The organism is Clostridium sp., from assembly GCF_017888565.1.
In the GTDB taxonomy this organism is placed as follows: domain Bacteria; phylum Bacillota; class Clostridia; order Clostridiales; family Clostridiaceae; genus Clostridium.
In genome coordinates, this window is sequence record NZ_JAGHFX010000080.1 from 1 (window position 1) to 57,671 (window position 57,671).

The 57,671-nt window shown below is 26.8% G+C and carries 52 protein-coding genes and 1 riboswitch (1 of these 53 running past the window's edge); of the genes, 7 read left to right on the forward strand and 45 right to left on the reverse strand.

The features are described from left to right. From J7M87_RS14975 to J7M87_RS15030, 12 genes are all read right to left on the reverse strand, one after another. Nucleotides 1-595 (reverse strand): DNRLRE domain-containing protein (locus J7M87_RS14975; protein WP_291652085.1); only part of this gene is annotated, 595 nt, incomplete at its 3' end. A gap of 760 nt (nt 596-1,355) precedes the next feature. Then, nucleotides 1,356-2,153 carry an RnfABCDGE type electron transport complex subunit B gene (locus J7M87_RS14980; protein ID WP_291652087.1) on the reverse strand — a complete coding sequence of 266 codons (798 nt, stop codon included), beginning with the start codon at nt 2,151-2,153 and terminating at the stop codon, nt 1,356-1,358. Nucleotides 2,154-2,166: 13 nt separating this feature from the next. Beyond that, nucleotides 2,167-2,745 (reverse strand): electron transport complex subunit RsxA, encoded by a 579-nt coding sequence (rsxA, locus tag J7M87_RS14985; protein ID WP_008678244.1) that lies wholly within the window; start codon nt 2,743-2,745, stop codon nt 2,167-2,169. Between the two features lie 14 nt (nt 2,746-2,759). Continuing rightward, the gene (locus J7M87_RS14990) at nt 2,760-3,476 is read right to left on the reverse strand and encodes an electron transport complex subunit E (RefSeq protein ID WP_291652089.1); all 717 of its coding nucleotides are present in this window, start codon (nt 3,474-3,476) and stop codon (nt 2,760-2,762) included. Between the two features lie 21 nt (nt 3,477-3,497). Then, complete coding sequence (locus J7M87_RS14995) at nt 3,498-4,112, reverse strand: RnfABCDGE type electron transport complex subunit G (protein ID WP_291652092.1); 615 nt, start codon at nt 4,110-4,112, stop codon at nt 3,498-3,500. A gap of 7 nt (nt 4,113-4,119) precedes the next feature. Further along, nucleotides 4,120-5,010 (reverse strand): RnfABCDGE type electron transport complex subunit D, encoded by an 891-nt coding sequence (locus J7M87_RS15000; protein WP_291652094.1) that lies wholly within the window; start codon nt 5,008-5,010, stop codon nt 4,120-4,122. Between the two features lie 29 nt (nt 5,011-5,039). Beyond that, entirely contained in the window at nt 5,040-5,966 is a 927-nt protein-coding gene (locus J7M87_RS15005; RefSeq protein WP_291652096.1) for a 4Fe-4S dicluster domain-containing protein, read from the reverse strand. Nucleotides 5,967-6,234: 268 nt separating this feature from the next. Continuing rightward, nucleotides 6,235-7,161 carry a tetratricopeptide repeat protein gene (locus tag J7M87_RS15010; RefSeq protein ID WP_291652098.1) on the reverse strand — a complete coding sequence of 309 codons (927 nt, stop codon included), beginning with the start codon at nt 7,159-7,161 and terminating at the stop codon, nt 6,235-6,237. A gap of 19 nt (nt 7,162-7,180) precedes the next feature. Beyond that, entirely contained in the window at nt 7,181-7,516 is a 336-nt protein-coding gene (locus tag J7M87_RS15015; protein WP_291652100.1) for a hypothetical protein, read from the reverse strand. Nucleotides 7,517-7,530: 14 nt separating this feature from the next. Further along, nucleotides 7,531-8,664 (reverse strand): SEC-C metal-binding domain-containing protein, encoded by a 1,134-nt coding sequence (locus J7M87_RS15020; RefSeq protein ID WP_291652103.1) that lies wholly within the window; start codon nt 8,662-8,664, stop codon nt 7,531-7,533. 377 nt (nt 8,665-9,041) lie between these two features. Further along, nucleotides 9,042-11,279: an ATP-dependent Clp protease ATP-binding subunit ClpA gene (gene clpA, locus J7M87_RS15025; RefSeq protein ID WP_291652105.1), complete on the reverse strand. Its 2,238-nt coding sequence runs from the start codon at nt 11,277-11,279 to the stop codon at nt 9,042-9,044. After that, nucleotides 11,269-11,580 (reverse strand): ATP-dependent Clp protease adaptor ClpS, encoded by a 312-nt coding sequence (locus tag J7M87_RS15030; RefSeq protein ID WP_291652107.1) that lies wholly within the window; start codon nt 11,578-11,580, stop codon nt 11,269-11,271. The genes clpA and J7M87_RS15030 overlap by 11 nt, the downstream gene beginning before the upstream one ends. A gap of 301 nt (nt 11,581-11,881) precedes the next feature. On the opposite strand from J7M87_RS15030, the gene J7M87_RS15035 reads away from it, so the two are divergent. Then, nucleotides 11,882-12,289 (forward strand): hypothetical protein, encoded by a 408-nt coding sequence (locus J7M87_RS15035; RefSeq protein ID WP_291652109.1) that lies wholly within the window; start codon nt 11,882-11,884, stop codon nt 12,287-12,289. Between the two features lie 80 nt (nt 12,290-12,369). Here J7M87_RS15035 and J7M87_RS15040 read toward each other — a convergent pair whose 3' ends face one another. The 14 genes from J7M87_RS15040 to J7M87_RS15105 form a co-directional block, all read right to left on the reverse strand. Beyond that, nucleotides 12,370-12,978 (reverse strand): hypothetical protein, encoded by a 609-nt coding sequence (locus tag J7M87_RS15040; RefSeq protein WP_291652111.1) that lies wholly within the window; start codon nt 12,976-12,978, stop codon nt 12,370-12,372. Between the two features lie 82 nt (nt 12,979-13,060). Next, the gene (locus J7M87_RS15045; protein ID WP_291652113.1) at nt 13,061-13,219 is read right to left on the reverse strand and encodes a hypothetical protein; all 159 of its coding nucleotides are present in this window, start codon (nt 13,217-13,219) and stop codon (nt 13,061-13,063) included. A 92-nt stretch (nt 13,220-13,311) separates the two neighbouring features. After that, nucleotides 13,312-14,664: a PTS transporter subunit EIIC gene (locus J7M87_RS15050; protein WP_291652115.1), complete on the reverse strand. Its 1,353-nt coding sequence runs from the start codon at nt 14,662-14,664 to the stop codon at nt 13,312-13,314. 409 nt (nt 14,665-15,073) lie between these two features. Continuing rightward, nucleotides 15,074-16,165 (reverse strand): MupG family TIM beta-alpha barrel fold protein, encoded by a 1,092-nt coding sequence (locus tag J7M87_RS15055; protein ID WP_291652117.1) that lies wholly within the window; start codon nt 16,163-16,165, stop codon nt 15,074-15,076. Next, complete coding sequence (locus J7M87_RS15060) at nt 16,158-16,478, reverse strand: PTS lactose/cellobiose transporter subunit IIA (protein ID WP_291652118.1); 321 nt, start codon at nt 16,476-16,478, stop codon at nt 16,158-16,160. The genes J7M87_RS15055 and J7M87_RS15060 overlap by 8 nt, the downstream gene beginning before the upstream one ends. A 25-nt stretch (nt 16,479-16,503) precedes the next feature. Then, a complete protein-coding gene (locus tag J7M87_RS15065; protein WP_008678226.1) occupies nt 16,504-16,812 on the reverse strand; it encodes a PTS sugar transporter subunit IIB in 309 nt (102 codons plus the stop codon). Nucleotides 16,813-17,011: 199 nt separating this feature from the next. After that, the gene (locus tag J7M87_RS15070) at nt 17,012-19,744 is read right to left on the reverse strand and encodes a sigma-54-dependent transcriptional regulator (RefSeq protein WP_291652120.1); all 2,733 of its coding nucleotides are present in this window, start codon (nt 19,742-19,744) and stop codon (nt 17,012-17,014) included. Between the two features lie 152 nt (nt 19,745-19,896). After that, the gene (locus J7M87_RS15075) at nt 19,897-21,219 is read right to left on the reverse strand and encodes an amino acid permease (RefSeq protein ID WP_291652122.1); all 1,323 of its coding nucleotides are present in this window, start codon (nt 21,217-21,219) and stop codon (nt 19,897-19,899) included. A gap of 69 nt (nt 21,220-21,288) precedes the next feature. Continuing rightward, nucleotides 21,289-21,460, reverse strand: a riboswitch (Lysine riboswitch). A gap of 61 nt (nt 21,461-21,521) precedes the next feature. Next, the gene (locus J7M87_RS15080) at nt 21,522-23,957 is read right to left on the reverse strand and encodes a heavy metal translocating P-type ATPase (protein WP_291652124.1); all 2,436 of its coding nucleotides are present in this window, start codon (nt 23,955-23,957) and stop codon (nt 21,522-21,524) included. 1,320 nt (nt 23,958-25,277) lie between these two features. Next, on the reverse strand, nt 25,278-26,153 hold the full coding sequence (locus J7M87_RS15085; RefSeq protein WP_291652126.1) for a hypothetical protein: 876 nt from the start codon (nt 26,151-26,153) through the stop codon (nt 25,278-25,280). A gap of 348 nt (nt 26,154-26,501) precedes the next feature. After that, nucleotides 26,502-27,176, reverse strand: coding sequence for a response regulator transcription factor (locus J7M87_RS15090; RefSeq protein ID WP_291652128.1), 675 nt, complete (start codon nt 27,174-27,176; stop codon nt 26,502-26,504). Continuing rightward, nucleotides 27,169-28,338 (reverse strand): sensor histidine kinase, encoded by a 1,170-nt coding sequence (locus J7M87_RS15095; protein ID WP_291652130.1) that lies wholly within the window; start codon nt 28,336-28,338, stop codon nt 27,169-27,171. The genes J7M87_RS15090 and J7M87_RS15095 overlap by 8 nt, the downstream gene beginning before the upstream one ends. Before the next feature lie 119 nt (nt 28,339-28,457). Then, a complete protein-coding gene (locus tag J7M87_RS15100; protein WP_291652132.1) occupies nt 28,458-29,264 on the reverse strand; it encodes a cation transporter in 807 nt (268 codons plus the stop codon). 271 nt (nt 29,265-29,535) lie between these two features. Beyond that, a complete protein-coding gene (locus J7M87_RS15105; protein ID WP_291652134.1) occupies nt 29,536-31,308 on the reverse strand; it encodes a methyl-accepting chemotaxis protein in 1,773 nt (590 codons plus the stop codon). 440 nt (nt 31,309-31,748) lie between these two features. Between J7M87_RS15105 and J7M87_RS15110 the strand changes: the two genes are divergently transcribed. Beyond that, a complete protein-coding gene (locus J7M87_RS15110) occupies nt 31,749-33,062 on the forward strand; it encodes a VanW family protein (RefSeq protein ID WP_291652136.1) in 1,314 nt (437 codons plus the stop codon). A 92-nt stretch (nt 33,063-33,154) separates the two neighbouring features. Here J7M87_RS15110 and J7M87_RS15115 read toward each other — a convergent pair whose 3' ends face one another. The 5 genes from J7M87_RS15115 to J7M87_RS15135 form a co-directional block, all read right to left on the reverse strand. Continuing rightward, nucleotides 33,155-34,366 carry an NAD(P)/FAD-dependent oxidoreductase gene (locus J7M87_RS15115; protein ID WP_291652138.1) on the reverse strand — a complete coding sequence of 404 codons (1,212 nt, stop codon included), beginning with the start codon at nt 34,364-34,366 and terminating at the stop codon, nt 33,155-33,157. Between the two features lie 103 nt (nt 34,367-34,469). Then, complete coding sequence (locus J7M87_RS15120) at nt 34,470-36,125, reverse strand: hypothetical protein (RefSeq protein WP_291652140.1); 1,656 nt, start codon at nt 36,123-36,125, stop codon at nt 34,470-34,472. Between the two features lie 4 nt (nt 36,126-36,129). Next, the gene (locus tag J7M87_RS15125) at nt 36,130-36,912 is read right to left on the reverse strand and encodes an ABC transporter ATP-binding protein (RefSeq protein ID WP_291652142.1); all 783 of its coding nucleotides are present in this window, start codon (nt 36,910-36,912) and stop codon (nt 36,130-36,132) included. Between the two features lie 72 nt (nt 36,913-36,984). Continuing rightward, entirely contained in the window at nt 36,985-37,959 is a 975-nt protein-coding gene (locus tag J7M87_RS15130) for an aromatic acid exporter family protein (RefSeq protein WP_291652144.1), read from the reverse strand. Nucleotides 37,960-37,979: 20 nt separating this feature from the next. Further along, nucleotides 37,980-38,855 carry an SPASM domain-containing protein gene (locus J7M87_RS15135; RefSeq protein ID WP_291652146.1) on the reverse strand — a complete coding sequence of 292 codons (876 nt, stop codon included), beginning with the start codon at nt 38,853-38,855 and terminating at the stop codon, nt 37,980-37,982. Between the two features lie 162 nt (nt 38,856-39,017). Here J7M87_RS15135 and J7M87_RS15140 point away from each other — a divergent pair, with 162 nt between their 5' ends. Next, nucleotides 39,018-39,539 carry a J domain-containing protein gene (locus J7M87_RS15140; protein ID WP_291652148.1) on the forward strand — a complete coding sequence of 174 codons (522 nt, stop codon included), beginning with the start codon at nt 39,018-39,020 and terminating at the stop codon, nt 39,537-39,539. A 68-nt stretch (nt 39,540-39,607) separates the two neighbouring features. On the opposite strand, the gene J7M87_RS15145 is transcribed toward J7M87_RS15140, so the two are convergent. The 7 genes from J7M87_RS15145 to J7M87_RS15175 all read right to left on the reverse strand — a co-directional run bounded on the left by J7M87_RS15145 (nt 39,608) and on the right by J7M87_RS15175 (nt 44,689). Next, nucleotides 39,608-40,720, reverse strand: a complete 1,113-nt coding sequence (locus J7M87_RS15145; protein ID WP_291652150.1) for a M20/M25/M40 family metallo-hydrolase — start codon at nt 40,718-40,720, stop codon at nt 39,608-39,610. 80 nt (nt 40,721-40,800) lie between these two features. Further along, nucleotides 40,801-42,102 (reverse strand): methyl-accepting chemotaxis protein, encoded by a 1,302-nt coding sequence (locus J7M87_RS15150; RefSeq protein ID WP_291652152.1) that lies wholly within the window; start codon nt 42,100-42,102, stop codon nt 40,801-40,803. Then, complete coding sequence (locus J7M87_RS15155) at nt 42,099-42,470, reverse strand: hypothetical protein (RefSeq protein WP_291652154.1); 372 nt, start codon at nt 42,468-42,470, stop codon at nt 42,099-42,101. The genes J7M87_RS15150 and J7M87_RS15155 overlap by 4 nt, the downstream gene beginning before the upstream one ends. After that, nucleotides 42,454-42,792: a hypothetical protein gene (locus tag J7M87_RS15160; RefSeq protein WP_291652156.1), complete on the reverse strand. Its 339-nt coding sequence runs from the start codon at nt 42,790-42,792 to the stop codon at nt 42,454-42,456. Before J7M87_RS15160 ends, J7M87_RS15155 begins: the two co-directional genes overlap by 17 nt. Before the next feature lie 327 nt (nt 42,793-43,119). Next, a complete protein-coding gene (locus J7M87_RS15165) occupies nt 43,120-43,533 on the reverse strand; it encodes a hypothetical protein (RefSeq protein ID WP_291652158.1) in 414 nt (137 codons plus the stop codon). A gap of 44 nt (nt 43,534-43,577) precedes the next feature. After that, nucleotides 43,578-44,261, reverse strand: a complete 684-nt coding sequence (locus J7M87_RS15170) for a putative ABC transporter permease (RefSeq protein WP_291652160.1) — start codon at nt 44,259-44,261, stop codon at nt 43,578-43,580. Nucleotides 44,262-44,350: 89 nt separating this feature from the next. Beyond that, nucleotides 44,351-44,689 (reverse strand): hypothetical protein, encoded by a 339-nt coding sequence (locus tag J7M87_RS15175; protein WP_291652162.1) that lies wholly within the window; start codon nt 44,687-44,689, stop codon nt 44,351-44,353. A 154-nt stretch (nt 44,690-44,843) separates the two neighbouring features. Here J7M87_RS15175 and J7M87_RS15180 point away from each other — a divergent pair, with 154 nt between their 5' ends. Continuing rightward, complete coding sequence (locus tag J7M87_RS15180) at nt 44,844-45,266, forward strand: hypothetical protein (protein ID WP_291652164.1); 423 nt, start codon at nt 44,844-44,846, stop codon at nt 45,264-45,266. Nucleotides 45,267-45,337: 71 nt separating this feature from the next. Here J7M87_RS15180 and J7M87_RS15185 read toward each other — a convergent pair whose 3' ends face one another. Then, nucleotides 45,338-46,240 carry an aldo/keto reductase family oxidoreductase gene (locus J7M87_RS15185; protein WP_291652166.1) on the reverse strand — a complete coding sequence of 301 codons (903 nt, stop codon included), beginning with the start codon at nt 46,238-46,240 and terminating at the stop codon, nt 45,338-45,340. Between the two features lie 246 nt (nt 46,241-46,486). On the opposite strand from J7M87_RS15185, the gene yjeM reads away from it, so the two are divergent. Then, the gene (yjeM, locus tag J7M87_RS15190) at nt 46,487-47,992 is read left to right on the forward strand and encodes a glutamate/gamma-aminobutyrate family transporter YjeM (protein WP_291652168.1); all 1,506 of its coding nucleotides are present in this window, start codon (nt 46,487-46,489) and stop codon (nt 47,990-47,992) included. Nucleotides 47,993-48,160: 168 nt separating this feature from the next. On the opposite strand, the gene J7M87_RS15195 is transcribed toward yjeM, so the two are convergent. Next, nucleotides 48,161-49,597, reverse strand: coding sequence for a hypothetical protein (locus J7M87_RS15195; protein WP_291652170.1), 1,437 nt, complete (start codon nt 49,595-49,597; stop codon nt 48,161-48,163). 203 nt (nt 49,598-49,800) lie between these two features. Between J7M87_RS15195 and J7M87_RS15200 the strand changes: the two genes are divergently transcribed. Then, on the forward strand, nt 49,801-51,003 hold the full coding sequence (locus tag J7M87_RS15200) for a dicarboxylate/amino acid:cation symporter (protein ID WP_291652173.1): 1,203 nt from the start codon (nt 49,801-49,803) through the stop codon (nt 51,001-51,003). Nucleotides 51,004-51,043: 40 nt separating this feature from the next. Here the strand turns inward: J7M87_RS15200 and J7M87_RS15205 are convergent, their stop codons facing one another. The 5 genes from J7M87_RS15205 to J7M87_RS15225 all read right to left on the reverse strand — a co-directional run bounded on the left by J7M87_RS15205 (nt 51,044) and on the right by J7M87_RS15225 (nt 56,778). Next, entirely contained in the window at nt 51,044-51,928 is an 885-nt protein-coding gene (locus J7M87_RS15205) for a ComEC/Rec2 family competence protein (RefSeq protein ID WP_291652331.1), read from the reverse strand. A 216-nt stretch (nt 51,929-52,144) separates the two neighbouring features. Next, entirely contained in the window at nt 52,145-52,615 is a 471-nt protein-coding gene (locus tag J7M87_RS15210) for a threonine/serine exporter family protein (RefSeq protein WP_291652175.1), read from the reverse strand. 2 nt (nt 52,616-52,617) lie between these two features. Further along, entirely contained in the window at nt 52,618-53,382 is a 765-nt protein-coding gene (locus J7M87_RS15215; protein WP_291652176.1) for a threonine/serine exporter family protein, read from the reverse strand. 184 nt (nt 53,383-53,566) lie between these two features. Then, the gene (locus J7M87_RS15220; protein WP_291652178.1) at nt 53,567-53,989 is read right to left on the reverse strand and encodes a UDP-N-acetylglucosamine pyrophosphorylase; all 423 of its coding nucleotides are present in this window, start codon (nt 53,987-53,989) and stop codon (nt 53,567-53,569) included. 170 nt (nt 53,990-54,159) lie between these two features. Next, entirely contained in the window at nt 54,160-56,778 is a 2,619-nt protein-coding gene (locus J7M87_RS15225) for a 3'-5' exonuclease (protein ID WP_291652180.1), read from the reverse strand. Nucleotides 56,779-57,371: 593 nt separating this feature from the next. On the opposite strand from J7M87_RS15225, the gene J7M87_RS15230 reads away from it, so the two are divergent. Then, on the forward strand, nt 57,372-57,671 hold the start of the coding sequence (locus tag J7M87_RS15230) for a metallophosphoesterase (RefSeq protein WP_291652181.1). It continues 594 nt past the right edge of the window; the window shows 300 of its 894 coding nt (coding positions 1-300); the start codon lies at nt 57,372-57,374; the stop codon falls past the right edge of the window.

The following is a 57,671-nucleotide window of genomic DNA, read 5'->3' on the forward strand; positions in this document are numbered from 1 at the left end:
CTCCTGTTGCTCCTGTTGCTCCTGTTGCTCCTGTTGCTCCTGTTGCTCCTGTTGCTCCTGTTGGTACCATATTATTATGGCATAATTTTAAATAAGGGCCGTTTCCTAATCTACTAGAAGCAAATTCAACATATTCCTTTGAATTTTTTACTTTTATAGTTATCCCATAATTAGGGAAAATATTATTAATCCAACCTTTAACTAATTCTTTTATACTAATTCTTATATACATATTAACATCTGTATGAGATATTATCTTACTAATACCTGTATATATAGCTCTAGGTGCTGTTGAGTCAGTTACATTATTTACATCATAATAGTCTAAATTTCTATATATCTCTATCTTTATTCTGTTACAGCTTGTAAAGTTTGCTGATGTCACATAAAGCATTAGACTACTTTCAGAAAAATACGTAGATTTATTAAATTCATCTAAATCGAACCTCATTAAAGTTCTAAATTCTCCTATAAGTCTTCTATAACTGCTACAATTATATCCTACTGCCAAATATGGTAGATCAGAAAAATTTTTGTTTACTAGTCTATTGAATACAAAAGTATCTTCTGAGGTATATATATTTCTACAAACCAATTATTGCACCTCCTAATTAACTGTTTATTACATAATATTCAAAAAATCAAATTATGTTTATCTTAAATTTGTATTTACTTTCATATAATTGCTAGAAATAGATGTTTAATTCTTCTATTAATTATAAATTTAAAATTTAATTTTATTTTTAAACAAAAAAATGCACAGAAGAACTAACTTCTGTACAAAATTTATTAATATATCAAATTAATATTATCAATTACTCTATAGAAATACCTTCACTTGCATATCCTCCTACTGTATCAGTAAGAGTGGTACCAGTAACTGTTCCTGTAAAAATTAATACTAATAGTTCTAATGCCACAGGCATTGATAAATTTTCAGCTACTCCAGTAATTATATTTCCTACATTTATATTCTCCTACATTAATAGTATACAAAAGCTTAGACTGTTGCTTCTATAATTACAATATTAGCTTGTATTGATAATCCTAAATAATTAACAGTTTCACCTGTTCTATTTAGTAACCTTAATATAGAAGGTTTACTTAAAACTGCTATAAGCGCACTTCCACTTATTTGTACTGTTGCTCCTTGCGCTCCTGCTGATCCTGGCGGTCCGCGTTCTTTATTTATAAATTAAACATAATTCAATTAAAATATATACCTTTTTAAAACAAATTTAGCTTTGTTTCCAAGTACCTTTTAACATATAATTTATTAATATAACTTTTAAAAAATATAATAAAAAAGTGGATTCTTAAAAAATCCACTTTTTTTATTATATTATTTATTAATTTTAATTTAAAAATATATTTTTTATAGCACCTGTTGGACACTTTTTAGTACATAATTGGCAATTTACGCACTTATCATAATCAACCTTAGCTAAATTATTAGTTACATGAACAGCATCCTTAGGACAGTTTCTTTCACATAGTCTACATCCTATACATGCTGCTGAGCAATTTTCTTTAACATGTCTTCCTATTTCTATATTGTTACATTCTACTCTTACTTTCTTTGAAACAGGAACTGATTCAATAAGCCCTTTAGGACATATATTTATACACGCTCCACAGTTTGTACATTTATCCACGTTAACCTTAGCAATTCCATTTATGATTTCTAATGCTCCAAACTCACAAACGCTAACGCAACTTCCAAGCCCTAGACATCCATAAGAGCATGATTTTGATCCGCCATCAATCATTAATGATGCTGTAAGACAATCACTTACACCTTCTAACTCATATTTTGATTTAGCTGAATCACAATTTCCATTACACTTTACAAAGGCAGTCATCTTTTCAGTAGTATCCACCTTAATTCCCAATACATTTCCAATATCTTCTGCAGTTTTTGCTCCACCTACAGAACATAAATTTGGTCTTGCTCCAGCTGTTACAACAGCTTCTGCATAAGCATCACATCCAGCAAAACCACATCCCCCACAGTTTGCTCCTGGTAAACATTCCCTTAACATAGGTATCTTAGGATCAACTTTAACTTCAAAAGCCTTTGATGCAAAGCCTAAAAGCACTCCAAAAATTAATCCTAGAATTCCTAAGCTTAACGCTGCAAATAAAATATTCATTTTAAATCTCCTCCTAGTGAATTAATCCTTGGAATCCTAAAAAGGCAATTGACATTAATGCTGCTGTAAATAATGTAATTGGCAACCCTCTTAGAACAACTGGTATATTTTCATTATTATCTATTCTCTCTCTTATGAAAGCTAATAGTACTATCGATAACATATATCCTGATGCAGCACCTAGTCCATTTACTATAGCTTCTATAAAGTTATATCCTTCTTGAATATTTAATGTAGCCATACCTAAAACTGCACAGTTTGTTGTTATAAGCGGTAAATATATTCCCAATGCTTTATGAAGAGCTGGAGATAATTTTTTCATTGCCATTTCAACAAATTGAACTAAAGCTGCAATTACTAATACATTAGCTATTGTTTTTAAATATTCTAATTCTAATGGAACTAATATTCCATTATATACAAGCCATGACATTATTGAAGCTAACGTCATAACAAATGTTACTGCAAGTCCCATACCTACTGCAGCATCTTTTTTCTTTGAAACTCCAAGGAATGAACATATCCCTAGGAATTTTGAAAGTACAAAGTTATTTACAAGCATCGCTGCTATGAAAATCATAAATAATTCCATTTGTTACACCCCTCTTAGTTTTTCTTATTTTCTTTTATTTCTATTCCATTATTACTACTACCACAGCTTCCTGTTCCACATCCTGAACAGCTTCCACAGCTATGTTCTAGTGTCTTAACTGCTTCACCAGTTTTTGCTGCTTTTCTTATATTATAAGCATTTAAAGCTACCATAAGTCCACCTAAAGTAAAGAATGCACCCGGTGCTAATATCATTATAGAAGCTGGTTTAATACTTTCAGGTATTATTTGAATCCCTAAAATTTGCCCTGCTCCTAATATTTCTCTAAATGTTCCTATTAAGAATAATGCAATAGTAAATCCAAGCCCCATTCCAATTGCATCAAATATAGATGGTAAAATTGGATTTTTTGAAGCATAAGCTTCTGCTCTACCTAATATTATACAGTTAACAACTATTAATGGTATAAAGATTCCTAAAGATGAATATAAACTTGGAATATATCCTTGCATTAACATATCAACTACTGTAACAAATGATGCAATAACTACTATATATGCTGGTATTCTAATCTTATCTGGAACTAATTTTCTTATTGCTGAAATCATCATATTAGAAAATATTAGAACTACAGTTGAAGCTAGGCCCATACCTAATGCATTTTTAGCACTTGTTGTAACTGCTAAAGTAGGACACATAGCTAAAACTTGAACAAAAATCGGGTTTTCAGTAATTATCCCATTTTTTAATCTTTCAATTAACTTATTCATTGTCTTCCTCCTAATTTATTATTAATTTGCACTAGCTCCTGTATCTGCATCAGTTTCTTCTTGTGGTGCTACTTCTTCTCCCTTTATATTTTCTAAGTAGAAAGTTATAGCTTCATTTACTGCGCTGACAGATGCTTTACTTGAAGTTGTAGCTCCTGATATAGCTTCTACTTCATTATCCTTATTAGGAGTTACCTTAACTACTTCTAAATATCCTGTTGCAGGCTTATCCTTAAATCTAGAAGTAAACTTCTCTTCTGAAATCTTTGCTCCAAGACCTGGTGTTTCACTATGTGCTAATACCTTTATTCCTGAAACCTTATCATCTTTTGATATTCCTACTACAAAATCTACTGCTCCATGGAATCCCTTACTAGTAACCTTTAAAACATATCCTACTACATCGTTCCCATTTACAGCTTCATATATTTCCTTTATATTTCCTTCAGCATCAAGTTCCATATCCATATCTTGAATACCTTGTGCTTCAGGCATTATATAACTTAAATCTTCTTTGCTTACTTTTGAATTTTCTATAATTGCTTCCTTAGTTAAATCATTTGCAAATCCAAGTAAAAGACCTGCAATCATAGTTATAATTAGAAGGATTCCTCCTAGCTTAAAATTCTCTTTCATAATTATATTAAGCCTCCTTCTTAACTTTTATTTTTTTTGTTGTAAAATACTCTATAAGAGGAGTAAATAAATTAGTAATTATTATTGCATAATAAGGTCCTTCCGGATTAAATCCCTTAACAGCTATAATTGCAGCACAAACACCTGATATTATTCCGAATATGTACTGTCCTATCTTTGTCATTGGTGTTGTTCCATAATCTGTAGTCATAAATATAGCTGCTACAAAAAATGCTCCAGGAAGTAATAAGTCTTTTTCAAAAATATTATACATAATCATTGCTGAAGCTATAAATGCAATAGGTCCTCTTAAGCTGATTCTTCCTCTTAATACTAAGTATAATCCACCTATGCATAACGCTAATATAGATACTTCTCCTATACTTCCATTTGCTTGTCCTATAATTTTATCAAGTAAAGGAACTACTACTTCTGTTGACCCAGACGCTGCTGATGTTGCATCTGTTGCTGGCTTTGCCATAACTCCAGCCCATGAAGCAATTAAGAATGCTTTTGTAGCTGCTGCTGGATTCATAAAGTTTTGACCAAGCCCACCAAAAAACTGTTTAACAACAATTGTTGCAAATATTGATCCTACAATCGGTATCCATAATGGAACATAAGTTGGCATAATAAGCGCTAAAATAATACCTAAAACTATTGGACTTAAATCAGTTAAAAAAGATTTCTTCTTTACAAACTTATTCCAAAGTCCTTCTGCTATAATACTAGTTACAACAGTTGCAACTATTACTTTAACTGCATCAATCTTATAAAAATATACTCCTGCAAATAATGCTGGAATTAATGCTATAATAAAATCAAGCATTATCTTATTAATCCCAAGACCTTTTTTTACATGAGGTGCTGGTGATATTTTAAGATTTTTAATTTCCACTCTCTTCACTCCTATTCAGATTTTTATTACTATTTAAATGTTTTTGCAGTTTTAATAGTTTGTGCTATTTCTATATTAGAAGGACAAGCAAAACTACATAAACCACAATCAATACATTTTTCTCCACCAAACTTTTTAAACTCTTCTTTTTCACCTATTTTAGAAAGTTCAACTAATTTTATTGGATTTAATCCCTCTGGACATACTCTTAAGCATTTTCCACATCTTATACAGCTATAATTTTCTTCAGATGGCGAATCTTTTTCTGTTAAGAATAAAATTCCTTTAGTTGTATCCTCTATCACTGAATCTAAATTATATACAGGTGTTCCATTTATACTACCACCATTAATAACTTTCTTAAGTTCTTGAGCATTACCATTCAATGCATCAAAAACTTCTTTATATGTTGTTCCTTTTTTTAGCGCAACAACTTTTCCACCATTTATAGAACTTCCATAAACAGTAGCTAGTGTTTCAGTATTTTTTCCATTTAAAGCTTGTCCTAATTGAACAATTTCAATAATATCGTATATAACTATATCTTTTTCTTCGTTATATACTTTAGAAGCTAATTTACTTTCATATAGATCTGTTATAGATGATACTTTAACAACTTCTCCATATTCCTTTAGCGCCTCTTGTAGATTTTTATTTTTTCCATCTACTACAAATTTGACTTTAGAAACTGATTTGATTTTTTCTAATCCTTTTTTTAAATCTTCTTTTCTTTCTCTTACTATAGTTCCATATCCATTTAAATTAGGTTGAAAACTAAAAGCTTTTATTATTACTTTTTTACCTTTATTATTTTCATAAAGTAAAACTAAGCTTTCTTCGATTTCTTTAGCATTTAATTCTTTAGAATTATCATTTGATAATTCTAATATGCTAGAATCATTTAATGTAAATGATTTATTGGAAACATTTGCATTACCAAAAAGATTACTTAACACTATAAAAAACCTCCTACTTTTATTTAAAGTATTTAACGTTAAAATATACTATATAATCCGTATATTTTAACGGTTGTACTCCCATATTACCATAAATACTACTTCCCCACAACTTTTGTAATATATTTAACAAGTTTTTTAATAAAAATTTTAAAAATCTTCGTATTAAACATCATAAATACTAGAACTTTGTCTAAAATTACTAACATCTTTTTATTTTTTAGTTATTTATTTAACAATATTCTATTTCAAATGAAAAAGTAAGCTACTATAGCTTACTTTTTAAATATTCATTATATGCATTTAAATTTCTTAATTTATCTAATTCTTTATCTTTTATCATATATTCAAAAAATAAATTATTTAGTTCTATACTTTTAATTAAATCTTTAAAAGCTTTATTTAGCTCTCCTATATTAACATAAAAACAGCTTCTATTATAATATAAAAAGCTCGAATCAGTATTATTTTCTATTCCTTCTGTAATAACCTCTATCGCTTTATTAAAATTATCTTTTTCTCTATATAAAACTGATAGGTTTAGGTAGCTATATGGATAATATGGATTCTTTTCTATGGACTTCTTATAATATTCTTTTGCCTCTTCTTCTCTTCCTAAATTTTTAAGTAATACTCCCTTATTAAATAGAACTCTAAAATTATTAGGATCGATTTTCAAAGCATTATCCATGTATTTTGAAGCTTTAGAATACTCTCCTAGTTCTTCATAAATACAACCTAAATTTGCATTTGCCCACAAATCATTTGGTACTAATTGTAATGTCTTATTGTAATATTTTATAGCATTTTCCTTATCACTTAATTCGTCATATGCATTAGCTAAATAAAAGTATGCTCTATCATAATTATTATCTAAGTTAATAGCAGTTTTATAATATTCTATAGCTTCTTCCAAAAATCCATCTTCATCATATAGAACCCCTAATCCATAATAAGCTCTTGCATCTTTTTCATCTATTAAAATAGCTTCTCTATATTTTTCTTCTGATAAATCTTTATAACCTAATTTATCATATAAAAGTGCCATATCTAATATAAGTTCTATATCTTTTTTTCCTTGCTCAAACCTATATGCTTTTTTATAAAACTTCACTGCTTTCGCATATTCTTTTTCTGTTATAAAATTTCTAGCAATATTAATATAATTGTCAAAAAGATATCTATTATCTTGCATCTTTTTACCTCATTTATATTTATTTAATATAGTTTCTGATTCCTTTATTTATAACATTAAAGAAAAATATTTCAATAAGAATTATAAATACAATGATAATTAATAAATTCATCTTAAAAAATATAGATGCAGATGCTAGAAATATATATAATGAACCTTCTAACACTACAACTTCTCCAAGCCACCTTGAAAAAGTCTTTGTATCTTTTATATTTGAAATATTAAACTCATTATTCAAAATTGAAAAACTTTCGACTATAAATCCTAATATCAATAATTTTTTCTTTAATAACACAGTTATTCCAAGTATAAGCTCTATAATTCCCCATCCTAATATTAAATATTTAAAAATCATATTTAACTCCCCTTTTATTTACCACAGCACTTTTTATATTTTTTATTACTTCCACATGGGCATGGATCATTTCTTCCTATTTTCTCTTCATTTACGATAGTTTTTTTCTTATTATCAATTTCCCCTTGGGTAAATCCCTTTAATGTCCATCTTTTAACACCTAATGATAATTTCTTTAATTCTTCTTTAAGAATTTCATTTTCCTCTTCACTTTCTATTTCATAAGCTTCCAAGAAGATGTCTATTGCTTCATCTAATGGTGCTTCATTTTTTATAGCTATAGAAAAACTATCTATTTCTTCTCTTAAAATATTTTTATCTATAACAAATAACTCATTTAACACTTTCTCAAGTTTATTTGCTTGTTTATTTTCTTCTATATAATCAGGCTTTGCAGCTTTAAATAAAGTTTTCCTATCAAACTTTACAAAATTTATATCTATATTATTATTTCTTTCTTCCATTATAAAAATAGGATTCTCAACATCTATATGATAAACATAATCTTCTTCTATTTGATAATCAAATCCTACTTCTTCTCCAATTAAAAGTAACTTTTTTAATTTCTCATACTCAAAATAAAAATTATATTCTTCCTCTAATATCCTACTTAATTCTTCAATTGTTAAAACTCCATAAAAATATATAAGTCCTGCCGAAAGTTTTATAATATCAGAATTATTATTGGCAATAGTTTTTAAGTTATCATCTAACTTATCTTTTATTATATCACATAATTCTTTAGGTGTTATAACGTATAACTTTCCCTGATCTATTCCAGTAAACATTATTCCTCTATTTCTAAAGTAATTTGCATTGATAAGTTCTGATCCAAAGTATTCTTTTTTACCATCTAATTTTATTATTTCTTCTAAGTATAAAAATGCATCTAAATCAAGTAATCCTAATACATAATCAATATTATTTATTATTCCATCTTTCACTTTATTTACTGCATCTGCTTTTTTTAATGATGTAATCCCTCTTACAGAATAATTACTAGCAACTTTAACCAGCTCATCTTTTGTCATTCTATCTAAATGATACTCTAGGGTGTTATTTTCTTCTACATCCTTCCACAGCTTTTCAACTTTTCTTATATCCTTTTTTATTATATCTTCCTGTATTTTGCTTATATCCTTATCCATCTGTGTCACCTCTTATATTCATTTAAAAACAAATACCATTATATATGTTTTTCTTATTTGTGTACATAATAAGATTTTAAACTAATAAAACAGATTGCGCCGTATCAGAAATCTATTTATTATAAAATTTATTCAATTTCAAATAAGTTTTACTGCCAAAAAAAGTTAATCCCTTATATTTATAAAGGGGCTCGCGTTTCGCGAGCCCCTTTTAAGCCATTGATTTTACTTACCTAAATACGTTTTTAAGCTTAAATAAAATTTTTGTGTATTATTTATATATGAGCAACAACAGAAGCTAGAATTAGAACTTCCCCTGTTATCGTCTAATACCAAAATTTATTTTGATAAAGCCCCATCTTTTCTTACTTAATATATTAATTTATTTTTTCTATCTTAAATTTGCTATTACTTATGACTATCTTACAGCTTCCACCATTTGATAATTCTCCAAACAATATCTCATCTACTAACAATGGTTTTATCTCTGAATTTATAACTCTTATAATTTCCCTTGCTCCAAATTCTTTAGAGACTCCTTTTTCAGTTATAAAATCTATACATTCATTACTAAATTCTAAGTTTACATTTTTACTAGTAAGCTTATCTTTAAATTTATTTAATTCTTTTTGTGCTATATCCTTAGCCATTTCTTTATTTATTTGATTAAATACTACAACCTTATCTAACCTGTTTCTAAACTCAGGAGTAAATGCTCTTTTAACTTCATCACTTATAGCTTCCATTTTTATTGTATCCCTAGCAAATCCAACAAGATTTTTACCAATATCTCTAGCACCAGCATTAGATGTCATTATTATTATTACATTTCTAAAATCTGCTTTTCGACCTTTATTATCTGTAAGTGTTGCATAGTCCATGACTTGAAGCAATACTCCTAAAATATCTGAATGAGCCTTTTCTATTTCATCTAAAAGTAAAACACAATTCGGCTTCTTCCTTATAGTATCTGTTAAAAGACCTCCCTCTTCATATCCTACATATCCAGGAGGAGAACCTATAAGTTTTGATGCTGCATGTTTTTCTCCATACTCACTCATATCAAATCTTACTAAATCAATACCTAATGTTTTAGCTAAAACTCTTGAAATTTCAGTTTTACCTACCCCTGTAGGGCCAACAAACAACATAGATGCAACTGGTTTATTATCATCATTTAATCCTGCCCTAGACATCTTTATGCATCTTGTAACTTCTTCTATTGCCTGATTTTGACCAAAAATATTTCTCTTAAGTTCACTTTCTAAAATTTTAAGTGATTCTATTTCTGTATTTTCAATTGTTTGCTTAGGAATGTGACAAATTTTAGATATTATTTCTTCAATTACACTTTCATCTACTATTCCTTCTTTATAATTTTCTCTATTAATATCTACATATGCTCCTGCTTCATCTATTATATCAATTGCCTTATCTGGTAAAAATCTATCATTGATATACTTAGCACTTAAATCAACAGCAGCCTTTAAAGATTCATTTGTAAACTTTACTTTATGGTATTCTTCAAAATTTTCTTTAATACCTTCTAATATTTTAATAGTTTCTTTTATACTTGTTTCTTTTACTTCAATTACTTGAAATCTCCTTATAAGTGCTTTATCTTTTTCGAAGTACTTCTTATAATCATCAAAAGTAGTTGCTCCAATGAATCTTATTTTACCTTCTAATAAATAACCTTTAATTAAGCTTCCACCATCTAAAGAACTTCCATTTAGTGCTCCTGCTCCAACTATATTATGAATTTCATCAATATAAACGATAGGATTTTCAAAAGTTTTTATTTCATCTAATATTTGTTTTATTCTTTCTTCAAAATCTCCTCTATACTTTGTGCCTGCAAGTATAGCTCCTATATCTAAAGAAAATATTTGCGCATTTTTAAGCTTATCTGGCACATTTCCTTCCTTTATCAATTTTGCAAGGCCTAATGTTATAGCAGTTTTTCCAACTCCTGGCTCTCCTATATGAACAGGATTATTTTTAGTTCTCCTACAAAGTATTTGTATTGTCCTATCTATTATATCTTTTCTACCTATTAAAGGATCACTTTCTTCTTGTGAAACATAATCTACTAAATTTGTACAATAACTATTTATTATACTTTTATTTGACTTTTCACGAGCTTTGTCTGCTCTAATTATCCTTATAGCATCTTTAGATACATTTTCCTCTTCTGATTTATTATGTGAAAGTTCAAATAACAATTCTTGCTTACTTATTCCCTGTTTTTCTAAAAAGAATACTGCATAACTATCTTTTAAAGCATAAATAGCTGCAATTATGTGCTCTAGTGCAACAACATTTCTCTCGCTAAAAGCTGCCTGTTGAGTTGCAACAATTAAAATATTTCTTATACCAAAGCTTTCTTCCGGTTCTCCATCTGCTATTTTATCAACATACTCATCTATATAGCTTTCTAAGTCACTTTTTAATTCTTCAACATCACCATTTAATTTTTTTATTATTTCAATAAAATAATCTTCTTCTAGTGCACTTAATAATAAATGCTCTGGCGTTACATATTCATTTTTATTTTCTTTTGCATTACTATATGATCTAAGCAAAATATCTCTAACCACTTTACTAATATCCATTTTGTTCCTCCTCTACTGTAAGTTTAAATGGAAATCCTTCTTCCTTAGCAAGGGTCATTGCCTTAGTTGCTTTTGATATAGCTATATCATACGGGTATATTCCTGCTACTCCCTTGCCATTTTTATGAACTTCCATCATTATTTTGTTTGCTTCTTCTATATTTCTATTAAAAATATCACTTAAAATTGCAACTACAAATTCCATAGTTGTAAAATCATCATTATGCATAATAACTATAAACTTTTTAGGTTTTTTTATCCTTAAATCTACCTTTTCTACTATATTAGCCTTAGTTTCCAAATTGATTCCTCCGTAAATACATTTGTTTCAAAAATCATATACTTTTTTTCTTAAGATATTATCTTTAAGACTATATACTATTATACAATAAATTAAGTTCCTTTTTAATAACATTGATTAATTAAGAATTTTTAAACTTACTTGAATTTATTTATCCTATGTATTATTTATATTATTGAAGTTTAAAAAATATAAATAATTATAAACTAGTAATTGATACATATTTAAACCATCATTTTGACTTTTTTTATTTTATATGTACCTAATATATTTATAAGCATATATTATAAAGAGGTGATAAATGTTGGAAGATCAAGTTTTAAATTTAGGGAATATAACATCTCACATAAATGGTAATGGCGATCTTACATTACAAGAGACAAATGAAATGCTTAAACAATTACCTAAAATATTAAATCAAATGAAGAATATTATTTTAAGCACTAGTCACAACTTGGCCTTGCTTCAAACTGAAGTCCAAGTTATGAAATCTGACCAAGATAAATTTAAAAATGATATAACTCACGTATTAAATATAATATCTGAGAAATTTGCTGTAATTGATAAACTTCAAGATGATTTATCTGTATTAGATCAAGTTCTGGGAAAAAGGATGACTGAACTTGAAGATGAACTAGTGTTAACTCAACAAATGTCTACTAAAAGTTTAAATGAAGTTCTTAAATTTAAAGAACACTGGAAAATCTAGTAGGACTGTATCTTTATATACAGTCCTACTAGATTTTTATAAAAAAAGGATAAGTGCTGATACACTTATCCTTAAAATATTTATTTAACTTCCATAGTTCCTGCTACTTTTGACTTCTCATCCATATGGAATGTATTTTTTGCTTCTTCATTTTTAAAGTAAACATTTCCATCAATTGTTGCGTCTTCTAATGTTACTCCATTAGCTTCAACATATACATCTCCCTTAACTACTCCACCTTCTATTTTTGCATTTTCATCTTTAATTGTTAATTTAGGTGTAGTTAAAGTATATGAAGCTTCTTTTACTTTATTTTCTCCACTTTTATATAATGCTAATACACGTGATGCTGGCACCATCTTACTAGAATCGTCTTTATCAGCCTTTTTAAAACCTGTATCTAATACTATTTCCTTTGTAGTATTAACGTCATTTTCTAATATAACAATCCAACTTTCTCCAATAGCTCTAAATAAATTTGCTTCATCATTAACTCGTGATGGAGATGTTACCATGTCTGTTTTGTTTTCGCCTGTATCACTATTATTATTGTTATTAGCTGTACCACCATTGTTATCAGTTACAGGTGGTGTATTTTCGTTAGCCTTATTATTATCATCATTATTATTACATCCAACAGATAATAATGCTACCATAGTTAAAGGAATTATTAATGATTTAAACTTCATAGAAATGACCTCCTTAAGTTTTCTCAATAATAATTTTCCCTTAATTGAAGTAAATTATTTATATTATTAAATTGAATAATTATCAATTTAATCCTGTTAATAAATATAAAAATAATAAAATACTTATTATTGCAGAAATATTTGTAACTGCCTTTGATTTTCTTTTTTTAACATTTTCATCATTTTTATCTTCAGTTGCATAAGTAAATAAATGTGTAAATTTATATAAAATTTCTCTCATAATACAACCTCCTAAAATTTGTGCAAAAAGGATAGTTTAAAACTATCCCTTTTGCTTTTCATTTTATTTTATAATATTATTTATAGGGCATTTTATTGAGATACAGAAGCTGCTGCTACTGAATCTGCTTGTTCCATTTCTAAGTTCTTCTTATCAGCATAAGCAACAAATGGTAAGTAAATTAATACAGAAACTGCAATGTTAATTGCTGCTACAGCTGCTCCTTGCCATTGACCAGTTGCTAAGAATGCAGATATTATTGGTGGACAAGTCCATGGAACTACTGCTGATGCTGGATTTACAAATCCAATTACACTAAAAGTGTAAGCTATAACTGCTGATACCATTGGTGCTAAAATAAATGGTATAATATAAGTTGGATTTAATACTATTGGTAAACCAAATATAACTGGTTCATTTATATTAAATAATGCTGGACCTGTTGCAACATTTCTAATTGATTTATTTATCGCACTCTTTGATTTAATTATCATAGCTATCATTAATGCTGCTGTTAATCCTGAACCTCCAAGGTTAACATATGAATCTAAGAATTGGCTATTTATAATATTAATTCCTTCTGTATTACCAGCTGCTATAGCTGCCATATTATCAGCTGTTAAAGCAAGGAATATACCATTTATAACTGGTGCTAATATATTTGATCCATGTAATCCAAAGAACCATAAAAGTTGTTGTATTAATATTAATACTAATAATACTGGTAAAGAATTTGCAAGTCCCATTAATGGCTTTGAAATTAAGTTATATACATGCATATAAACTTCTTGATATCCAAATGCTTCTAATATACCATATACAATACCTACTAAAGTTAATGTTATCATTGTTGGTAATAAAGCTGAGAATGATCTTGCTACTGCTGGAGGTACACCATCAGGTAGTTTAATAACTAGCTTCTTGTTTTTTGATAACTTAGCAAAAATTGTACCTGTAATTAAAGTAACTATTAAAATAGTTATTAGTCCTGAAGATCCAAGCCATTTTGTAAATAGACCAGGTTCCCATCCAAGTGTTCCTGCATCAAATCCACCCCAAGTAACTGGAGCTTTGTAATCAAACATATTTATTAATATTAAGCTTGATGATAAAGTAACTATTCCTGTTGCAAATCCATCAACATCATATGATTTACCTAATGCATATCCTATAGATATTGCAGCAAATAGTCCCATTAAGAACATTGATCCACCATAAATATTTAATGCTATTACATCTAACCAATGTAAAGGCTCACCTAAAGCAAACATGTCCTTAACTGCCTTAATTGGAAAATTGTGAATTAAATTACCGAAAGAACCAATAATCATAAGTGGCATTATTGTAGCAAAACCGTCACGTATAGCTACTAAGTGTCTTTGAGCACCTATTTTAGATGCTATTGGAACCATATAACGTTCCATAAAGTTAATGAATTTTTCCATTTAAATTCCCCCTTAAATTTTTGTTTATATTTACTGATTTCCCCTTAGAATATTTTTTATACATAATTTCATTATAAAGAGTAAATCAGTTAATAACATTTTTAAAATCCTTTACATTAAGTTTTATTTGATATTGTTTTCTCGCTTATATATAAAGCAATTTGCGTGCCAAGTTTTAAAAAACATTATTTTTCTTGAAACCCTTACTATATCTAGCTTTTAGGTAACATTCCTTTTACACACTTATTTTTATTAATCTGTGTAATACCATTACACAAATTGATAAAAAACTTATTTGTGTAATAATATGTTAATATTATTAATTATCTTTTTATTCTAATTTTAAATTCTTATACAAAAAAAATTCTGGTTTTGCCAGAATTTTTTTAATCACTAGATTAATTTATACTTACTTCTTAAGTTTAAATGAAAATTTACTCCACGGCTTTATATAATCTAATAGAAAAATTTCATCTTCAACTATCTTTGCAACTACATTAGTTTTTCCTGTGTTTTTCATATCTTTTAAAGCTACTTGTAACTCTCCTGCATATCTAGTGTATAAATCCGTATCAATTAAAATGTCCCCTCTTTTTATATCTACCAAATTGTATGGCGGGAAGCTTTCTCCCTTGTACTTAACTCTACTTTGAGTGCTTCTTGCCATGTATTCTGAAGAATCTCCTCTGTTAAAATGAAATTCTTCTAAAACTATTTTCTTATCTAAATCCCTTATACCCTCTACTAATTCAACATTAAATTCTAGCATTTCCTTGTTTAAGTCACTTAATGCTTTAAGCTCATCCTCACATGCAAAAGCATTTGCTATGATTACATCATCAATTAATCCTGTTGCAAATAAATGTTTAGCTTGTGCATCTATTGGCAAATCTCTATGCATTTCTAAAGTACATAGTCCTTCTGATACCGGCCAAGGTCCATGTTTAGCTGAAGGAGAATTCACAAAAGCAGCTGTTCTTATCCCTAACTCTTTAAATTGTTTACTTGAATTTATAAAATTCTCATAAGATAAACCTGTATAAATATGTGGATAAAAATTGTGACAACCATAAAGATTATTTAAATTTGCTTTATAAGAAAGAATGTTGTCAACATATTTTGTTCCATTACTAATATTTAATTCTATTTTTAACCCATACTCATTAAATGTCATAACAGATTCTTCATATCCACTAAACCCCATGTCAAGCCTTATACCTGATAGCCCCATTTCTTTAAATACTCTTAAATCAAATATAGATGCCTTTAATTTATTAAATACAGTTGGATCTATATCTGCAATAACTTCCATATCATTTTCATTAGCTATATACAATATATCTTTAAATTCATTTAAAACAACATCAATGTCTTTATCACTTGCAGATATTAAGCATGTAAATATTCTCTTAAAACCATATTTTGCTGCAAGTCTTATATAATCCTTTATCTCGTTAACTGAGGCATTGCTAGGATATATTGAAATTCCTAACTTATTCATTTTTACATTCCACCTTACTTAACTTTTCATGAAGATCTATAATTTCTTCTGCTAAATCCTTTACAACTATTGATGTCATTAAATGATCTTGTGCATGTACTAGTAATAATGATACTTCACATTTATCACCTGCTGCTTCTCCTTGAATCAAACTAGTTTGTGTTGCATGGGCATCACCTAAAGTTTCTTTTGATTTTTCTAGTAATTCTCTTGCTTCATCAATTTGTCCATTTTTAGCTAATTGCATTGCTTCCATTGCATAGCTTCTAGCTTCACCACTAAAGATTATTAGATCCATTATAATTTTTTCCATTGGTACACCCCTTTTACGATTATTACTACTTACTGCTCATTGAAAGCGCTTGTTTTAAAACTTTTTCCCCGTTCATTGTTCCATAATCTACTGTGTTAATTACTTCTACAGGAACTCCTATTGGTTCAAATTTTGCTTTCATTTTGCTTAATAAAAATCTAACTTGTGGTCCTAATAATAATACATCTATTTCATTTTCATGTTTCTTTAATTCTGCCTCACCAACAGCATTTATAGTACAATCAATACCTTGTGCTTTAGCTGCTGCTTGCATCTTGCTAACTAATAGAGATGTTGACATCCCTGCTGAACAAACAAGTAATATTCTTTTCATTTAAATTACCTCCTCATATCTATAATTCCTTACACTATATCTAATAGCAATTTTAATGCCAAATTAAATCATATAAACTTTTTTATTATTATAGCTATCAAATCCGCTTATTTACTTAATTCCAAAATTATAAATAATTTTTTTAGTGTGTAACAATGAATTACACACTTTTAAAAACAACATCTATTAATCTCTATTTTTACACAGATGTCTTATTATTAACTACCATTTTAACTATATGGGCCAATTCATTTTCTCCAATGTTTACACTATAATTCTCTTCAAGAAGCTTTAAGCATTGTTTTATTAATATAAACTCTCTATTATTTGAATGTCTAAATTCATTAAGCATTACAAATGGTGTTTCTTTTCCACCTTTATTTAGCTTATCTATTAAGAATGAAATATGAATTAAGATTCCTATTTTCACTTCATGTATTAATTTAATATTTAAATGTTCCTCTATATTAATTAATGTTTTTCTTATATCTCTTATAAGTTTATATGAATCAATATTATTTATTTGTTTTTCCATACTTTCTATTATTTTATAATATTCTTCTTCTTGTGATATAAGTTTTTCTAAATCATCTATTCCTTCTCCTGACAAAATATCTGCTGCTGAAATAAATGGTATATTAGGTACATAAGTATTCATAACCCCAACAATAGCGAGTATATTATATTTTTGATTTAAAGATCCTATATTACTATAAAAATCATCTTTGTCTAGTATATTAAGTGCATGAATTTTAATATTAGTTTTGCTGTTTATATTATTTTCTATTATTTCTTTTAGTCTTTGTGCAGAACCATCCCCAGTAAAACAAGATGTAATTATTATATTTTCCTTTTGATCTATTTTTGATGCAGCACTTTGAATTCCATACCTTTTAATTTCTAAACAAGATTCATATATTTCTTTTAAACCTCTTCCATTTAATGCTTTTCTTCCTGCTTCTATAACTAACAAAGTTGTAACCATATCAATAGTTTTTACTTTAATATCAGTTTCATCCTTTATCATATCTCCAAAATTAGTTAAAGATCCCATATCAACTAAAAGAAAAACTCCCTTACCAGTATGGATTTCTTTTATTTTTTCTATAGCAATTTTATACATATCCTCAGCTTTCATACTTAAAGGCATATCTAATGCTTGTACGTACTCTTCACCTATTAAGGAATTGGCTACTTCTACCATGGAAGAAGCAGTAGAATGTCCATGCATTATAACTAGTACAGCCACTTTTTCATCTTTTGCTTTATCTTGTTCATATGGATTAGTTGCTAAAAACATTGTTATATAACCAATTTCATCCAATGGAACTTCTATATTAAACTTCTTATCTATTATACTTGCTACTTCCATTGATACAATGAATTCTCTAGCATATTCTCCTCTAATAAAGTTTAATTTAGGATGAAATATTTTTATACCTTGTCTTATTCTTTCTAAACTTCCTTGAATATGAAGTGCTAATCCAAAGTAAACTTTTTCATCATAGTCTCTATTTAACTTCTTAGAAGCAAATAAAAGTATTTCTTCTACTAAATCAACTATTTCAACATCAACAACTTTTGATATTTCATCTTTTCTAAACTTTTCTGGTAAATCCCTTATATATTTTCTAAAATATTTTTCAATATCAATATTTAATATCTCATCTATTTCTTTTTCTTCTATACCATCACTTTTTAATTCTTCTATTTTTTGTTCAATTCTATCATAAAACATAGCTCCTTCTTTAAGCTCTTCTAAGTTTTGACCATCTTCTATTAATGCAATTTTATCTCTATATGAAAATCTAAGAACATCTCCCATATTGTTTAATATTTCATCAACTTCATCTCTATACTCTTGTAATTTCATAAGACCCATTTTTACTCTCTGATGTAAATCTTCTTGATCAACTAATATATAATCCTTATTTTTAGCTTTATATTTTAAAAATGCTCTTGCACAAGAAAGTTGAAGGTCGCTTTTTAATTGACCTATATTATTTGGACAATCATATAATAAAAATGATATTAATGCATTTTTATTAAAATAAATACTCTTTGAAACTCTTTGGGATTCATTTTCTATAAACTCTCTAAGCAAATAATATCTTTCTTTTATATTTTTTTCCTTTAATGATGGTAAAGTTATAACCATAGGTATTCTTCTACTAAAAGTTTTAAGTAAGAATGATTGAGGATCTTCTGTTGTTGCTGCAATAATTTGTGCTTCTACATTGACAAGCTTTTCTGTATCTCCTAACACCCTAAAATGTCCTTTATCTATATATGTAAATAACATTTCTTGACCTTGTGGAGATAACCTATGAATTTCATCTAAAAACAATATCCCACCATGAGCTTTTTTTAGTAGCCCATCTCTATCAGAATCAGCTCCTGTATAAGCCCCTTTCTTTACTCCAAATATCTGAGCCATAACTAGTTGTGGATTATCTGCATAATCTGCACAATTGAATCTAACAAAAGACGCTTCTTCTCCTATAACATTTGATTCTATTGCAAAATTATACATAGCTTCTGCAAACATAGATTTTCCTACACCAGTTTCACCTAAAATTAAAGTGTGTAATCCTCTTGGAGGATATAATATTGCAGCTTTTGCCTGTTGAATTGGCATTTGCAAACTTAATTTAGCTCCAACTAATGTGTCAAGAGTATTTCGTTTAATCTCTTTATAGACTTTCTTAATTTCTCTTGATTTTTTTTCTTCATTCTTAGTTACACAGCTATACTTAACTGGATGACCTTCTATTTTGTTAACAACTCCGTCCTTATAAAGCTGATTTAAATATCTGCTTACATTGGCCCTGTCTAAGTCCATAAAAGTACTAAGTTCACTAGCTGTTATTCCTTCATCACTTTTTACTTCTAACTCTTTTAAAGCATTATAAATCTCATCTATTTTGCTCATTTTTACCTCCACCACCTTTTATGTAAACTTTTATATCTTATTAATTCTAACATATAATTATTTTTTTTACATTATCAAATTTTTTCAATAAAATAAAGCTTATCCTTAATTCTTATAAAGATAAGCTTTGTCTTTAATTCTTTTAATTTTATTTATAATGATTTTTTATTTTTATGGTAGTTATATATATAAAATGGAACTCCAAGTAACATAAGTATGAATCCCCACATTACAATTTCGGCACCTGAGCCATATATAGTCCACATTGTATATATAAATGCTAATAAAGGAACAAAAGATTTCTTTAAGAAAATTTTTAAAGTTATTTCTTTTTCACCTTTAAACATAAGCATAATTTCTGCACATGCAGTTAAAAGATATACTGGTAAAAATGCTAATGTTGCAAGTATAGTTATAAAAGTAAATGCTGAAACCATACTTTTTTGATAGTTCATTATTAATAATATATTTACAAGTATTGATCCTACTACCAAAGCATTTGAAGGTGTTGAGTATTTAGGATGTAACTTTCCAAAGCCTTTAGGAAAAACACCATCTTCCCCTGCTGCATAAGCAACTCTTGCCGTAGACAATAACCAACCAATAGTTGTACCTAAAATACATATAACCACTGATATTGCTAAAGGCTTTCCTATTGCCGAACCTAAAACATTAGTTAGTATATCAGTTAGAGGTGCAGAGCTTGTTGCTAGTTCTCCATTCGGCATTGCTCCCATACTAGCTACACTTATTAAAATATATATTATTGCTGATATTATCATTCCATAAATGGTGCTCTTTCTCACATTTTTTTCCGGGTTACTAATTTCACCTGCAGTTACAGTTGCACTTTCTAATCCAACAAAAGCCCACAAAGTAGACGTAGCAGCAAGAGGAATTGATTCAAGCCCTTTTCCTTCTGGCATTAATGGTAGAAAATTAGCACTATCAAAATTTAAAAAAGCTACTACTACAAATAATCCAAAAAATACAATTTTAAATACTGTTACAAATGATTGTATCTTTCCAGCTTTCTTAACCCCGACAATATTTATAATTGTAAATATCCATAATATTGAACTAGTATATATTATTGATACTAATGGGTTATTAAGTGCTGGGATTATTGCTGCACTATAGCTAGCTAATGCTACTATTATTGCTGCATTACCAATCCATGAACCATTCCAATATAACCAAGCACTTAAAAAACCTGCAAATTCTCCAAAGGCTTCTTTTGTATACTGATAAGCTCCGCCTGTAGATGGATATTTAGATCCTAAATTCGCAAATGATATAGCTATCAATATTGATCCTACTGTAGTTATTATCCAAGCAATAATCGTTGCTATTGGTCCAGACACATCTGCTAATGTTGCTGGTAACATAAATACACCTGAGCCTATCATATTTCCACACACAAGCATAGTAGCCATAAATAAAGTAATTTCCTTTTTCATATGCTTCTTTTCCATATTTTTCTCCTAAAAAATAAGCCCAAAGATTACTCTTTGGGCTTGTATTTATTGCAAACTTTAAACAAACACAAAGATAGCTCCCCACAAATTATTGTGACAGCTTTGTATATATTTTATACAAAACCAGTTTATAATCCTTAAGCAAAATTATAAACTTCGGCAACAATTCCTTTCATATTAAATCATCGTGCTTACCTCATTAATATTACTATTAATTATTGCAACCTCTATCTACAATATTAAATTTACTTCTTAATTCTATCAAAAAATCTACATATGTCAAGAATATTCGACATAAACTAAATATTAGCTTTAAATTTTCTAAGTCTTAATGCATTTAATAATACTGATACCGAACTTAGACTCATAGCTCCAGCTGCTATCATAGGATTTAATAATGGCCCTCCGAAAATATGAAGTACTCCCATTGCTACTGGTATTCCCAATACGTTATATGCAAATGCCCAGAATAAATTTTGTTTTATATTATTTATAGTTGCTTTACTTAATTGAATTGCTTTTATAACATCTACTAAATCACTCTTCATTAATACAATATCTGCTGATTCTATAGCTACATCTGTTCCTGATCCTATTGCTATTCCTACATCTGCTTGAACTAATGCTGGAGCATCATTTATTCCATCTCCAACCATTGCAACTTTTTTATTTTCACCTTGTAACTTTTTAACTTCATTTGCTTTATCTTCAGGTAAAACTTCTGCTAATACAATATCTATTCCAACTTCTTTTGCAATTGCTTTTGCTGTTTTTTCATTATCACCAGTTATCATAGCTACTTTTATTCCCATATTATGAAGTGCTTCAATAGCTTTTTTACTATTTTCTTTAACTGTATCTGCAACAGCTACAATTCCTTTTATTTGATTATCTATAGCTAAGAACATAGGAGTTTTTCCTTCTTCTGCTAATTTATTAGATTTATCTTGTAAATCTCCTAATTCTATTCCTCTTTCCGTCATTAGCTTTTTATTTCCTAAAGCAATAATATTACCTTCTATTTTTACTTCTATACCATGACCTGGTATAGCTTTAAAATCTTCTATCTTCTTTAACGTAATGTTTTTCTCTTCTGCTGCTCTTACTATTGCTTCTCCTAATGGGTGTTCTGAACCCTTTTCTGCACTGGCTGCTAATGCCAATATCTCTGTTTCACTTATATCTTTACTTATTATATTTGTTACCTTTGGCTTTCCTTCTGTTATAGTTCCAGTTTTATCAAAAACTATAGTTTCTATTTTATATGCAGTTTCTAATGCTTCTCCACCTTTTATAAGAACTCCATTTTCAGCTCCCTTACCTGTTCCTACCATAATTGCTGTAGGTGTTGCTAATCCTAAAGCACATGGACACGCTATAACTAAAACTGCTATAAATATAGTTAAAGAGAATACTGCTGATTCACCTGATATATACCAAGCTAATGATGCTATAATAGATAATGCTATTACTATCGGTACAAAATATGCTGATATTACATCTGCAAGTTTTGCTATCGGTGCTTTTGTTCCTTGAGCATCTTCAACTAATTTAATTATTTGAGCAAGAGCTGTATCATCACCAACTTTAGTAGCCTTATATTTTATAAATCCTGTTTTATTAATACTTGCTCCAATTACCTTACTTCCAACACTCTTTTCAACTGGAATACTTTCTCCTGTAAGCATAGATTCATCTATTGATGTATTTCCTTCTACAACTTCTCCATCAACTGGTAATTTTTCTCCTGGTTTTACAATTACGATATCTGATACTTTTACTTCTTCAATAGGAATAGTAAGTTCCCTGCCATCTCTAATAATATTTGCAGTTTTAGGAGCTAATCCCATAAGCTTTTTAATAGCTTCTGAAGTTTTTCCCTTTGATACTGCTTCTAAATATTTACCTAAAGTTATTAATGCAAGTATTACTGCTGCTGATTCAAAATATAAATGCATTGCATATTCATGATCTCCCATATTTATTTTATATATAGCAAATAGACCATAAATAACTGCTGCTGATGTTCCTATAGCTATTAATGAATCCATATTAGGACTTAATTTAAATAAATTCTTAAAGCCTATTAAATAAAACTTATAACCTACTATCATTACTGGTAAAGTTAATGCAAGTTGAGTTATTGCAAAATTTAACGGATTCATCATAGGATCTATGATATCTGGCAAATGCATTCCTACCATATGCCCCATAGATATTATTAGTAATGGAACTGTAAATACAATAGATAAAACAAATCTATACCAAAGCTTTTTATGCTCAGGAATCTTTTTCGTAGCACTATCTTTCTTTTCTTCTACTATTAATTTATAACCTGCTTTTTCTACTATATTTTTCAGCTCATTAACAGATATCTTATTTTCATCAAAAGTTATATTTAATTTTTCTGTAGCAAAATTTACTGATGAGTTTGTAACTCCATCTGCCTTTTTAGTGACTCTTTCAACTCTATTTGCACATGCAGAGCAAGTCATTCCTTCAACCTTAAAGCTATAGCTCTTATTATTCTTTTCAACTCCATAGCCTGCTTTTTCAATAGCCTTTTCAATATCAGAACTATTTACTTTATTATTGTCATATTTAACACTTAAAGTTTCGGTAGCAAAATTCACATTTGCCTTATCTACTCCTTCAAGTTTATTAATTACTCTTTCGACTCTACTTGCACATGCAGTACATGTCATACCTGATATCTTAACTTTTTCTTCTTTCATATTAATACCTCCTCTAACCACCCCCCAGGGGTGTGGTATAACTTTATTATACTATTTTTATATACAATGTCAATAATAATTCTCATTCAAAATACAAATTTATATTATTTTGTAAATAATCAAATATGAGATATGTATTATACCCAAAAATACTAATACTTATTGCTCTCACTATTTATTATAAAAACAAAAAGACATACATATACCTTTTAGTATACATATGTCTATTATTTAACATCCTGCACTTTCATATACGCTAATTCCTTTTAACCATATTTTATAAGATACTGCTATAGATATAAGACTTATACTAAATGTTAAAAGATATAACCATAAAGTTGTACATTAAATTCCCAGGTAATTCAAAAAACATTCTCTTTTTGATAATTTATTAGTCTAATTAAATTTATAGTTATTAAATCATCCTTAACCTCTCCCCTTATTATATATCTAATATCCTCATTTACAATTACAGATGTTATGAATGATGTAAGTACATAAACTATAAATCCCTTTATAATCATACTATCAGAGCTTTTATATACACCCTCCAATAAATAGAATGTTACAAATAATAGCATAAGGTCACATAAAAAGAATATTATAGCATTTGCTATATATGAAAGATTTTTTTAATGTATTCTTTGTAAAAATTAAATATGATTTTGTATCAAAAAAACTTCAATATTTACACCTCTTTCTATATATCTTCTTTATATATCTTCAATACTTGTCTCAAAAATTAAGAAATCTAAAATATCAAATTTAGATATTATTTATGCTTGATTTATAATATTTCTATTAAATCTAACAATAATCTTGCTGTATAAAGTTTTCATATATAAATTTTTCTTACTAATATTCATTTCCTTATTAATACAAAAATTTCATATCTCTTTAAACTCTTAATTTAAGTTGGCTCATTTAAATATATAATTTTAGAATTATATAATAAATAAGCTGCCAAATCATCCTTCATTCTTTCTTTCAATACACCACCTATATAATTAGCATTTTTCTCTATTTTCATAAGGAATTAATCGATTCATCGAAACACTACAAATAATGGAATTAAAATTCTTGTTATCATTTTAATAGTTGTAGAATTACCTGTTAGATATAAATTTTCTGTGATATAAACTAGTATTTTTTATAAATATTAGTTATTCACTTATATATTTGTTCAAGAATGAAATACAACCTCAATTTAAAAATATAATTAATTCATACTTTTTAATAAATTCAATATTTTATTTAATGGTAAATAAAATGTTTACTATAAAACAAAAAGCCACCTATAAATAGGTGGCTAATATATTTCTACTTAACTGAATCTAAAACATCTTGTACAGCTTTTACATAAGTTCCAACTTTAATTGAAACTCCTGATACTGCATCTGTATTTCCATCATCATTAGTTAATTTTACTTTTGAAAGATCGAAATTATTTTCAACCATGAACTTTTCTAATAATTCCATTTGCTCATGCCAATGTTTAGCTTCGCCTTCCTTCATTACATATTTACCTTCTTCTGAAGCTTTCTTCTTCATTGAACCATCTTCTTGTTTAACATCTATATTTACTCCAACTGGTTTTCCATGGTTGAATACAACTTTTGTAACTACCATATCTTTTTTTGCTCCAGTTGAATCATATGGAGTTTCAGCTATTTTTGCTCCAGTAAATCCAGTTTCTAACTCTTTACCTTCTTTAACCGCATCAACAACCTCTTTAACTGCATTCACATACGCACCAACCTTAATTGATACTCCTGACACCGCATCTGTATTTCCATCATCATTAGTTAATTTTACTTTAGATACATCAACTTTGTTTTCGTTTAAGAAAGCTTCTAATAACTCGATTTGCTCTCCCCAGTTTTTAGCTTCGCCTTCCTTCATTACATAATTACCCTTTTTAGCTTCTTCTTTTTTCATTGTTCCATCTTCTTGACGAACATCTAGTGAAACTTTTACTGGTTCTCCATCCTTAAATTCAATTTCTGTTACTATAACGTCACCTTTTGCACCAGTTTCATCATATAGACTTTCGTATTTCTTTATTCCTGTGAATTTCTCACTTTGTTCTGTTGAACTTGCGCTATTATCATTTGAAGTTGAAGGCTCCTTACTTCCACATCCAACTAATAATGCAGTTGATAATAAACATACAGCAATTAATTTTTTTGATATCATAAAATTTATCCCCCTAAAATGATATTTACAAGATAATTCTATACTGACTTTGTTTTTTTTTCAACAATATTGTTAAATTATTATCTCTTGTCATTCTGATAAATTCATTTATTAATATAATATAAATTAACGTTTTATTACATATTGTCATATTTTTTTACACATTTGATTATAACTTCATGATTTTATTAATGAAACAATATATTTTTTCTTATTTAATTCTATTATTTATAATATTTTCCTATTTTTCATTAACACCTGAAAACGTAATTCAATTTTCATTTTCGTCTTTTTTTTAACATCTTATGTCTTTTAAATATTTTATTCACAAAAATTAGTATTTTATTTTTATTTATTATGATAAAAAGCTTCTATATTATTCCTTATAGCATATATTGTAGCTTGCACCCTGTCTTCTACTTGAATTTTTTTAAATATGCTTGTAATATAGTTTTTCACAGTTTTTTCTGATAAAAATAGCTTTTCTGCAATCTCTTTATTTTTTAGCCCCTTTGAAATTTCGTACAGTATATTTAATTCTCTATTGGTTAATAATTTTAAAGACTCAATTTCTCTACTTGTAAAAATAGCATCATTTTTAATATCTAAAAACATAGCTTTTATTAAGGACTTGTCTATATATTTCTCCCCTAAATACACATTTCTTATAGCATTTACAATTTCGCTACCAGCTGATTCTTTTAGTATATATGCATCTGCACCTATATCGATTGACTCCATTATAGTCTTTTTATCATTTTCTACTGTTAGCATAACTATTTTAATATTAGGATATAATATTTTTAAAGTTTTTAAAGTTTCTATCCCATTTTTCCCAGGCATATTTATGTCCAGAAGTATAATATCCGGATTATAATTTTTCATATTATTAAGTAGCTCTTCTCCACTTCGAAACTGCCCACATATTATTAGATCTTCTTCAAAACTTATTATTCTATTTAATCCTTCTCTTATTAAGTCATGATCATCTACTACTATAACCCTAATTTTATTATTAATCATTTTTTATTACCTTTCTATTTATTGGAAGCCTTATTTTATATATAGTTCCTTCTCCTTTTAAAGATTTTATTTCTATTTTTCCTCTTAATTGTTTTACTCTTTCAAATATCCCAAGTAAACCATAGCGATTTCCTTTTTGCTTAGTATTTATTATAGTTTCTTGAACATTGAAACCTATTCCATCATCTTTAATATAAATATATATAAAATCTTTAATATAACTGATTCTAAAATCAACATATTTTGCTTTAGAATGTTTTTTTATATTGTTTAATATCTCCTGTATAATTCTGTATATAGCAATTTGTATTATTTTTTCTACTTCATAACTTGACTTATCAACTATTATATCTATTTTTATATCGTTTTCTGCTGATATAATATTTATCATATCTCTTATAGCTTCCATTAATCCAAGTTCCTCTAATTGTAATGGTCTTAAATCATAAATTATACCTCTTACTTCCTTTAATGCCATTCTTATATTGAATTTCAAATCATCTAATTCATTTATCCCTTTTTCAAGATCTTTTTGAACTACTACTTTACAAAAATCCACTCTCATCATTGCATTTGCAATGTATTGAGCTGGCCCATCATGTATTTCTCTTGCTATTCTTTGTCTTTCTAACTCTTGATTTTCCAATATCTTTATTCCAGTTATCATTTGAGAATTTTCATCTTGGTCATTTATTATATCTAAGACATTACCTTCTAAGTACCCTAATGCTATATTTATTTGGTTAACAGCTCCTTGAGCCTCTTCTATGTTTAAATTATATTTTTTTAAAGCTCTTTCTAAAGTATCTCTTTTTAAAATTAATTCTTTTTCTTCATTTTGTTTTGTTATATATCTCACTCTAATGTCTAACGCTTCTTCATAGACCTCTTTAAATAAATCAGAATCCACTTGAGATAGCTTTTTTGATTCTTCTACCAGCTTATTTCTCATTGCTTTATCAGCTTTTTCTAAATAATCTACCTCATTAATAACTTTCAAAAGTCTACTTTTAACATCATTAAGCTCTTTCCTTTTGATTTCTAATTCATCTCTCATAGCATCTGCAATATGAAAAATTTTAGATTTCCCTACATTAATCTCTTCTATTACTCCATCAATAATTTCTTTTACTTCCTCAGAAGAATATATCTCATTTACCATAGTACCCCACCGACTTTTCCAAGTTAATATTATAAATATACTCTTAAAATACCATAATTTCATTAATTAGTAAAATATTAAAATAAAAAGCTACCCCAGAATTTATCTAGGATAGCTTTTTATATAGCCCATTTTTTATTTTTAGTAAATGATACATTCATCCACTTTTTTAAATCAAAATGGTTTGTATTTTTATCTATTATTTCTCTTACTTTATCCATATCATCTATAGACTTGATTTTTGAATCTTTAGATACTATAAAATCAATTTCTATTCTAAGTTCTCTTCCTACTTTTACTACTCTTGCTATAGATTCTTCTAAATTATATTCCTCTTCAATTTCTTTTACTAATAAATTTATATCATAATTGATTTGATCATCAGCTTTAGAGTTTGTTATTTCTTTGAAAGCTTCCATTATAGAAGTTATAGGCATTTTCAAAAATATTGTCGAGCTTAAAATAACCATTCCTGGATCAACATAACTTGCTAAGTTTTCTAATCCAATATATTTTAAAATAATTGAAATTAAAAATCCTACTAATACTCCTACACTTAACATAGAATCCATAAGCCATTGACTACTTTCAACTTTAACTATCTCAGAATTAAGATTCTTTGATGATTCTCTCATATATAAATAAACTACAGTACATCCAACAGATGAAATTAATGCATACCCTAATGCAAAACCTGCCTCAACATCATTTCCTCCATTTAAAACTTGCTTTATTGAAGAAAGCATAGTTATTATACACATTATTAGAAGTACTAATGATTTAATAATAACTATCATTGGCTCTAATGTTGCCTTTCCAAAAGGATAATTTTTAAAATCACTTTTATTAATAAAATTTGTAGTAATAATTGCAAACACCGCTAGTCCTAAACTTACAAATGAGTATAATCCATCAAAAGCTATCATTTCTGAATGTATAGCTCATCCCCATGCAATACCCAAGACAGCGAAGAACAATCCACCAACTGCTGAAAACTTAAGAATTTTGCTTTCCGCCTTCATAATATCACTCCTTCAACCTGAAATCTTCTAATGTTATTATATTCTTTTATATTGCATGTCTCAATCCATTAAAATGTTGTATATTCTTTATTAATATGAGTATCTTTCATTTTTCACTTTCTTATAAAAAGCATAAAAGTACATAATATATATTGTATCTATCCATAAAACTAATTTACTTTATCATAAACTTATTTATTTCAATATTTTTTTCATTAGAATTATTATTTAACTCTTCTCCAATTTCTGCAACTCCTTGAGCCATAATACTTAACTCGCTTGAAAAAGTTTTTATTTCTTCTGAAGAACGCGATATTTCATCTAATAATACTCGTGATTTTTCAATTGAATCTATAATAGTATTTTTCTCAGATGACACAATATCTATTTTATTATTTGCATCTGTCATTTTAGGAACTATTTCAATGATTTTATCTACTATTTCTTTAAATGATACTATTGAGTTATCTATTACACCATATTGCTTTTCTAACTTAATATTCATAACATTCGAAGTTTCTTTTACATCATTCCCTTCCCTTATTACACCTGTTAATAGCTTATCAATATCAAGAGATGAACTTTTAACTTCTTCTGCAAGTTTTCTTATTTCATTTGCTACAACTGCAAATCCTCTTCCAGCTTCACCAACCCTTGCTGCTTCAATAGATGCATTTAATGCTAATAGATTAGTTTGATCTGCAATTGAATCTATGAAAATAGCTATATTCTTTATCTTTTCTAAGGAACAGTATAGATTTTCTAATTCATCATTCATATAAGATGATGAATTTTGTATATCAATCTTTGAATTTTGAAGCATCATTAAATCTTCTTTATTTCTGCTTAGTTGACTATTTACATTAATTAGTAAGTAATTAGTTTTATTAATTAATTCCTTAACTTCTTGAATTGATATTCCAAATCCATTAAGTAAATTGCTTATTTCTTTCGTATCTTCATTTTGAATATAAATATTTGAATCAACTTCTTTAATTGTAGCTGTCACCTCTTCTGAAGCCGCTGCCATTTCTTTACTTGAGTTAGATAACTTTTCTATATTTATAATTTCTTTATTTGATGAAATTATTATTTGATTTATCATCTTAGAAATTTTTTCTTGCAATACATTTATATAATCAGCTATTAACTTTATTTCATCATTACTATTAACATCTACTACTTTAGTTAAATTACCTTCTGAAATTGTAACAAGCCCATCTATAACTTTTTTTACACCTCTATTAATATTCTTTGATAAAGCATATGATACTATGCTATATACAATAATTAGAATAATTGCTAATATACCTAGTTGAATAAGTATTACTTTTTTTACATTTATAATTTCCGTAATATCCTCTCTAACTTCTAATATAGCGTCAACACTTCCACTTAACCCTATAATTGGATAGTATGATTTTATTAAGGTATTCTTTTTCTCCTTAACTTCTGTGGATATAACCTCTCCATTAAAAACTCTATGTAATTCATCACTTAATATTATTTTCTTACCATAATTCAATAAATTACTATCTGTGTCTACTATTATTTCAGCATCTTTATTATTACTTTTAGTTAATATAGCTGCATATATAACATTTTCATTGCTTTTTGCATTTGATAAATCATTTTTTAATTTCTTATAATCATAACTTCCTGTTGTCTTATCTTGCATTATAGCACTTATATCACCTGTAGATATACTTCCTTTAATATTCTTTCCTCTAGCTAATACATCTTTTTCAATAGAGTTTAGCAATCTATTAAACATTAGTGCATTAATACTTAATAATATAATCATTGCTATTATTGTTACCATTACTGTGATACTAAAAATCTTTTTTCCTATTGTACTTGCCCTTTTCTTCGAACTTTTCTTCCATCTCTTATTTTCTTTTACTTTCTTATGTTCTTTATTATTTTTTCTTAACCTTCTTTTTTTCATTATTTGCCCCCTAATTATTATTTAATATTAGCTATGTTATAATTTTAATCATTTAGTAACTTATTGTAAATATATATACTTTTGTAATAACTTTTAAATTTATACAATCTATAATTATTATTTTCTTATAAGTTAATAAGATAAATATAAACTTTATTTTCATAATATAAATCACTTAAAAATACTATTAAACATAAAATAACTTATGATAACTTTTGCAAAATCTTAGCTTTACTGTTTCACATTATTTGGTATTAATTTACTAACATTTAATTTAATATTCGAGTAATTTAGATAAATCTTTATTTATATTATTAAATAATATAAAATACGTATATATTTAGTAATTTTTCCCACAAATTCTTGAAATTATTATCACTTCGAGGTAAACTATATATATCATGAAAATGATAAAGTAACTATATAGAAAGTTGGTATTTATGAGCAATAATAATCTTAATACTGAACCATCTAAGGAAGTGGTACAAACTGATAAAAAAAGTATAGTTTCTATTTTAAAATCATGGAAATTCATGCTTGTAGTATTTTTGATTCTAATTTCCATTCTTGGTTATTGGCTTATCTCAAATAATACTTTAATAAAAAACTATGCAGATAAAGTTTATCCTGGTGCTTATATACTAAATAAAGATTTAGCAGGATTGAATAGTAACGACTTACACGCTACACTTATTTCTTTAGTTGAAGATATAAGTAATAAAAAAGTAAGCGTTGGGGCAAATGGACAAAATTTTGAGATTTCTTATAAGGATTTAGAAGCAACTATTAATTATGAAGAACTTGAAAATGATATTTTAAGTTTTGGAAAAAATGAAGGTTTCTTTAAGAAAATAAACTTGTTAAAGAAACCAGAAAATAGGGAGTATGAATTTGAAGTTCTTTTTAATGATGAAAAGTTAACTTCATTCGTATCTAATATATCTAATGCTGTAGATGTTAGCCCTACAAATGCTTCTATAGATATATCTAGTGGAGCAATGAATATTTCAAATGATTCCACTGGACTTAAATTAAATACAAGTGATTTAACAGATAAAATTAAATCTCAAATAAAAGATATGAATGCTCCAAATGTGGTAGAGGTATCTGGAAATGTTGATGTTGTTGAAGCCAATATTAAAGCTAGTGCTTTAAGCAATGTAAACAATAAGATTTCTAGCTTTTCAACAAGTTATCCAGCTGGCCCTAGTGGTACAAACCTTCAACTTGCGGCAAGAAATATTGATAATATTATAGTAATGCCAGGTGAAACATTTTCAACTGAAAAAGCTATAGGCCCAACTACTATTGAAAATGGCTTCGTAGCTGCCAATACTTATGTTAACGGACAAGTAGTTCCTGGTGTAGGGGGCGGTGTCTGTCAAGTTTCTTCAACTCTTTATAATACTATGTTAAGAGCTGGAATAATCCCTACTGAAAGACTTAACCATATGATGACCGTTTCATATGTTCCTATAGGACTTGATGCTACTTTAGCTGATAACCTTATTGACTTAAAATTCGTTAATAACTTTGAATATCCAGTAGTAATAAACACCTATGCTGGAAACGGAAATTTAACTATTGAATTATGGTCAAACGAATCAGTAAAAGGTGGTATAACATATGAGCCAGTATCAATACCTATAGGACCACTAAGTGCTGATACTTATTTATATGGATATGATTCAAATGGCGAATTAGTTGTTAATCAATACCTAGATAGAAGTACCTATCAACCACTTCCAAACTAAAAAAATCTGAGTTTCCTCAGCTTTTTTTAGTTTAATTTATAATTAATAATAAATGATTCTTATGTAAGAAGTTTTTAATTAAATTGATAATTTTAATTCCTTATGCTTGAGCCAGCTAAATATCCAGTAGAAAATGCCATTTGAAGATTATACCCTCCTGTTTCTGCATCAATATCAATAACTTCTCCAGCAAAAAATAAATTTTTTATCTTTTTTGACTCCATAGTAGATGCATTTATTTCTTTAACACTAATTCCTCCACTAGTAACCATTGCTGCTTTTATTGTAATAGTGTCTTCAACAGTTAAAGGCATTTCTTTTATATATTCTATAAGCTTCAATTCATCTTCTTTTTTCAACTCTGAAATCTTAACTTCACTTAAATTTAAAATATTTAGTATTTCTTTCACAAAATTTTGAGGTAGATAAGCTTTTAAATTATTTAATAAGCTTTTATTTGAATTAGATCTAATTATCTTAGATAACTCATCCTTAGAGGTTTCTGGTAAAAAATCTAATTTTATCTCTACTTCTTTTTCTTTTAAAATTTTATTTATATAAGATGAGAATTTTAAAACTCCAGGTCCTGATATACCAAAGTGAGTAAATATCATATCACCTTGACGTTGAACTTTTTTCTTTTTTATAGTAGTACTTATTATTACTTCTTTCATTGATACACCTTGAAGGTTTTTAATAAATCCTTCTTTTGTTACAAGTGGAATTAATGCTGGATATAAAGGATTTATCGTATGTCCATACTTTTGTAATATATCATACATGCTTCCATCAGACCCTGTGGTAGGATAACTCTTTCCACCAGTAGTTACAATAACACTATCTGCATATATCTTTTTCCCCTCTTCTGTAATTATACCTTTAATAGTTTCATCTTCAATAATAAAATCATTTACTTTTGTATTGTATAAAACTTTAACATCATTTTTCATAAGATCTCTTTTAAATATTTCTATAACTTCATCTGCTTTATCGCTTTTTGTAAATACTTTTTGATCATATTCAACCTTATACTCTAAACTATTATTAGAAAAGTATTCTAATAAGGTAGTATTTGAAAAAGTATAAAGTGCACTATATAAAAATTTCTTATTTGTCACTATTTTATCGAAAAATTCTTCTATATCTCTATTATTGGTTATATTACATCTTCCACCACCAGTAAGTCTTAATTTCTTACCTATTTCATTATTTCTTTCTATTAAAGTAACTTCATTGTTTTTTGAAGCTGATAATGATGCCATTATACCAGCAGGTCCAGCTCCAACAACTATAACTTTTGCCATAATTTATCTCCTTAAAAATTTTCATTTGATCTTTGAAATATATTATATACTAAAAACAAAATAAAATCACTTAGAGTTAATCTAAATGATTTTATTTATACCTTTATTCTCTTAATTTATTTTTTGAAACGTTAAATGAAATCTTCCATAATAAAATATCTAACCCAAGTAATATTACACCATAAATATATATTCCTATACTAAAAAAGCTTGCTGCAAGATGTAGACCTATGCCCAAAAGTATAAAAATAAATGAAAATATAAGTGATACTAAACTATCTCCAGTATTATTGGTACCTTCAAATTTTTTCGAAAATGGATATACTTTAGAACTAATTGAAAAATTAACTATAATAATCAATATTAAAGTTAAAAATGCTACTATAAGATGTTTTATAACACTCATTGAAAAAATAATTATAAATATTATAGATACAATAATATATGGAGGTATTATAAGCTTAAATAAAGCCCCCTTTATAACTCCTTTATATATTGAAGATATCTTTTTTATTGGTGCTACTTCATATATCCATGCTCCATTATATCTCTCTGAATACCTAAGCATTATTAGTATATTCGGAATCATTAATGCAAAAGAATATATTGTTAGATAAAACTTTGAATTAATTAAACTATATCTTATATTACTAATATCTTCTCCCTGAATACCAATTGTCAAAAATATAAATGGAAAAATTACTCCAAGAGCCATATTAGGATAAACTTTAAGCTTAAATTCTCTTTCTGAGTTAATAATTCCCACTGATAAATTATAAAATGCTCTTTCAATCTTATCTTTACATATTATTTTACCAATCCTAAGTAAATTCTTACTTTTTTCATTAGATTTTTCATTATTATTATTTAATTTTTGTAAATACTTTTCAAATGTAGGAGTTAACTTTAAATAAACTAATAATGCTATTATTGGTATTAACACTGCTAATACTGTCATAATTATTTTATATGTAGTTATTCCTTCCCCAGCTACCATAGATAACGGAGCAGCAAACCATATAGGAGGTATTAACAGATGCCATATTTTTTCAGTGTACGAAATATTACCTACATCAATAAATTGAAAAATTCTTGGTACTATTTGATATATTCCTACCATAAATATACTTAATCCAATTTGAACAAAATTTATCATATCCTTTAACTTTTCGCCATCAAAAATTTTAAGTACTAGAAGATAGGATAATGCAGTTATTATAATCATAAAGATATCTATAAGTATTATTTCAATTAAAAATATTAAACAGTACCATATCCCTTGTTTAAATGAAATTACAAGCGAAATTCCTACTAAAGCTAATGTTAAATAAATTATATAAATACAAATATGAGTAATTTTTGCAGCATTTATAGTTTTACTACTTACTCCTTTTGTTGCCAAAATATTTTTATCTCTAACATCTAACATTACATAAGAAAAATCAGAAATGAAAATTGTTAGTATCATAAACATAATTGCAGAAAAATAAGCTGCCATTTGATACATTAAATTCATTTTAAATATAAGCATTAATCCAAAAAATAATCCTATAAAAGCGTATAGTATTAAGGCTTTATAAAATTCATTTGATTCGCTATTTTTCTTTTTATTTTCATTATTAAAAACAGTAGCTTTTCTTCTCCCATCCATTGTAAGTTTAGCTTGAAGTATTATTCTAAAAATATCATAATCTACTCCAGCTTTTTCATATAAACCTCTAAACTTATCTAAAAATCTTATAACCTTAAATTCCTTCATACTTCTATACCTCTTTAACTACAGATATGAAGTTTTCAGCTAATTCTTTATATTGATGGAATCCTGTAACCTCATTAAATATGCTTTCAAGTGAACTTTCCTTATAATTACTCTTTAATTCTTCAAAATTACCATCTGCAACTATTTCAGCATTATTTATCAATATTATTCTATCACTTATTTTTTCAACAACTTCCATTATATGAGATGAATAAAAAATTGTTTTTCCTTCTTTTGCAAGATAAGAAAGTATCTCTTTAATTATCATTACACTATTAGCATCTAATCCACTTAAAGGCTCATCTAAAAATAATATTTCTGGATCATGTATTAAACTTGATATCAATATTAACTTTTGCTTCATACCTTTTGAATATGATGAAATCCTCTTTTCATAGACATCTGCTATTCCTAGTATGTCCATTAATTTTCTTGCCTTATTATCAGCTTTGTCATAATCTATATCATATAATTGAGCTATAAAAGTTAAATATTCTTTTCCTGTTAGACTATCATATATTTCAGGCACTTCTGGAACATATCCTATTTTCTTTTTATAACTTCCATCATCTTTAGAAATATCTTCTCCAAATATTCTTATTTCTCCAGCATATCCAGTAACTAGTCCCATAATTAGCTTTACTGTAGTACTTTTCCCAGCTCCATTAGGTCCTATATATCCAATTATACTCCCCTTATTTATTTTGAGATTTATCCCTTTTAATACTTGCTTTTCTCCAAAACTCTTTTTTAAATCTATCAATTCTAATACTTGATTATTTTCCATAAATATCATCCCCCTTAACCATTTTACAACAGATTCCTTTTTTTTGTAAAATACTTACTTAGCATTATATTTTTACTTAATCTTATTAAATAATTTATAATTTAGAACAAAACTTCTTTTCATATTTAATAAATCTTCCATATCATTTAAAAATTGTAGAAGTTGTGCTCTATTTTCAAACTCTTCTCTAGTTTTTGGCAATGCCATTTTTTTAAAATCATTTTTTAATATTTCTAGCTCTTCTAATAACTCCTCACAATCATTCGTGTCTTTAATTTGATCCGCAACTTGCTTTGTAAATTTTGATATCATATGAGTTTGTTCAAAAGACATATAAAACTTTTCAAAATGAGATCTAAGCTTTTTTATTATATTAAATTGATTTCTTCTCATATTCATATAATCAGTATAATAAGAATCGCTTTTTAACAGACTATTGTTTACTATTTTATAAGCTCTTTCACAACTTTCATTTATCCTTTTTTCTAAATCTTTCATTAAAAATCCTTCATCAATATCTACAGTATGAGTTACAAGAGATTTAGACATTTTAGACAATATTTCTCTATAGCTTTTCTCTATATATTCTTTATCTTCATCAAATTTATATTGAAGAGATGGCATAAATAAATTTGCTATAGAAGCCACTCCAACTCCTATTATCATAATTAATGTTTCATTAATAATCCAATAAAGATTAATAGGGTTTGCAACAAGTAAATGTGTTGATAATACCACGGCTGGTACCATACCTTCTGATATATTTAATTTTGATGTTACAGGTATAAAAATTAAAAGAAATATTGCAAAAGTAATAGGATTTTGTCCTAAAAAACCATATATTAAAACTGATAATAAAATTGCTATTATACAGGCAATAACTCTATTTTTGCCAACTATTAATGCTTTTTTTCTAGTGTCTTGTATACTTAAAATTGCTATTACAGCTGCAACAGCAGAAAACTGTAAATTCAATAAATTAGCAAGTATTAATGATATAGTTGCTGAAATACTCATTTTTACCGCTAAATCATACACGTACTTCACATTACCCCTCCCTGAATATATTATTTAAAATTTCTTTTGGCATATCCACATCTTTTGCATAAATCTTCTACTGCACGTCTTCTTGAAAATCCATCATATATATTTCTTGCTCTTTCTGAAGTAATTATTTCTTCTAAATTTTGTTCAAAGATATTCCCTAGTGGTATTTTTCCTTCACTATCTAGACAACATGGTACTACAGTTCCATCAAGTAATATTCCAATTTGGTCTCTAAGTCCACGACAAAATACATCCTCACTTATTAATGATAGATTTGCATCTGGCCAACTAAACTTTTCTGCCATATTTAAATATACTTTATCTTTTAATTTTAATCTCTTTTTTTCTTTTAATGCTTCTAATAAGCTAAATTCAAGACTCAATTTATCTTCAATCAATTTTATTATTTGTGAATTTAAATCATTATTTGCTTTTAGATCTTTTGTATCTATATTCCAAAGTCTAAGAGCACAAATCGTTTCACTTTTTTCAGTAGATTCATTAATAAAATCTAAAATATTATTGATATATTCATTAAACTCTATATCATTATCATTGGCTTCAAAACTATGTAATGATATATTTATTTGCCTCACAGCTTTTGAATCTATTATTATATCTTTAACTTTATTTATTAATGTTCCATTTGTTGTTATATTTACTTTAAAATCAAATTCTTTTGCTATACTTAGAAATGATTCTAAATTCTTATTTAAAAATGGTTCACCCATTAAATGCAAATAAATATGATTAGTATATCCCTTAATCTTATTTATTATTTCATTAAAGCTCTCTATATCCATAAACCCTAATTTTCTACTTGTTTTAGGACAAAAATTGCAACTTAAATTACAAATGTTAGTTGTTTCTATATATATTTTTTTAAATCTCGTCATTTGTTTTCTCCTTTTTATTTATATTTATAAAATTAATTTATCATATTATTGTCTTCTTTCCAAATATATTTAAAATATATGACGAACTTAATTTGTAACATAATTTAATGATTATCTATATATTTATAATAAGTATATAAATATGAAGGATGTGAAACTATTTTGAACCCATATAAAATTTTAGGGGTTACTCCAGAGTCTTCAAAAGATGAAATTAAACAAGCCTATAAAAACATATTAGATGAATATGGCACTTCTAACTCAAGCTTTCAAGCTCGCCCACTTGCTGAAGAAGTTCTTTCTGAAGCAAATATGGCTTATGATGTATTAATTAATGGTGCTGTATATAAGGAAATTAGAACACTTATTGATAATAATAATATTCAAATTGCTGAAAGTAAATTAAATCTTTTAGATTTAAACGATTCTGCCGAATGGAATTACTTAAAAGGCTTTGTTTATTTTAAGAAAGGCTGGTTTGACCTGGGAGTTCAGCATATAGTAACTGCTACAGAAATCGATCCTGAAAATGATGAATATGCCAAGACTCTTAATACTTTAAGAATGCGCTCAAATGAAATAATTAATTACTACAAACAAAATAGTTCTCAAGGAACTACTCAAAATAATATGAATGCTTGTGGTGGCGGCAACATGGGCGGTGGTAGTGGCGGAATGTGTTAATCCTTTGCTACTTTAATATAAATTTAAATAAGGAGCAGTTTTTAATATGATTACTGCTCCTTATTCTTTTATTTACTTACTTTAACTATTTCAAGTATTAACTTTGATAATTTCTCCAAATCATCTATCACCATATATTCATCTAATGTATGAGGTTTTCTCTCTCCACTTGAGAGATTAATAGCTTTAATTCCATTTCCATTAAGTATATTAGTGTCGCTTCCACCACCTGATGATGAAATTTTTCCTTCTATACCAAGATTATTCATGGCCTTTTTAGCTTTTTTCACTATTTCATCATTTTCATCAATTACAAATTGTCCAAATACTCTATCTACTTTTATATCAACAGTTCCACCAAATTTCTTAGCTGACTTTTCAAAAACTTCTATCATATGAGCTGTTTGCTTTTCTAAAGAATTTATATCTGTGCTTCTTGTTTCTGCTTCTATTATTACTTCTGGACAAACTACATTAGTTGCAACGCCACCATTTATTTTCCCTATATTTGCAGTTGTATTTTCATCTATTCTTAGTAACTTCATATTTGCTATCGCTTCTGCTGCTATTTGAATAGCACTTATACCAGATTCAGGTGAAACTCCAGCATGTGCTGCCTTACCATTAATTTCAACTATAATCTTATCTTGTGCAGGTCCTTTAATTATTATATTTCCAATATCTCCACTTGTATCAAAAATATAAGCTTTTTTAGATTTTATCTTAGAATAATCTAAGTTCTTAGCCCCATATATTCCAACTTCTTCTGCAATTGTAAATACAACTTCTATGTCTGTATGTTGAATATTTTCTTCTTTTATTGCAGTTAAAGCTTCTAAAATGGAAGCAACTCCGCCTTTATTATCTCCACCCAAAATTGTAGTTCCATCTGAATATACAATTCCATCTTTTATTACAGGCTTTATTGATTTTCCTGGCCTTACAGTATCCATGTGTCCACAAAGTAATATACTTTCGCCTTGAATATTACCTTTTAACCTTGCTATTAAATTTCCTGTATCAGATCCAACTACTTCACCTGCATTATCAAATTCCACTTCAAATCCTAAAATTTCTAGTTCTTCTTTTAATACTTTTGCAAATTGTCCTTCACTATAGCTTTCTGAATCAATTTGAATATATTTTAAAAATCTTTCTAGAACTCTCTCTTTACTTATCATGTGTTTTCCTCCTAAAAAATTAAATGTCTAATATATTTTACCAAAATATTAGACATTTAACACTCCTTATAACTTAAATCTTAATAAACTTGAAATTTATCTAGTAATTCATTCATATCAGCAGTCTTATTTGCTAGATTATGAGAACTTGTAGTTACCATAGTAGTATTTTTCTTTAACTCCTCTGATGATGCTGTTATTTCTTCGGATGATGCTGCTATTTCTTCGGATAATGCTGAAACTTCTTGAACTGTATCTAAAAGATAACTTTTATCATCCTCAATTTTAATAAAAGAATCCTTTATATCATTTATTCTAGGTCCAACACTCTTTATAGAATTAGATATGTTATTAAAAGAATTTATAGTTTCTTCAACTACAACTTTTTGTTTTTCTAATCCTTTACTTATTTCTTCTGTTTCTTCTGATATTATTTTTGCATTATTAAATATATTATTTAATATCTGATAAATATTATTTGAAGCCTCTTTGGATGTCTCAGCTAAAGATCTAACTTCATCTGCTACAACTGCAAATCCTTTACCAGCTTCTCCTACTCTTGCAGCTTCAATCGCTGCATTTAAAGCTAAAAGATTTGTTTGATCAGATATATCATCAATTAAAACAGAAATATTCTTTACAGTTTCTATATCATTATTCATATTTTTTATACTTTCTATAAATACTGAAAATTTTTTATCAAAGGTATTTATAGATTCAATTAAGTTTCTCATATCCTCATTACTCTTTTCAGAGTCACTATCTATCTCTTCTGAAACATTTTTTATTCTTTTTATATTTAATTCTGCTTCTTTTATGCTATCCCCCAATTTATTTACTATTTTAACTATATTTAATAATTCATTAGATTGCTTACTTGTTCCTTTTGCAACTTCATTTATTGATAAATATATATTTTCTGTGGAATTACTAAATTCTTCTGAAATATATGCTAAATTTGCCGAATCCTCCAGAGTATCATTTGATAAATTTTGTATACCTATTATCATATTTTCAACTTCTGATTTACTACTTTTAATAGCTCTACATATAGTCCCTATTTCATCTTTTCGATTTAAATATTTTTCATGAAAACTAAGTTGAAGGTTTCCTTTTGAAAAATTATTCATATTTGTTTTTATTACTTCAAATATCTTACTTATAACTTTAGTTAAAAATATAATTATTATTACACTTAATAACAGCACTATAATTGAAGATAGTAATAACCAAGTTGCCAAAACTCTTAATTCTTTTAAAAGATCTTTATTGCTAATTGTTATTCCTATAGACCAATCCATATTATCAATTGGAGTATAACTTATATATCTCTTTTCAGTACCTAAATTATATTTTTCTATCCCTTCATTTCCTGATATCATATTTTTTGAACTTTTATAAATTCTGAATACTTTTTATCATCTATATTGTTTTTTATATAATTAGTATTATTTTTCACTGCATTATAATCGTTATCCGAAATTATATTCCCTTCCTTATCCAATATAAAAATATTAGAATTTTCTAGTAAATTAGTATCATTAACTATTTCATTAAACTCTGTAGCTTTTCTTACAGCAACTAATATGTAATTTTCTCCATCATCATTAAATGGAACTAAGTATGACATCATATAATCTAAATCACTTTTGTATGGGCCAGATACAACTTTTTTTCCACTAATTGAATCTTTAAAGAACTTACTCTTAATTATGTCTTCGATTTTACCATTATTATATAACTTTCCCATCCTTAGAGGCAATACCATAATTATAGAAGCCTTTACCCTTTAAATCTTTATCTAAAATACTCATTTTTTCTTCTAATTTAATATCTTTATTTTTTATCTTTTCATTATTTATAATATCTTCTAAAAATGTTAAGTTATCTTGTACTCCATCACTTATTAACTTTGCTGAGAGCTTTGTCATTCCATACATTAACGTAGTATTACTTTTTGCTAATGTATTGCTAGCAAAATAATAAGCAATAAATGATATTATAGTAAGCCCAATTATAACTACTCCTATAAAGTATGTAACTATCCTGTTGGTAAATTTGTTGAGTTTCATCGCTTCTCCCCCTAATTAATACAATTTTATATATCCAATTTAATTATACTATATTTTGGTATAATTTCTAATATTTTTAATAAATTTCCATTCTATTCTGCAAAATAAAATAATATTATTAATTATGCAATTATTTAGGAGAATATAATGAGTAAGTCAAATCAAACCAAAAAGAATGACTCCAAAGACAAAAAGAATAGTAAAAAAGACTCAGCAAAAAAAAAAACTCAAAAAAGAAAAAATAAATTCTAATACAGATATTCTTATGTTTCAAAATTTTAGCTTAAAGTTAAAAAGTCACCATAGTTTAAATATGGTGACTTTTTATTATTCTAGTTGAGTTATTAGCCTTCTCATTACATCCTTAAGTTTACCTTCTCCAGTATCTTCATGTGTTGCAGCTATTATCAGTTTTATATCATTATCAGATGGATCCCATTTATAAGCTTTTATATCTATAATGGCTTCATCTGGTAAAATATCTTCCATATCTGTAGCTAATTCTTCTGATAAACTCATATATTCATCAAAAAGCTCATCTTCATTTAACTCATCTATATTATAATCATCTTCTATAATTCCATTTAATATACTTATATCTATACTTAAGTTAAAAGCTAATGTATCTTCTCTTTTAGTTCCCTTGGTCATATCTTTAATAACTTTAAATTCTGAATTATTTTCAATTTCATTTTTTACTTCCTCTGTATCAACCACTTTTCTTCCAAATGCGATGTACATAGTGTCACCTCCATAATAATAAATCTTTACAAATATTAATAAAGTTATACCTTCTTGTAATTTTTCATAGATTCTTTAATTATCTCTTTAAGCTTTTTTAATTCTTTCATATACTTTTTATGCTCTAATTGAGGAAAAGCCTCAATAAGCCTTATATGACACTTTAATTTAAACTCTTTTTTAATTTCTTTTAAAATATTCATATTTTTCAAAGTTATATTTAACTTAATTACTTCTCTAACAGTGAATACTCCATCTATTAAAAATACTATTATACATAAACTTGATACTATTATTATAGTAATTGAACTTAAACTAACCACTATATCTAATACTAAAGGATGTACTATTTTAATTAATATAGTTGATAAAACTGCAAATAAAGTTGAATTAAGTAAACAAACTCTTCCTTTAATATTAAATTTTCTATCTGAATAGTTCCATAGTCTTGTATGAAATACATATTCTAATAAAATATCTGCAATAAACTCTATTATTGAAGCAATAAATCCGCCTAAAATGAATACTAAAATTGCAGAATTAATATTAATCCATTTCATTATATAAATGACAAACATTGCGCCAAAACCATAAACTGGACATACTGGCCCTTTTAAAAAACCACGATTTATAAATTTCTTAGATGGTATTGAACAATAAATAACTTCACAAATCCATCCCAAAAAACTATATATAGAAAAATATAATATAATATTTAAAAACCACATTAGACTCCCCCCAGGACGTTATATTATTGTAATTATTTTAGTTAATTATAACCCCTAAGCTTAAGTTTTTCTTAAAATATGGTTGTAATTTATTTTTTCATCTTTATGGTTTCCATTACCTCATTAAATAGTTTATTATAAAAATTATCAAATCCATCATCATCAAATTTAATTTCATCTTCATCATTTATATAAAACTTGTCCATTGTAGAAATAATTAAATCAAATTTTTTTAAATCATTTTCTTCTAATAAAACATTATATAAATATGCTAAATGATTTTGCATGTATTTTTGCATTTCTCTAATATCTGAATCTTCTAGTTTACCCTGATCATAAAGTTTCTTAACTGGTCCATTCCTAAAAATAAAATAAGTTGATGCTTTTGTTATTCTAATTAAATAATCTTTTGGTATTCTATCTTTCATATATTTTCACCTCATGATTTATTGCTATGTATATTTAACTATATATACTCCTAAAAAACAAGCCTATTAATATAGATTGTTATTATTATATAAATTGAAGAAGTTTACTCTTTGTATTATAATATACTTATTACATTATAATAGAGGTGTTAAAATGGGATTTTTAAAAGGTACATACGGAGTAGACATACTAACTTTAGCTTTATTATTTTTAAGTTCATTGCTTAATTTTTCTCGTTTTACAAGGATCATTGGTTATGCAGTACTTTTAATTGCTATCTTCAGAGTATTTTCTAAAGATAGCTATAGAAGGAGAAGAGAACTTAACTCTTTTGTTACATTTGTAAATAAACCATTATCTAAGCTTGGATTTACAATTCCAAGTAATATACCACCACTTGATTTAAATAACCTTACTTATCTTTTTAAAATATTTGAAAATAAATTGAATGAAAAGAAAAATTATAAAATAACAAAATGTCCAAGCTGTGGACAAAAATTAAGATTACCTAGAAAAAAAGGTAAAATAGTTGTAACTTGTAAAAGATGTTCTAATAAATTTGATTTTAGAACTTAAATTTTAAGATAACAGGATAGGAATCTACATAATTAAGCTTCTATCCTGTTTTAATTTATAAATTTTATAGCTTAAGGAATATCTACTCCTCTTCCTGCTACATATATTTCAAACCATTTATCTCTTGTAAGTTTTATTTCTGTTGCTCTAACAGCTGATTTAATTCTCTCTAAATTTCCAGAACCAACTATAGGCATAATCTTGCTTGGATGCATTAATAACCATGCATATACAACTTCATCTATATCCCTTGCAGAAACTTCCTCTTTTATCTTATTTAAAGCATTTCTAACTCTTATAGATGCCTCATCTTCACCCTTAAATATTCTTCCTCCAGCAAGAGGGGACCACGCCATTGGCTTTACTCTCTTTTCAAGCATTAAATCAAGTGTTCCATTTTCGAAATGCTCTAAGTTTAAAGGAGATATTTCAATTTGATTTGTTACTAATTTTTCATCTAAATAAGAATTTAACATATTAAATTGAGCTGGTAAAAAGTTAGATACTCCAAAATTTCTTACCTTACCTTCATTTTTTAATTTTGAAAATGCCTCTGCTACTTCCTCTGGATTTAATAAAGCATCTACTCTATGAATTAATAATAAATCTAAATAATCTGTTTTAAAGTTTTTTAAAGATCTTTCTACTGATTTTATTATATGTTCTTTACTAGTATCATAACAATGTGATTTATTTTCTGGTCTATTAACTGATGGAAACTTAATACCACACTTTGTTACTATTTGTAATTTTTCTCTTAAACCTTTTTTTAAGTTTAATGCATCACCAAATTTTTCTTCACAGCAAAAGTTACCGTAGATATCAGCGTGATCTATTGTTGTTATACCTAATTCATGAACTTCTTCAACTAATTTTAATAATTCTTCATTGCTTAAATTCCAATCCATAAGTCTCCAATGCCCATGAACTATTCTAGACATTTCTAAACTATTACTTAACTTAACTCTTTCCATTTTCTTCACCTTTCTATCTGTATTTATCATAAATATTTTTACTATATAATAATCATCAACAGTAAATAAATTAAATTTTCTTTTAGTATTTTATATACTTATAAATGTATAACTTACCATTAAATTATATCATATCTTCTAAAAACTTATTAATAATTAATCTATTAAATATGGGTAAACTTCCCTTAATATATTACTTTAATATTGAACAAAATAATTTTAATAATAGTTTAAGGAGGTCTAATCGTGGGAAATAAAAAATTAGATAGTGGTAAGCTAACCTTATCAGCACTTATATTAATGATTTTCACATCAGTTTATGGATTTAATAATATTCCTAGAGCCTTTTATTTAATGGGTTACTCAGCAATTCCTTGGTATTTATTTGCTGCAATTTTTTTCTTTTTACCATATGCTTTTATGATGGCTGAATATGGTGCAGCTTTTAGAGATGAAAGTGGAGGAATATATACCTGGATGGATAAATCTATTGGCCCTAAATATGCTTTTGTTGGCACATTTATGTGGTATAGCTCTTATTTAATATGGATGGTTAATATATCATCATCGATTTGGGTGCCTTTATCCAATTTAATTTTTGGAACAGATAATACATCCACTTGGTCTTTATTTGGATTAAATGCACCAAGAACACTTGCTATACTAGGTTCAATATTCATTATATTAATAACATTTATATCATCAAAAGGACTTAAAGGAATTGCTAAAGTAGCTTCTATTGGTGGAATCTTTGTAACTAGTGCTAACTTAGTTTTAATAATTGGCGGACTAATAGTTCTAATAGGAAATAAATTTGAATTAGCTGAGCCCATTGACATTAGTGCTTTTTTAGTATCTCCTAATCCTTCATACCAATCACCTTTAGGAATCTTAGGCTTTTTAGTATTTGCTTTATTTGCTTATGGAGGACTTGAAGTTGTTGGAGGTTTAGCTGATGCAACTGAAAATCCAAAGGTAACCTTTCCAAGAGGAATTAAAATTTCGGCAATAGTTATTGCTATAGGCTATTCCTTAGCAATTTTATTTGCAGGATTTTTTATAAATTGGAATAGTATTTTAAAAGGTTCTGAAGTTAATATGGCAAATGTGTCTTATATAGTTATAAAAAACTTAGGCATTGAGATTGGAAAAGTTTTCGGTTTATCTCAAAATGCAATAAATATGCTTGGATCTTGGTTTGCTAGATATATTGGGCTTGCAATGTTTTTAGCATTACTTGGTGCATTTTTCACATTAGCATATTCACCTTTAAAACAATTAATAGAGGGAACTCCTTCAGGAATTTGGCCAAAATCTTGGAGTAAAAAAGATGATAATAATATGCATAAGAATGCAATGTGGGTTCAATGCGCCATAGTAGTTGCAATAATACTTATAACATCTTTTGGTGGTAAAAGTGCTAGCGTATTTTTAAATTATTTAGTTTTAATGGGCAATGTAGCTATGACAATTCCATATATGTTTTTATCTTTTGCATTTATATATTTTAAGAAGAAAAAAGAAATTGAAAAACCTTTTGAAATATATAAAAATGACTCTTTTGCTACTGCAGCTGCAATTATTGTAACTTTAACTGTTGGATTTGCCAATGTATTTACTGTGCTACAACCTGCTTTAGAAACTAAAGACTATATATCTACTATATTTCAAATTGCAGGACCTATAGTTTTTGCAATTATAGCTTTAATTTTATATTCTTCATATGAAAAGAAATTTAACAAAAATAAATAAAAAAGAGTTATATACTGAATATTTTATATAGTATAAAGTTATATAATTGGTAAATTTAATAATAAATACAAGGATATAACGTTTCGTTATATCCTTGTATTTATTAATTGAAAGAACAAAAAAGTTACACGAAATTATCTACTCTCTTTTCTAATCTGAACTTGTTGTTTAAATAGCCTTTCTTTTATTTTCTTGTATAGACTTAACCTTTTCAAGTTCTCTAACAAATATATCTGCATTTGTATTATCTATATAAAATACACACATTATGTAGTCATTTAATTCAGTAACAGTTGTAGTTACTCTTGTATAATTCATTAATTTATCCACTTCAAATCTTTTATTTAAATTTAAGTATTTCTTCTTCCCATTAATTCTTACGTCTTTACAATTATCTATAAATTCAAACATAACATCTTCCTTTGTTTTTATCCCTAAAATCTTTCCATTTTTAGTGTATCTAAAACAATATCCATCTTGCTCAAAAACTTCCATTTCATCAATGCCATTTATGATTTCTTCATAATTATCCCATTCTCTTTCAACATCATCTTTATCATAGTAATAATATCGTATATATGAATCTATACAAAAAGCATTATATTGTCTATCTTCTATACTTATACATTCATTTTTATCTTTATGATAATTTTCTTTCAACTTGCTATTTATTATAAATATATTTTCTTTGATTTCTTCACACTTTTCTCTAACTTTATCTATTGTTTCTTTGAAATCATCAGCATCTATAGGTTTATTTAGCTGTATGTCCATTAATATTTTTTTAGAATTATATCTTATTAAATCTATATTAAACTTAATTTCATTATTTTCACTTTCTATAAAATTTAGATTTTTTATAATATCCTTTTTATTTTCTATTGAATTTTTATTTTTTAGAACATTTATAACTATTTCTATAAACTCTACTCTTTTACTAAGCTTTTTTAAAACCATAGATACATTTTCTATCTTCCTTTCACCAACTAAGGTTACTATTTGTGCTAAGTCTGACAGTATACCACTATTACATTTATCTAGTTTTAGTATTAAACCATTAACACCATTATCAACTTTAATATTATATTCATTTCTTAATTTAGATTCTATTTCTTCTTGTAACTTTCCCTCTCTATCTGTTATATACTTACTTACAGAATCCTTATCAAGCAATATTTTTTTTGTTTTATTTAAATACTTTACGCAATTATTATATCCTTCTATTAATCTTTTTTGAGTTTTTTTATCGCAACTTTTATATAATTTCTTATAATTTTTTATTAATAAATTAATTGCAGATAAAGCTTCAATAATTGATATTTCCATTTCACTTTTTACTGTAGATAATTTATATTTATGCTCATAGCATAATTCTTCATAATCTTCATCTTTGCTTAAATAATTTCTAAGCAATGAATTTTCTAGTTCTAATCTTGCTAAGTTTATATTATAAATATCCTTTCTTAAATAATGATAACTTTCAAGTAAATCCTCTTCCTTACTATAGTCTTTTATTGCCTTGCAAATATCACTCAATATATCTATTGCTTCATCTAATCTTCCTTCAAACTTTGAAGATTTTTTAAATAAATCTAATATACTCATAGCTTTCTCCTTCCTAAATAATAATGTATTTTCCATTAAATACATTATATTTATTTAGGTTTTCCCATTTGAAAATATTAATGCATTTATAGCTATTATTAATATTTTTTTCTTGACTTTAAGTTATTCAAGTTGTATTATGTATTTAATTTATATACATGTGTGTTCTATACAAATACACTTTTTTTTAAGGGGGCTTTAACATGAAAAATACATCTTTAATTTTAAAAATATTTATAGCACTAGTACTTGGTATAACTTTGGGGATAATATGCAAAAATCTCAATCTAGATTTTCCAATTAGATTTTTAGCAACATTTAGTGAATTATTCGGAAATTTTTTATCTTTTATTATTCCGTTAATTATGATTGGATTCATTGTTCCTGGAATTGCATCTCTTGGAAATAAATCAGGAAAAGGCTTGTTAATTACAACAATAGTAGCATATATTTCTACTCTTTGTGCTGGTTTTTTAGCATTTTCCGCTGGCTCATATTTATTGCCTAAATTCTTAAAATCAAATTCTTTAGTGATAGAATCAAGTAATCAAATAACTACATTTTTTAGTATTGATATTCCACCTATAATGACTGTGATGTCCGCATTAGTTTTTTCTTTTATTATGGGAATAAGCTTATCAAAAATAAAAAATAGTAGCATATTAAATATATTTAATGAATTTAGCCTAATAGTAACTAAAATTATTTCTAACTTGCTTATACCTATAGTTCCTATTTATGTGGGTGCAATATTTTCTAAGCTTAGTTTCAGTGGTGAAATTTTTAGTACTTTAAAAAGCTTTGCTTTAGTTTATATAATTTTATTTGCTCTTCAAGGAGTCTATATCCTAATTCAATATTCATTTGCTAGTAGTATAAAAAAAGAAAATCCATTAAAGCTTCTTAAAAATATGCTACCTGCTTATTTAACAGCAGCTGGAACTCAATCATCTTCTGCTGCGATTCCTGTAACAATAGACTGTGTAAATAATAATGATGTTAGTGAGGAAGTAACTGATTTCGTTATTCCTTTAGCTGCTACTATACATTTAGCAGGAGATACTATAACTCTTGTATTAACATCTATGGCAGTAATGTATATGACTGGTAGAGTACCTACATTTTCATTAATGCTACCATTTATATTTATGCTTGGAGTGACTATGGTTGCAGCTCCTGGTGTTCCTGGTGGTGGAGTTATGGCTGCATTAGGAATTTTAGAATCAATGCTTGGCTTTGGAACACTTGAAAAGCCAATTATGATTGCACTTCATGCTGCACAAGATAGCTTTGGAACTGCAACTAATGTTACTGGTGATGGAGCAATAGCTATATTAGTTGACAAGATTTTAAAAGATAAAGAAACTTCAAATGAAAATTTAAGTGATTTTACTGTTACAGAATAAAAAAAGAGATATGAATTAATTTAATTCATATCTCTTTTTGCTATTTTTCAGTTCTTACACTAATAGTACTTCCATCAGACGTAATTGTTATTTGCCCTTGCTTATCTGTTCTATAAGCTTTTATTCCTTGAGTATCTATAGTTTGTAATGTTTCTCTATGTGGATGACCATATTTATTATCTACACCACAACTAATTACTCCATACTCTGGTGAAACTGCCTCAACAAATTCCTTAGTTGATGATGTACTAGAACCATGGTGACCAAATTTTAATACATCAGCATCTAAATTTTTCGGATATTTAGCTACAACTTCTTGCTCTGCATGAGCTTCTGCATCCCCTGTAAACATATAACTAGTATTTCCAAAGGTTAATTTCATTATAGGTGAATAATCATTAAATTCCTCATATGATTCATAAATTGGAGAATAAACATCTATCTTTGCACCATCTCCTAAATCAAAGCTTGTACCTTCTTTTATAACTTTAACTTTTAATCCTTCTTTACTCACTACATTTATCATATTTTCAAAAGTTTTTGTTGTATGTGTAACTTTTGGCATATAAAAACTTTCAACATCATACTTTTCAAAAACCTTAACCATTCCACCAATGTGATCTTCATGTGGATGAGTTGCAATAACAATTTCAAAATCATCTATATTCTTTTCTTCTAATTGTTTCATTAATTTATCTGCATCACTTCTTGGACCAGCATCTATTAATATATCAAAATCATTTACTCTAATATAAGCTGCATCACCTTGTCCAACATCTAAATAAGATATTTCTAATTTACCACTTGGGATTCCTATACTCGAATCTTTTAAATCTTTTCCGAAATATAAAGATATTACACCAATTATACCAAATACAATAATAGTTATAAATTGTGCTTTTTTATTGCCTTTATGCTTTTTCATAGTTTTCTCAAAAGATTTCTTTAGGTCTTTTTCTTTAGTCAAATTTTTATTCCTCCCTACAAACATACATTCTTAGTAATAACTATTATATGTTTTTATAAAGAAAAAGTCAAAAGGCGTTACATTTTGTCCTGCAACGCCCCATAGTCATAGTCAAATTTAAAATAAAACTTCTGACTATGATAGTATTATATGTATTTTCCTAAAATTTATTCACTAACTACTTAACGAGTTAAATTCATTTTCAATTTTTATCTTTTTACTTAAATTATATTTTATTAAAGTCTTGGTTATTGTAGAAACTAATATTATTCCAAGTGCTAGTACACCTGCAGAAGCTAATGTGTTTATTCCTATTTCTAATGACTTCATAACATTTCCTGTAATTACTTCTACCATTGTATAATACATTCCTCCGCCTGGAACTAAAGGTATTAAAGCAGCTATTACAAATGTCGTTACTGGAGTCTTTAATAATCTTGCAAAAACTTCTGAATATGTACTTAAACCAACAGAAGCAAGAAATAAAGCTGTTGTATCAGAACTACCCATCTTTATTGAAAATTTATATATAAACCATCCTAATGCACCACATAAAGCTGAAAAAAATAAGTTTTTACCTTTAATATTAAAAACTATTCCAAATGCAAATGATGCTATAAACGCTGATAAAACTTCAATAATCATATTTATATTCCTCCAAATGATCTAATCCAAAAACTTAAAACTACACCAGTTCCAACAGCAACTGCTATAGCTGTTAAAAACGCTTCTGCCCCCCTTGCAAGGCCAGATACTAAATCCCCTGCAACTGTATCTCTTATTGCATTTGTAATTGCAAGTCCTGGAACTAAAAGCATTATGGAACCTATTATAACTTTATCTATATCAAAAGCTAGTCCAATTTTTATAGATATAATTGCTAAGAATGCTAAAATTCCTGCACAAATACTAGTAATAAAAAATGAATTTAGTCCTATATTCTCGCATTTTATTGAAAAATACTTAACTACTATACCTATTAAAAATGCTGCAATTGCATCTCTTAGAGATCCTCCAAATAAAAAAACAAATCCAAAAGCTCCTATTGCTGAAAATAATATAGTTATTTTATTTGAATATCTCTTTTCTTCTTCTATTTCTTTTAATTTATCTTTTAATTCTTTTACAGTAAATTTATTTTTTAATATATTTCTAGCCAAATCATTAACCTTATGAATTCTTTGTAAATCTACTGATCTACTTGAAATTCTAACTACAAGTGATTTTATTTCTCCTTGATGTGAAGCAGATGCGATAATTACTGTTGGAGTAGCATAACTATCTGCTATTTCTATTCCTAATGAATTGCAAATTTTATTCATAGTTTCTTCTACTCTATATGCTTCAGCTCCGCTTTCTAACATTATTTTACCTGCATAAGCTGCTACTTGAAGTATATCATTCATTTCCATTTAAATTACCTTCTTATATATTTAACTTCATTTATTATACAATCCTCATAGTAGACTGTCTATATAGTTTTTTCATTTTTATACTTTTATTTTTTAATGTCAGTAATCAATAGCTAATGAGACTTTAAAGAATAGCTATCTATGAAATAAAAAAAGGAAAACCACATAGATTTTCCTTTTAAAATTATATATTATTAATTATATTTGATATACTTTCAACTGAAGCATTTCTAATTGTAAAAATCATATCTTCACCAATTCTAAGCTTACATTCATTTTCATTTATTTTTACTTTATTTAAGTTTAATCCTGTAGCTCCAAATTCTTTATATTTAGTTGGTGCTAAATCAATAGTAAACTTACTGTCTTTAGCTCCTGTAATTTTTATTAAGCTTCCTTCACATTCATCATCTTGTACATTCAATGTTATTATATTGTTTCCCTTTAAAACTACTTTATTTTCTGGTACTGATACTACTGACATTTTACCAGTCATAGTCATCCATCCACCACTTAATTTTATTTTAGAAAGCAATTCAGTAGTATATTCCTTTGTAATATTACTTAATAATTGCCCTAATTCGTATACATTTAAATCATACTTCATATTTTTATCCCTCACAGTTATTACTATATTTGCTTCAAGTAATAATCTCATTAATTAAACTATTAGTCTATGGAATAGTTATATCTTACTTGAAAGCTTTTTTCTTCATTATAACTTATATAATATTTTTTATTATACTATAACTTAACAAAAATAACTATAACTATCTTTTAATAATCATTATCTAGTTCTATTTGGTCTTTATCTATATATCCTAAAAATCTACTAACATCTTTTCTCCTATTAAAATCATCATGTAGATGCGTTAATAAATATAAATGTTTTCTTGCCCTAGTTAGTGCAACATAAAAAGTTCTTTTTTCTTCTTCCAGGTTATTTGATTTTATTGACATATATGATGGAAATGTATTTTCTTGGAGTCCCACTATAAATACACTATCAAATTCTAAACCCTTAGATTGATGTACTGTTATTATTGGAATTCTTTTTTTATTAGTTCTATTTATAATAAGATTTTCAAGTTCTCCATTTGATAAGCCAGTTAATTTAATTATATCTAATAAAAAATCTCTATTACTTTTTTTATTATCATCTAAATCTCTTACAAGCACATAAAAATCTCTAAGTCTTTCTATCTTTTCTCTTCCTTCTTTTTCTGCTTCAATACCTCTTCCTGAATATAATGTTTTTATATTAAATTTATTTATAATATCAACAATTATATCTTGGGGCCTTTTTAGTTCAGCTTCCTTAAATAATTCATTAAGCTTATCACTAATATATGAAAATAACTTTAAGTGCTTAGACATATATGTTATTCTCTGCATTGAAGTAGGAATCAAATTTTCATTTATTGCTCTTACTAATAAATCACTGGTAGCTAATATATCATCCATAGCATCATGACTTGGTTTATTTTTTGTTTCAAATATATTGCTAAGTGTCTCTAATTTATAATTAGGAAGGTTAGTATAAAACCTTCTATATATATCTAAAGTATCATAAAAAGCTTTAAACTTAGGTCCTTCTATGCTATTTCTATATAATTCACTTGTTAAAATATTTATATCATATTGCACATTATGTCCTACTATAACAGTATCTTTTGAAAACTCTACAAACTCTTTTAATACTTCTTTCTTATCTTCACCATTTTCACTTAAAAATTCGTCACTAAATCCATGTACATTAAATGATGATTTTACAGACTTGTTATTTTTCAAAAACTTTTCAAAGCTATCAATAACATCTCCATACTTATTTATCTTTATAGCTGCTATTTGTATTATTTCATCCTCTGTTACATCTGTTCCTGTACTTTCAACATCAAAGACTATTATATTATCTTGTGCAAATTCATTTATTAATAATGAATACTTTTCTCCATAAGTTCTTGCATTGAAATCTATAAAGTCACATAAAGAAATTCCAACTTCTTTATACTCTTTTGCTTCAATAACTTTAAATGTTTTATCTCCTATTCCTGTAGGAAGCCTTTTCACTATTCTCTTTAAGCTTACATTATCATATTTGTTTGCAATAAGCTTAAGAAAAGCAATAATATCTTTTATTTCTTGCCTTCTAAAAAACTTAAATTGATCTACTAAGATAAATTCAAAATCTGATCCCTCATATCCAATTATACTTCCTAGTTCTCTACTTAGTTTTATATTATAGTTATTATCTCTACTTAAAACACAAAGCTTTGATATATCTTCGCCCTTTTCTTTTAATAATTTTACTTCTTCAAATATAAATCTAGCTTCATCTCTTAAATTATTGCACATCTTTAACTTTATTTTTTCACCATTATCTTTTGTTTCTGAAGATATCTCATCTTTATACAAATCTTTATACTGTAATTCAAATGCATTCTTTAAAAAACTTAAAGCCCCATTAGTTATAAACTTAGTTGATCTATAATTTTTAGAAAATACTATTTCAATTGGATTATATTCTTTTTTATAAAACTCTAGTATTTTTTGTGGCTCTGAACCTCTCCAGCCATATATAGTTTGAAACATATCCCCACATAGTAAAATATTATTTCCTTTAAATATCTTTTCAATTATAAAATATTCTAATGTACTTGTATCTTGAACTTCATCTATATTTATATACTTATAAGTTTCTCTTAAGCTTAAAACTAACTTATCATCCTTTAAGATTTCTTTTGCCTTTGAAGTTAAATCTGCAAAATCTAATCCATGATTACTATAAAGCAATGAATTATACAAATTAACTAGGAAATGCCCCTTTCCTAATAAAAAGTTTTTCATTTCACTATTTAATATACCTTTATCACTACAAATTGAATTTATCTTAGCTTCATTATATTTGAATATATTTTTTATAGTTTTACTATAATCATCTAAAATATTATTACTATATAAATTAAGCTTTGCTCTTTCTATTTTAATTATATCTATAAACTGCTGCAGTTTAAAAACAGAATAATTATAATAATTACATTCTTTAATTATTTCTCTAGAGTCTTCTTCATCAAAAACAATAAAATCAGTAAATATATCAGTTCTTTTCTTTGCATCACTTTTTATTAGATCATAACAAAAACTATGAAAGGTTCTTATAGTGATGTCCTTAGCCTCTTCCCCTACAACTTTTTCAATCCTCTCTCGCATTTCTGCACAAGCCTTATTAGTAAAGGTTATACATAATATTTCTGAAGCTTTTGCTTTATTACTTTTTATAATATTTGAAATTCTACTTGATAAGGTATTAGTTTTACCAGTACCTGCTGAAGCAAGAAGTAGAATATTTTCTTCTAGTTCATTTACAACTAAAGCTTGCTCTTGATTCAAAGTCATACTTAATCCTCCTAGCTTTAATACTTTTTACATAATTGTATCATAAGTTAGAAATTGTTCCATTAGTCATCTTAATAATTTGGAATTTTTCTACTGACTTTTAAATAACTTCAATGGTATTTATAATATGTCATAATATAAATCTATCATTTCACTTATTTCATTTTCATCTTTTAACCATTTATGCTCATTTAGATTTATACTATTTATAAATTGATTCATATTTTTTAATAATTCAACGTAAGTAAATTATCTCCTTAACTCTTTCACTATTCCATTATTTTGGTTGGTTTGAAAATACTGTTATGTTATAATAATCTAAAAATTATCTGCTGGAGTTGATTTAATTGAAAGTTAAATATATATTTATTTTTATTTTATTTTCACTTTTATATTTTTTTATAAATTATTATATAGGTAGAAAAATGCTCAATGGATTTAATTATATTTTTAAAATTTCTCCATTAATCTTTTGGGTTATATTTTGGGCTTTAGCTTTATCATATATAATTTCAATGTTACTTAATAAATTTATATCTCCTAATTTAACTAACCTTCTTTATTTAGCTGGCTCGTATTGGATGGGATTGTTAATGTACACTTTATTAACTTTTCCTATTATAGGAATCATAAATATAATAGTTAATAAGTCACGTTTATCAAATAACTTAACTGATAAATATTATATTTATCAAACTATATTAATTACTATAATTTTTATTATAATAACTATAATTGGAAGCTTTAATGCTAAAAGTTCTTATGTAAAATCTTTTGATATAGATATAGATAAGCAAGTTTTTGAAGAACCTATAAATGTAGTTATGGTATCTGATATACATTTAGGAAATATAATTAAAAATAAAAGACTTTCTAATATGGTGAAAGAAATT

Excerpts from the sequence above, each read along its gene's own strand:
- J7M87_RS15160 (WP_291652156.1), bottom strand. The coding sequence starts at position 42,792 with ATGAAACTCAACAAATTTACCAACAGGATAGTTACATACTTTATAGGA.
- J7M87_RS14980 (WP_291652087.1), bottom strand. The coding sequence starts at position 2,153 with ATGAATATTTTATTTGCAGCGTTAAGCTTAGGAATTCTAGGATTAATT.
- J7M87_RS15165 (WP_291652158.1), bottom strand. The coding sequence starts at position 43,533 with ATGTACATCGCATTTGGAAGAAAAGTGGTTGATACAGAGGAAGTAAAA.
- J7M87_RS15115 (WP_291652138.1), bottom strand. The coding sequence starts at position 34,366 with ATGGCAAAAGTTATAGTTGTTGGAGCTGGACCTGCTGGTATAATGGCA.
- J7M87_RS15155 (WP_291652154.1), bottom strand. The coding sequence starts at position 42,470 with ATGGGAAAGTTATATAATAATGGTAAAATCGAAGACATAATTAAGAGT.
- J7M87_RS15215 (WP_291652176.1), bottom strand. The coding sequence starts at position 53,382 with ATGGAAATGAATGATATACTTCAAGTAGCAGCTTATGCAGGTAAAATA.
- J7M87_RS15120 (WP_291652140.1), bottom strand. The coding sequence starts at position 36,125 with ATGAAGGAATTTAAGGTTATAAGATTTTTAGATAAGTTTAGAGGTTTA.
- J7M87_RS15150 (WP_291652152.1), bottom strand. The coding sequence starts at position 42,102 with ATGATATCAGGAAATGAAGGGATAGAAAAATATAATTTAGGTACTGAA.
- J7M87_RS15220 (WP_291652178.1), bottom strand. The coding sequence starts at position 53,989 with ATGAAGTATGATTTAAATGTATACGAATTAGGGCAATTATTAAGTAAT.
- J7M87_RS15080 (WP_291652124.1), bottom strand. The coding sequence starts at position 23,957 with ATGAAAGAAGAAAAAGTTAAGATATCAGGTATGACATGTACTGCATGT.
- J7M87_RS15040 (WP_291652111.1), bottom strand. The coding sequence starts at position 12,978 with ATGAAGTTTAAATCATTAATAATTCCTTTAACTATGGTAGCATTATTA.
- J7M87_RS15075 (WP_291652122.1), bottom strand. The coding sequence starts at position 21,219 with ATGGAAAAGAAGCATATGAAAAAGGAAATTACTTTATTTATGGCTACT.
- J7M87_RS15035 (WP_291652109.1), top strand. The coding sequence starts at position 11,882 with ATGTTGGAAGATCAAGTTTTAAATTTAGGGAATATAACATCTCACATA.
- J7M87_RS15060 (WP_291652118.1), bottom strand. The coding sequence starts at position 16,478 with ATGGAAAAAATTATAATGGATCTAATAATCTTTAGTGGTGAAGCTAGA.
- J7M87_RS15020 (WP_291652103.1), bottom strand. The coding sequence starts at position 8,664 with ATGGATAAGGATATAAGCAAAATACAGGAAGATATAATAAAAAAGGAT.
- J7M87_RS15175 (WP_291652162.1), bottom strand. The coding sequence starts at position 44,689 with ATGAAAGATAGAATACCAAAAGATTATTTAATTAGAATAACAAAAGCA.
- J7M87_RS15100 (WP_291652132.1), bottom strand. The coding sequence starts at position 29,264 with ATGATAGCTTTTGATGGATTATACTCATTTGTAAGTTTAGGACTAGCG.
- J7M87_RS15180 (WP_291652164.1), top strand. The coding sequence starts at position 44,844 with ATGGGATTTTTAAAAGGTACATACGGAGTAGACATACTAACTTTAGCT.
- J7M87_RS15210 (WP_291652175.1), bottom strand. The coding sequence starts at position 52,615 with ATGATTATTGAAGTTTTATCAGCGTTTATAGCATCATTTGCATTTGGA.
- J7M87_RS15195 (WP_291652170.1), bottom strand. The coding sequence starts at position 49,597 with ATGAGTATATTAGATTTATTTAAAAAATCTTCAAAGTTTGAAGGAAGA.
- J7M87_RS14990 (WP_291652089.1), bottom strand. The coding sequence starts at position 3,476 with ATGAATAAGTTAATTGAAAGATTAAAAAATGGGATAATTACTGAAAAC.
- J7M87_RS15065 (WP_008678226.1), bottom strand. The coding sequence starts at position 16,812 with ATGAAAAGAATATTACTTGTTTGTTCAGCAGGGATGTCAACATCTCTA.
- J7M87_RS15145 (WP_291652150.1), bottom strand. The coding sequence starts at position 40,720 with ATGATAAGTAAAGAGAGAGTTCTAGAAAGATTTTTAAAATATATTCAA.
- J7M87_RS15095 (WP_291652130.1), bottom strand. The coding sequence starts at position 28,338 with ATGGTAAATGAGATATATTCTTCTGAGGAAGTAAAAGAAATTATTGAT.
- J7M87_RS15015 (WP_291652100.1), bottom strand. The coding sequence starts at position 7,516 with ATGATTTTTAAATATTTAATATTAGGATGGGGAATTATAGAGCTTATA.
- J7M87_RS15135 (WP_291652146.1), bottom strand. The coding sequence starts at position 38,855 with ATGACGAGATTTAAAAAAATATATATAGAAACAACTAACATTTGTAAT.
- J7M87_RS14995 (WP_291652092.1), bottom strand. The coding sequence starts at position 4,112 with ATGAAAGAGAATTTTAAGCTAGGAGGAATCCTTCTAATTATAACTATG.
- clpA (WP_291652105.1), bottom strand. The coding sequence starts at position 11,279 with ATGGATATTAGTAAAGTGGTTAGAGATATTTTGCTTAGATCATATAGT.
- J7M87_RS15125 (WP_291652142.1), bottom strand. The coding sequence starts at position 36,912 with ATGGAAAATAATCAAGTATTAGAATTGATAGATTTAAAAAAGAGTTTT.
- J7M87_RS15185 (WP_291652166.1), bottom strand. The coding sequence starts at position 46,240 with ATGGAAAGAGTTAAGTTAAGTAATAGTTTAGAAATGTCTAGAATAGTT.
- J7M87_RS15105 (WP_291652134.1), bottom strand. The coding sequence starts at position 31,308 with ATGAAAAAAAGAAGGTTAAGAAAAAATAATAAAGAACATAAGAAAGTA.
- J7M87_RS15225 (WP_291652180.1), bottom strand. The coding sequence starts at position 56,778 with ATGACTTTGAATCAAGAGCAAGCTTTAGTTGTAAATGAACTAGAAGAA.
- J7M87_RS15090 (WP_291652128.1), bottom strand. The coding sequence starts at position 27,176 with ATGATTAATAATAAAATTAGGGTTATAGTAGTAGATGATCATGACTTA.
- J7M87_RS15055 (WP_291652117.1), bottom strand. The coding sequence starts at position 16,165 with ATGAATAAGTTAGGAATTTCAATATATCCTAGCAATGCCTCAGTTAAC.
- J7M87_RS15085 (WP_291652126.1), bottom strand. The coding sequence starts at position 26,153 with ATGATATCAAAAAAATTAATTGCTGTATGTTTATTATCAACTGCATTA.
- J7M87_RS15050 (WP_291652115.1), bottom strand. The coding sequence starts at position 14,664 with ATGGAAAAATTCATTAACTTTATGGAACGTTATATGGTTCCAATAGCA.
- J7M87_RS15070 (WP_291652120.1), bottom strand. The coding sequence starts at position 19,744 with ATGAGCAAAATAGATGAGATTTATAATGCTTTAAAAGAGTTAGAAGTA.
- J7M87_RS15200 (WP_291652173.1), top strand. The coding sequence starts at position 49,801 with ATGAAAAATACATCTTTAATTTTAAAAATATTTATAGCACTAGTACTT.
- J7M87_RS15110 (WP_291652136.1), top strand. The coding sequence starts at position 31,749 with ATGAGCAATAATAATCTTAATACTGAACCATCTAAGGAAGTGGTACAA.
- rsxA (WP_008678244.1), bottom strand. The coding sequence starts at position 2,745 with ATGGAATTATTTATGATTTTCATAGCAGCGATGCTTGTAAATAACTTT.
- J7M87_RS15170 (WP_291652160.1), bottom strand. The coding sequence starts at position 44,261 with ATGTGGTTTTTAAATATTATATTATATTTTTCTATATATAGTTTTTTG.
- J7M87_RS15010 (WP_291652098.1), bottom strand. The coding sequence starts at position 7,161 with ATGCAAGATAATAGATATCTTTTTGACAATTATATTAATATTGCTAGA.
- J7M87_RS15205 (WP_291652331.1), bottom strand. The coding sequence starts at position 51,928 with ATGAAAAAGCATAAAGGCAATAAAAAAGCACAATTTATAACTATTATT.
- J7M87_RS15045 (WP_291652113.1), bottom strand. The coding sequence starts at position 13,219 with ATGAGAGAAATTTTATATAAATTTACACATTTATTTACTTATGCAACT.